The sequence below is a fragment of the Streptosporangium sp. NPDC002721 genome, from assembly GCF_042888905.1.
Classification (GTDB): Bacteria; Actinomycetota; Actinomycetes; order Streptosporangiales; family Streptosporangiaceae; genus Streptosporangium.
The window spans coordinates 57137-114807 of the sequence record NZ_JBIAQI010000012.1; the positions used below are offsets into that span (position 1 = coordinate 57137).

The window sequence follows — 57671 nt, forward strand, 5'->3', positions numbered from 1 at the left end:
ACTGGGCGTTGCGCCGGGTCCGCCGCTGGGCGCTGACGCCCCAGGCCACCAAGGTCAGCGCCAGGCCCACCGCGCTGAGCACGACCATGACCAGTCCCACGGACGGGCCGCCGCTCTCCGCGTCGGACTTCTCACCCGGGGTCTCCCTCTCCTCGGTCTTGAAGATGTCGAGGTCGGGCAGCGAGGTCGGCACCTCGACGGTGATGCCCGTGGGCTTGCCCTTGGAACCGGTGAGGTCGACGTCGTCGGCCTGGACGAAGGACGCGCCCTCGACCAGCGCGCCGGTGAAGTCGGCGCCGTCCAGCTCGGCCTGGGTGAACTCGACCTCGCTCACGTCGGCGTCCTTGAACGTCGCGTTGCGCAGGTTCGCCTGGCTCATCTTCGCCTCGCGGAGCTTGGCCCGGGTGAAGTCGGCCTTGCGCGCCTTGAGCTGGCCGGGGGTGCTCTCCTCCAGGTCGGCGTCGATCAACTTGGCGTTGGTGAAGTCGACCTGGGTCAGCTCGGCCCTGGTCAGGGTCGCCCCGGTCAGGTTCGCGTGCGGGAACTCCGCCTGCCCCGCCTCCGCGTCGATCAGGACCGCGCCCCGCATGTCGGCGTGGTCGGCGTGCATCTGCCCCAGGTCGGCCTCGGTGAGGTCGGCGCTGCGCAGGTCGGCGTACTTCAGCGTGGCCTGGGTGAGGTTGGCCTGCTTGAGCGAGGCGCCGCGCAGGATCGCTCCGGTGAGGTCCTTCTGGAGCAGTTCCACACCGTCCAGCTTGGCCTTGGTCAGGTCGGCGCAGCGCAGGTTGGCCGGGAGCTGGGCACCCCGGGTGAAGTCCTTGCCGCGCAGGTTGACGCCCTGACCGGGCCTGCACGGCCCGCTCTCGGCCTGGGCGGGAGAGATCACTGTCCCCGACAGCGCGAAGATCGCGGCGATGAGAGCCAGGGGGATGGAACGACGCACGGGAGCCTCCTTCAAAGCAGCCCCGATCGTGTCAGCGGCCCATTGCATCACGCTAGATACTCGCTTGCACCTTTTCTGTTAGATGCGCGCGGGCAGACCCAACGGGATCCGCCTTCGTCGCGCGACGGTCGCCGGTCGCGTTCAGGCCGGACCGAGCAGGTCCCATCGGTTGCCGGCGATGTCGAGGAAGACAGCGATTCGTCCGTACGGCTCGGTGCGCGGCGCGGTCACGAACTCGACGCCGGCCGCGGCCATCCGCGCGTACGCGGCGTCGAAGTCGTCCACCCGCAGGAAGAGACCCACCCGCCCGGCGAACTGCTCCCCGACGACGGCGGCCTGGCTCTCGCCGTCCGCACGGGCGAGGAGGACACCGGTCTCACCTCCCGGCGGCCGGACGACGACCCACCGCTTCGGGCGGCCGTCGTTCGTCGACGACGGCGAGTCCTCGACCAACTCGAAGCCCAGGGCCTCGGTGAAGAACTCGATGGCCGGGTCGTAGTCCTCCACGACGACCGCCACCAGCTCGATCCACATCTTCATGATCGCAAGTCTCGCCGATGATCCGTACGGGTGGCCGCTTCTTGAGTCCCTGCCACATCTGGCCAGGCGACGAAGGACGGCAGGTCCTCTCACGGCTGCCGATCCCCAGAACAACGTCACCCCGCCAAGAGTCGATGTAGCCGTAGCGGATCAGAGGTGACCCCCGGTTGCCCGGTGGTAAGCAGAATTAGAGTCGATGAGTGAGCAATCCTGAGCCCGACCATTTCCGCCAGATCTCCCAGGGCGATCTACGCGACCGGTCAACGGAGATCATGGATGGACTGAACGTGGAGAGCGGTACGCCGTCACACGCAACGGTCACCACATCGGCGATCTGGTTCCCGTCCGCCGTCGGCGTCGAGCCGTCTCGCGGGCCGAATTCGCCGCCGCGTCCAGCGGCATGCCGCGCCTGGACGACCGAGAATATCGCGAGGACACGAACCAGCACGTCAACGACGACCTCCGCAACCCGTACGACCACGCTTAAGGTAGAGGCGAGTTCGCGGAGGACGAGGAATGAACCTCACTCGTCGCTCGACACCAACACCCGCAGTGGCAGAGGTTCTGGGTTCGGTCGTGGTGGATCTGCCGCTAGGAGTGTGGTGGATCTGCCGATCTCTGCTCATCTTTCTCAGGTGATCTGAGATTGGTGGCCGGCTGAGGCGGGCGTGGTTACCGCCGCTCACCGGTCCGCACCGTGTCGCCGGGTATGCGCTTCAGGCTGTCGCGGTTCCATGCTTTTCGACGATCTCGTTGATCCGGGCTACGAGAAGGAAGTCCAGCTCGGTCACGACGTCGCCCGCCGTGTGGGTGGTCATGGTGATCCGTAGGAGATCCCAGCGGATATCGATGTCGGGTCGATGTTCCAACTCGATGGCGGCCTGGGCGATTTCCGCGACAGCCCGCATCGCGCTGTCGTAATCGATCGAGTAGCTCTTGCTGATCTGACGGGTGTCGCCGGACCAGCCACTAGATGCCAAGTGTCGCGCGACCTCCTCGGCGGACAGAGGGTCACGAAGACCCACGCCTACCACCTCCTCATCTCTCAAGCCTCCTACTGTGTGACACTCGCCAGCATCTCAGTCATCTCCTGCCCTATAGCGGTATTCGCCCACGCATTCATTCGGGTCGGCATGGCGACCAGTTCCGCACGCTGGCGCACCGAACCGGTCTGACGCAGGAGCTCGATCGCCTTCCTGGCCACTTCCGTCGCTCGTTCAGGCTCGGGAACCGCGGCGAGGGCCACACCCTGCCGAGCCAGGAACACTCCGATGTCACGGCGGGCCGTGGTCGGTACGGACGGAAGGATCTGATCCCAGAGAGCGACAGCTTCAACGTTGAGTCCAAGTCGCCCGTAGCAGGTGGCCCGTTGGATCTCCACGTAGTTGGGTGTTCGACAGGCGTTTCCCCACATGCGGTCGTCGTCTATGTCATCGATGAGTGCCGCGGCCTCATCCAGCAACGCGTCGCAGCGGGCACGGTCCGATGCCAGCGCATACCCGTGGGCACCCTGCTGCAGAGCGAGCACCTGCGTCTTGGGCATGAGCCTGCTCCGGTTCGACAAGGCGGCAGCGGTAAGGTCGATCACGGTGGAGGCATCACCGAGATCAGCGGCCAGCATCGCCTTGTTCGTAAGGGCATGGCTGATCAGCTGGACGTCCTGAGCGCGATGCGCCATCTCCAGGTTGACGTTGAGCCACAAGGCCGCCTGTTCGGTCACGCCCGCGTCCTGATACAGCCATCCGGCGAAGGCGGCGAAGCCCGCCCCGAGGCGGAGCAACTCGCGCCGTACCTCGCCCTCTGCCTGTCCCGCGAGCTCGGCGATGGACTGGCACTGAACCACGACGGTGCCGATCAGATGGCGAGGCCCCAGGAACGCGTCAGCGGCATAGTGACTCAGCAACTGCAGGTGGAAATAGTCCACCAGCTCCGGCGCCACGCAACGGTCCGGGGAGACCGGGAGGCTTGAAACGGTCGTGGGAATGGTGCCCAGGATCGGCTGGTGCTCTTCCTGGAACAGTTCGGCCTCGGTGATGCGGAATGCTCGCGCGTACAGCACGCGGTAAGGGTCACCGGGTTGGTTGTGTCCGGCCTCGTATGCCTTGACTCGGCGAATGATGGTCTCGCGCGCAGGTAGCCGGCCGCGCGTTTCCTCGTCGGCGGCCTCGACGAGTCGACGGGCCATTTCACGCTGGGGCCACAGCCGGTTGCGTCGCTCATCGCGGAGCCGTACAGCCCACGCAGGAAGATCGGCGGTCATCGCGCACCTCTTCACCGGAGTCGAGGAGGTCTTGTCGCCCTCAGTGTCCTCCAAACGCACCTGTACCGAAGGGATTACGCAGCGTTCTGATGGGAGGTGACGCGACAGAAACGGGACCCGCAGGCGCTGACACGCCGTACGGGTCCCTTGATCAGGAAGTGAGTCCTGACCCATGGCCAACATTAGAGCTATCCGGATCCGCTGGAGAGCGGACAACCCACCGCTGCCGCTCGGCTGCCGCTGGTGCGGACACGCCCCCTATGCCCACGAGGCGCGTAGCCTTCCGCGTCGCCGTGACCATCTGTGGGAGCAGCCCACGCCTCGGCAGGTGTGCGCCCGGATGGCTGCGCGGCGGCGTCTGGACCTGGGCAGTCGGCTACCGGCGGCGGTGCCGTCGCGCCCGCCGAAGGCGCACCCGCCCATGGCTCCGTCCCAAGTTCGGCCCGGGCGTCACGCGCGGTCGGCGACGGTCGCCGACGCTTCCAGCTGGGGCCGATCGCCGGACCCCGCTTCTCCGTCCCGGCGAGGGGGGCGGTATGAACGCGGTCCCGAAGCGTAGTAACGCTCCCGTGAGCAGGCGCGGCGGTCTCCCATCCTCGGCGCGTGCTGCCGTACCTCCTGCCGACGCCTGGCTCCGCGCTGAGGAACTGGTCATCGAACTGGACCGCGCCCACGGCATCTCGGCTGACATCCACGAACTTCGTTCCGGCAACGCCATCGTGTCCGTCTATCGCGGACTCCTGGCCTACAGCGACGGTGAGAACTTCTGGTGGACCAGCCCTGAACTCGACGGATCCGGCGACCATCTGCTCAGCGCTGCCTCGGACGAGGTCACGGCCGCCGCGCGGCTCGCTGAGCACTACGAGATTCTGCGCCTTCGCCCTCTCATTACGCTGCTGGGTTGCGAGTTGCCGCTGCTGGCCGACGTGATCCTGGCAGAGCATGTCGACCCGTGCTGACGCGGACGCGATGCGGGCCGCCAAGCAGGTCCAGGTGTACGCGTACGGGTGGCTGGTGTGGTGGAGCCTGAGATACCGGCGCTTCGAAGCCTGGGATTGCCGGGACGCGGCGTGTTTCCGCACCGTCTACGCGAACAGCGCCGCCGAGCTGTGGGACCGCATGCAACAGGTGGAACTCGACCTTTGGCGAAACTCGTCCCCAGGTGTCACGCCGCTCGTGGTCATCGCGGCGGATCATCTGACGCATGCCGGACGGCGAGGTATTCCTCGTCCGCCTCTCCGGTGAGACCGGAAGGCGAAATCAGCATGACCCCGCGTCGCGGGGGGACGGCTCTCGGGGAAGGTTCCGTAGGAGTCGCACATGCGGCTCAGGCTTTCCCGGCGGTGCCGGTCCCTCCACCGGAGATGGCCATCACCAGTTCCATGGCCTGCGGCCGGTACGCGGGGTTTCGACTGAAGCAGCGTGCCAGATGCGGGCGCAGCGCGGGCGGAAGCACGGACAGGTCTGGCTGATGGTGCATCACCTTGTAGAAGACTGCGGGGGCCGTGGAGGCGTCGAAGGGGGAACGGCCTGTGGCGGCGAAGTACATTGTCGCCGCCCAGCTGAAGACATCCGACGCCGGGCCCACGGCTTGCCCGGAGACCTGTTCGGGAGACATGTAAATCGGGGTGCCCTGGATCCCCTGCGTGGTGGTCCGTAAATGATCCAGGGCTTTGGAGATCCCGAAGTCGATGACGCGCGGCCCGTCGGTGGCCAGCAGGACGTTGGCCGGCTTGAAATCGCGGTGAACGACACCCGCGCTGTGGATTCCCCGCAGAGCCGTAGCCGTCCAGAGCGCCAGCCGGGTCAGGCTGTCCGGACCCATCGGGTCTCCGCCTCGGACGAGTGTCTCCAACGACGGTCCGTCCACGTATTCACTGACGATGTAGGCGACATCGCCTTCCGTTCCCACGTCCAGGACCGGAGCGGTCGCGAAGGAAGGCACGCGCTTGGCGACCTCGACCTCACGGAGGAATTTCGTGTGTTCCCCGCTCCAAACGTCCGGGGAGGCATGGAGCACCTTGACCGCTACTCGCGCGCCGTTCGGGGCGAGTCGAGATACACGGTGCCCTGTCCGCCCTGCCCCAGTTGGGACAGTAATTGATAAGGGCCGATCACGCCTATACGTGAGTCGACTGAGATGGGGCGCGCGATTCGACGTCGTGTGAAGACGGCCTGCCTCAGGTAGAAGGCATGGAAAGTGCCTCCCCACCAGGACGTCAGCGACCACCCCCAGAAGACGGCCTGCGCTCTCCAGTCAGTGATGGTCAAGGCGCGGATCGGCTCGTTGCTCACGACGAAGACCGCCAGCAGCAGCACATAACCGGCCGCGGCCATGCCCTGCGTCCGACTGCGGAGCCGTACCGCTGCGGACCCGATGGTCAAGCAGGTGGCGAAACCCAGCGTCAGCAGGGGCACGAGTGCCCACACGTAGCTCAGGGGAACCGCGATTCCCGCCGGGCCGGCGAGCGGGCGAGTAGGCGTATTCCTCAGCGGGGGCACGGAGTCCCGCCAAGGGTTCCACGAACTCGACCTCATGGTCTGAGGACCGGTGGGCCCGAGCGGGAACACGCGCCTGCGGATGATGAGCGCGTACACGGTACCGCCGAACCATGGGCCGGCCACCCAGGTCCACAACGCCACCTGGTTCTGCCAGTCGTCGGTGGCGAAGTCCCGGATCGGAGCCGTGACGATCAGCGTGACCGGGACGGCGAGATAGCAGGCAGCCGCGATGGCCACGGCGCGGCTTCGCATCCGGTACGCGGCGAACGCGAAGACGAGCGAGGTGGCGAAGCCGAAGGAGACGATTGGCACGATCGCCCATACGAAGCTGAGGGCGTCCACCAACGGGCGGCGAACGTGGGCGGGCTCGGGCTGTCCGCTGCTGGGCATGCAGCGAATCGTAGAGACTGCGGAGTGGTCATGATGCCCCAATATCCGGTGAGCTTCAGCAGACTCATGGAAGGTGTCGAATGCGGGAAAAGATCCTCTGTGGCCGTTACCGTCTCGATCCGCTGTCGCGGCGACGTGGAGGCATGGGCGAGGTCTGGTTCGGTCACGACATCGAGCTGCGCCGTCCGGTCGCGGTGAAGTTCGTCAGGACCGACAGGCTTTTCGGCGGCGGCTCGGACAAGGAACTGATGCTCCGATTCGTGCGCGAATGCCGGATCACCGCGTCGCTCGGCCACCCGGGGATACCCGCCGTGTACGACTGTGGAAAGGAGGGAAAGGAGCTTTTCCTGGTCATGCAGCGGGTCGAAGGCTGTCCGGTCGACGCGTTGATCGACGAAACCGAGATCCCCGTCGCCTGGGCCGCCGTCATCGCCGCCGGAGTCTGTTCCGTGCTCGCGGCAGCGCACGAGAAGGGGCTGGTCCATCGGGACCTGAAACCGGGCAACCTGATTCTGGAGCCCGACGGCGGGGTGAAGGTGCTGGACTTCGGGCTTGCCGCCGTGCTGTTGTCGACCACCACGAAGCTCACCCAGACAGGCATGGTCATGGGCACGGCTGCCTACTTCTCCCCCGAGCAGGTGAAGGACGAACCCGTCGACGCGCGTACCGACCTGTACGCCCTGGGGGTGATTCTCGACGAGATGCTCGCGGGTACGAACCAGTTCGCCGGGCGGACTCCACAGGAGTCCGCCTACAACCATGCCCATCGCCCGCCGGCTCCCGTCCGGCTCAGGAGGCCGGGTGTCCCCGCGGAGCTGGAGCGGCTCGTCCTGGCGCTGCTCGCCAAGTCGGCCAGCGCACGGCCATCCACCGCACGAGAGGTCTTCGACCTCCTGATCCCGTTTTGCCGAGACGTGCCGCCACTGCTCGGTTACGTCGACGATCCGGCTCACGGCAGGGCGCCGAGCCCTGCCCGCATGTACGCCCGTGTCCTGTCCCGCGTCACGGCATAGCCGTACACGGTCAGGGGGCGGCGGAGTCTGCCCCCAGTGCGCCGTGGCCCGCGGCCATAGTCAAGGTTCCAGGTTGGAGCGTGTTCGTACGGCGAAGCCGCCGGGAGGTAGGTATAGGCCCTTGACCTGCTGTTCCTCGTCGCCGTGGTTGATGGCGAAGAGCCAGTCGCCGCGTCGTACGAGCTCCACGGGGGCTGGGGAGAGGCCGAGCAGGTGGGCGTAGGCGTCGTCGGTCAGGTGGGTGGAGATGTAGAGGGCCGTTCCTGAGCCGTACGGGTGGCGGGTGATGGCGGGTTGGCCGGAGAGGGGGGTGCCGAGGGTGTGCGGGCCGGTGTAGACGGCCACTGCCTCGGCGCCCTCCAGGTGAACGTGTTCGCTCCAGAAGGTGCCGGTCTCTGGCCGGTCACCGGGGAACGTCGCCTCGCCGGTCGGGGGACGTGCGGGTAGTTCGGCCCGGGGGGAGGTGCTCCGGGAGGCGGAGACGTCGGGAGCGGACAGGGTGAGGGTGATTTCGGGGGGGAGGGGGTGGAACTCCTCGACCCTGATGCCGAGGAGGTCGCGGAGGGCGCCGGGGTGGCCGCCGAGGCGGACGCGGGCGTGTTCGTCGGCGACGCCGCTGAGGTAGGAGACCACGAGGGTGCCGCCGCCGGAGACGTAGTGGCGCAGGTTGTCGGCGTCGGCGTCCGAGATGAGGTACAGGGCGGGGACGAGCACGATCGGGTACGACGACAGGTCGGCCGAGGGGTGGACGAGGTCGGCGGTGACGCCGTGCCGGTAGAGCACCCGGTGGGCCTGGCGTACGGTCTCGGCGTAGTTCAGCTCGGTGGAGGGCAGGCCGGGGGACTGGAGCGCCCAGCCCGCCTCGGCGTCCCAGAGGATCGCGGCCCCGGCCTCGACGGGGGCCGCGCAGGCGTCCGTCAGGGAGGGCAGGAGCGCGCCCAGCTCGCAGATCTCGCGGAAGATCCGCGAGTCGGGTCCGGCGTGGGGGACCATGCCGCCGTGCCAGAGCTCGGCGCCGCCCCGGGAGGCTCGCCACTGGAAGAACATGGCCCCTCGGGAGCCTCGCGCGATGTGCGACAGGCTCAGCCTGGTGATCTCACCGGGACGCTTGGCGAGCATCCGGGGGCCGGTGTAGGTGACCACGGCCTGTTCCATCAGCAGCCAGGGTTTGGAGGCAGGCTCAAGGGCCGGGTCCGCGGTCGGGTTGTGCTCCGGGGCCGGGCCCGGGTCCGCGGTTGGGCTCCGCGCGGGGGACGAGGCCCAGCCTCGGGCGAGGTCGGCGGCGAAGGCGGTCTCGGCGGGCGGGTCGGACGACGGGTAGTGGTCGATCGCGACGAGGTCGACCTCGGCCGCCCAGTGGCGGTGGTTCACCGGCACCCAGTCGCCGAGGACGAAGTTCGTGGTGACCGGGACCTCCGGGGTGAGCTCGCGCAGCACGGCCCTCTGCTCGCGGAAGTGGCCGAGCGTCGCGTCGGAGACGAACCGGCGGAAGTCGAGGACCTGGGAGGGGTTGGGCAGGTACTGGGTGGCGCGCGGCGGGGTGATCTGTTCCCACGCGGAGTAGTGCTGGCTCCAGAACGAGGTGGTCCAGGCGTCGTTCAGCGCGTCCAGGGTGCCGTGCCGCGCGCGCAGCCAGGTCCTGAAGGCCGAGGCGGCGTGCTCGCAGTGGCAGGCGGTGCCGTACTCGTTGTGGACGTGCCACATGGCGAGCGCGGGGTGGTCGCGGTAGCGCTCGGCGAGGGCGCGGGCGATGCGGACGGAGGCGGCGCGGTAGGCGGGGGCGTGCACGCAGTAGGTGTCGCGGCTGCCGTGGGTGAGCCGGGTGCCGTCGGGGGTGACGGTGAGGGCGTCGGGGTGGGCGAGGCCGAACCAGGGGGGCGGGGAGGCGGTCGGGGTGGCGAGGTTGACCCCGATCCCGCCGTCGTGCAGCAGGCCGAGGACGCGGTCGAGCCACCCGAAGTCGTGGACGCCCGGTGACGGCTCCAGCCGGGCCCAGGAGAACACCCCGACGCTGACCAGGTTCACCCCGGCCCGCCGCATCAGCGCGACGTCCTCCTTCCAGACCTCCTCCGGCCACTGCTCGGGGTTGTAGTCCCCGCCGTGGCACAGCCCGCCGAACCGCCCAGGCCAGTCCACGGCCGCCCCCCTTATTTGGATGGAATCCAAACTAATTATCCATCCGGCGTGGGCCGGGCTCAAGGGGGCCTTCCCTGGGCGGGGGAACCCCGTCCGCTCCGGGCCTCCGGCCGCTTGTCAAGGTGCGACTTCCCGGGGGTGGCTCCCGCCAAGGAAGAGCATTGACGTTTGTTGGTTTGAACGTAAAACTAATTCAGCAAACGGAAGCCCGAGCGCTGGAGTTCCCATGCCCTACCGCCCCCCGCTGGTCGCGCACGAGTACTTCGTCGCCGATCCGCCGGAGCTGCCCGTCCGCGCGCACGGCGAGGAGGGGCTGTCGGCGCTGATCTCGGCGGAGCCGGTGGCCTCCGACGGGGCCGGGGTGCTGCTGAAGGCGATGACCTCGGCGGAGGAGACGCTCCTGGTCCAGGTGGGCGTGGCGGGCGAGGGCGTGATCCGGGTCAGGCTCGGGGAGGACGCGGACGCGCGGACCAGGTCGGCCGCCGCGATCTCCATGGTCACGCCGGGCACGTTCGCGGGGGCACGGGTGAAGAGCCGCGACGGGAGGATCCTGCTCGACGCGGGCTCGCTCCGCGCGGAGATCACCCTGGCGCCCTGGCACCTGAGGTTCACCGACGCGGGCGGGGCGCCGCTGCTGGAGCAGGACCGGGGGCACACCGACATCAGCGGCCGGTTGCGCACGCTGCCGTTCGGCCGCTCCAGCGTGGACGGCGCGGTGGCCGGATACCACGAGAGCTTCGCCGCCCCCTCCGACGAGGCGTTCGGCGGGTTCGGCGAGTCGTTCACCCGGCTCGACAAGCGCGGCCAGCGGCCGGTGATGTGGAACTTCGACGCGTTCGGCGCCGAGTCGCAGCGGGCGTACAAGAACATCCCGTTCTACCTGTCCAGCAGGGGTTACGGGGTGCTGGTGGACAGCGGGACGCCGGTGGAGTTCGACGTGTGCCAGTCGACGCACAGCTGCGTGCAGATCGTGGTCCCGGACGACCTGATCGACTACTACGTGATCGCCGGGCCCACCCCGTCGGAGGTGCTGGGCCGCTACGACCTGCTGACCTGCCGCCCGTTGCTCCCGCCGAAGTGGGCGTTCGGCACCTGGATCTCCTCGGGGTTCTTCGTCGACACCCAGGAGCGGGTGATGGCGAGGGCGCGGCGAATCCGCGAGCGGGGGATCCCGTGCGACGTGCTCCACCTGGACACGTACTGGCAGACGGACGGGCACTGGTCGGACATGCGCTGGGACGCGGAGGGCTTCCCCGACCCCGCCGGGATGCTGGCCGAGCTGGACGCGATGGGCTTCAAGGTCTGCCTGTGGATGAACCCGTACATCTCCCATCTTAGCCCGGCCTTCCGCCCCGCCGCCGAAAGCGGATATTTCCTGAAAAAGGCTGATGGTGAGGTCTACGTGGCCGACTGCTGGCACGGCTCCTACCCGGCCTGCGGCATCGTCGACCTCACCAACCCCGCCGCCGTGGAGTGGTTCAAGGGGCTGCTCCGCCCGCTGCTGGAGCAGGGCGTCCAGGTCTTCAAGACCGACTTCGCCGAGGGAGTCCCGCACGACGCGGTCGCGGCCAACGGCATGTCGGGCACCGACCTGCACAACGTCTACACGCTGCTGTTCAACGACGCCGTATCCGAGGTGACCCGGGAGGTCGCCGGGCACGGCATGGTGTGGGCGCGCTCGTCGTTCCTCGGCGGGCAGCGGCACTCGGCGCAGTGGAGCGGCGACACCTACACCAGCTACGCCGCGATGGGCAGCACGCTGCGCGGCGGGCTGGCGCACGGGCTGTCCGGGGTCCCGTTCTGGAGCCACGACGCGGGCGGGTTCACCGGCAGGCCCACCGACGACCTGTACGTCAGGTGGACCCAGTTCGGCGCGCTCTCCCCGCTGCTGCGCCTGCACGGCACCACCAGCCGGGAGCCGTGGGAGTTCCCCGAGGTCGAGGCGGAGGCGGTCGAGGCGCTGCGGCTGCGCTACCGGCTCATGCCGTACATCTACACGGCGGCCGTCGAGGCGGCGAGGACCGGGGCGCCGATGATGCGGGCACTGTGCGTCGACTATCCGGACGACCCGGTGGCCTGGCAGGCCGACCTGCAGTACCTCCTCGGCCGCGACCTGCTGGTGGCGCCGATGACCTCGCCGGAGCAGGTCAGGAGGGTCTACCTGCCGCGAGGGGAGTGGGTGGACCACTGGACGGGCGAGGTCCTGCCCGGCGGCCGGTACGTCACGGTCGCCACGCCGCTGGACCGCGTCCCGCTCTTCGCCCGGCGCGGCGCGATCGTCCCCGTCCTCGCCGACCCGGGCGGGACCGTCGGGGACGGGCCGTTCGGGGAGATCACCCTGGTCGTGTACGGCGCACGCGGGGGACACACGGTCGTCTCCGACCTCGACGGGGACACCACGATCACCGCGACCCCCGACGGGGAGGGGCTGCGGGTGACCGTCTCGGGGAGCGCGCGGATCGCGGGCGTCGAGCAGGTGGGGTCAGACGTCCCGGTCGTCGTCACCACCGTCTAGGAGTCGCCGTCACCACCGTCCGGGAGAAGGACCGTCCAGGAGACGAGCCGTCCAGGAGAAGAACCATCTAGGAGAAGAGCCATGCTCAACCTCAAGGCGGGTGTCGCCCTGGTGGCCGCGCTCGCGGCGCTCGTCGCCTGCGGCGGCACCGAGAAGGTCGCGGAGGCGCCCGCCGCGGGCGCTCCCCGCGTCCTGAAGCTCTGGCACTACGAGGGCGCCGACAGCGCGATGGGCAAGGCCTGGGCCGAGGCCGTCAAGCGGTTCCAGGCCACGCACCCCGGCGTGACGGTGAAGTTCGAGGAGAAGGCGTTCGAGCAGATCCGCCAGTCGGCGGGGATGATCCTCAACTCGGACGAGGCCCCCGACGTGATGGAGTACAACAAGGGCAACGCCTCGGCCGGCCTGCTGTCGAAGCAGGGCCTGCTCACCGACCTCACCCCCGAGGTGACAAAGCGGGGCTGGGACAAGCTGCTCAGCCCCTCGATCCAGACGACCGCGCGGTACGACGAGCGCGGCGTCATGGGCGCGGGCAAGTGGTACGGCGTCCCCAACTACGCCGAGTACGTGATGGTCTACTACAACAAGGACGCGTTCGAGAAGGCGGGAGTGAAGGTGCCCGCCACCTTCGAGGAGTTCACCGCCGCGCTCGACACGTTCGCCAAGGCCGGGACCACCCCCCTCGCCGTCGGCGGCGCCGAGTATCCCGCGCAGCAGATCTTCTACCAGCTCGCGCTGAGCAGGGCGCAGCGGCCGTGGGTGGACGCCTTCCAGCTCTACAAGGGCAAGGTCGACTTCAAGGGCCCCGAGTTCAGGTACGCGGCCGACACCGTCGCCGACTGGGTCAAGAAGGGCTACATCGGCAAGGACTCCGCCGGGATCAAGGCCGAGGACATGGGGGTGTCCTTCATCGGCGGCGAGTATCCGATCCTGGTCTCGGGCAGCTGGTGGTACGGCCGATTCGCGAGCGAGATCAAGGACTTCGAGTGGGGCTCGTTCCTGTGGCCGGGCAACACGATGAGCGCCGGGTCCAGCGGCAACATCTGGGTCGTCCCGGAGAGCGCGAAGAACAAGGACCTCGCCTACGACTTCATCGACATCACGATGAGCAAGGACATCCAGAACCTGCTCGGCAACTCCGGCGGCATCCCGGTGGCCGCCGACACCGCCGCGATCACCGACGGGAAGAGCAAGGAGCTGATCGAGAACTTCAACACGCTCTCGACCTCCGACGGGCTCGCCTTCTACCCCGACTGGCCGGCGCCCGGCTACTACGACGTGCTCGTGTCGGGCGTGCAGAACCTCATCAACGGCACCAAGACCTCCGACCAGGTCCTGGACGAGATCGCCGCGCCGTACGAGGAGAACCTCGCCGACCTCGGCAACTGACCCCCTTCTCGCGACCTGACACGGCACGGGGCGTACGTACGGAGAGACAGAGAGGAGACCTCCGATGCAGAGGTCTCGCGGGTCTCGCGACCGCGGGTACCGGGTGTTCCTGCTGCCGAGCGCCGTGCTGTTCACCGCGGTCGTCGCGGTGCCGTTCCTGATGAACGTCGGGATCGGGTTCACCCGGTGGCAGGGGATCGGCGACCCGCGGTGGATCGGGCTGGACAACTACGTGAGGCTCGCGGCCGACGCGCGGTTCTGGACCTCCTTCCGCAACAACGTCGCGCTGATCGTCGCGATGGCGGTCGTGCCGGCACTCATCGGCCTGGTCCTCGCGGCGACCCTGTTCGACCACGTGGGCAGGAGGTTCGGCCCCCGGGCGGCCGGGGCGCTGCGGGCCGCGTACTACCTGCCGCAGGTGCTTCCGGTCGCGGTCGCCGGGATCGTCTGGGGCTGGATCATGCACCCGCGCTTCGGGGCGCTCAACGAGCTGCTCGGGGTGCTGGGGATGGAGCCGAGGAACTGGCTCGGCGACCCGGACTGGGCGCTGCCGAGCGTGATGGCGATCATGGTGTGGTTCCAGATCGGCTACCCGGTCGTCATCTTCATGGCCGGGCTGCAACGGGTCGATCCCACCCTGTACGAGGCCGCCGAGATGGACGGCGCGTCGTGGTGGCGCAGGTTCCGGCACATCACGATCCCGCAGATCCGGCCGGAGATCTACGTGGTCCTGCTGACCTGCACGATCGCCGCGCTCAAGGTCTTCGGGCCGATCTTCGTGCTCACCAGGGGCGGTCCGGGCGGGGCCACGCTCGTGCCGTCGTACTTCAGCTACCAGAACTTCTTCGAGAAGGCCAACGTCGGGTACGGCGCGGCGATCGCCACCGTGCTCACCCTCGTGATCGTCGCGGTGACGGTGTTCTTCCTGCGGGTCCAGGACCGGGACGGGGAATCGTGATCCGGAAATACTCGGTCCTGGTCTCGCTGGTCGTGCTGGCCGTCGTGATGCTGGTGCCGTTCGCCGTCGTCACGCTCAACGCGCTGAAGTCCCCGGCCGACTACTCCTCGGGCGGGCCGCTCAGCCTGCCCTCGGAGCTCTACCTCGACGGGATCGTCGAGTTCTGGAACAGGGTCGACTTCGGCGGCAAGCTCTGGAACAGCCTGCTGATCAGCGGCTCGGTCGCGGTGCTCGCCACGGTGCTGTCGGTGCTCAACGCCTACGCGCTCGGCATCGGCAGGGTACGCGGCCGGACGTGGATCCTCGTCCTCTTCCTGGTGGCCAACACGCTGCCGCAGGAGGCGCTGGTCTACCCGCTGTACTACCTGGCCAAGCAGGCCGGCCTCTACGACACCCGGCTCGGGGTGATCATCATCTTCACGGTGATCCAGAGCGCCTTCGGGACGTACCTGCTCGCCTCGGTGCTCGGCCGCTTCCCGCGCGAGATCCTGGAGGCCGCGGCCCTCGACGGGGCGGGGAAGTGGCGGGCCCTGTGGCGGGTCGTCGTGCCGATCAGCAGGCCGACGCTGAGCGTGCTGCTCGTCTTCTTCTTCATCTGGACCTGGAACGAGTTCTTCCTGCCGCTGGTCTTCCTCGTCTCCAACGAGAACCAGACCGTCCCGGTCGCGCTGGGGGTGCTGCAGGGGGACAAGATGATGGACGCGACGATGTCCAGCGCCTCGGCGCTGCTCGGCATCCTCCCGGCGGTCGTCTTCTTCCTCATCTTCCAGCGCACGCTGACCCGCGGCGTGACCGTCGGCGCCGTCAAGTGACCTTCCTGACCTTCGACCTTCCTGACCTTCGACTCCCTGACCTTCGACTCCCCCTGACCTGGAGGCGAAATGTCGTTATCCGTCAAGTCCGTCGCGGCGGTCGCCGCGACGGCCCTCACCCTGGGACTGTGCGCGGCCCCCGTGCACGCGGCCCACGATCCCGCCCACACGGTCCACGAACACCCCTTCCGTGACCCCTCGCTCCCACTGGACCGGCGCGTCGACGACCTGCTCGGCCGCCTCACCACGGCGGAGAAGGTCTCCTGGCTCCACCAGTACCAGCCCGCGGTGGAGCGGCTCGGCATCGGGCTGTTCAAGACCGGCACCGAGGCGCTGCACGGCGTCGCCTGGTCCACCGACATCGACAACGGCGGGAACGTCGTGACGGCGGAGGGGACCGTGTTCCCGCAGGCCGTCGGCCTGGCCAGCACCTGGAACCCCGACCTGGTCAAGAAGGTCGGCACGGCCGTCGGGGAGGAGGCCAGGGGCTACCACGCGGAGAACCCCCGCCTTTGGGGCCTGCAGCTGTGGGCGCCGGTGGTCAACCCGCTGCGCGACCCCCGCTGGGGCCGCAACGAGGAGGGCTACTCCGAGGACCCGCTGCTCACCGGCGCGATCTCCACCGCGTACGGCTCGGGCATCCAGGGCGACGACCCGGACCACCTGCGGGCCGCGCCGGTGCTCAAGCACTTCCTGGGCAACAACAACGAGGTCCGCCGCGACACGACCTCCTCCAGTCTGCGCCCGCGCGTGCTGCACGAGTACGAGTACCCGGCGTACCGGACGGCGCTGGAGGCGGGCGCGGCCACCGGTGTGATGACGTCGTACAACCTGGTCAACGGGCGGCCCGCCACGGTCACCGACCTGAACTCCACCGTGAGGGCCTGGTCGGACCGGCCGGTGTTCAACGTCTCCGACGCCGGGGGGCCCAACAACCTGACCGGCTCCCAGGGCTACTTCGCCACCAAGGCGGAAGGCGCCGCCGCCATGCTCAAGGCGGGCGTCGAGAGCTTCACGGTGGACAACACCGACGGCGCCCCGACGGTGGCCGCGGTGAACGAGGCGCTGGCCCGGGGGCTGCTCACCCGGGCCGACCTCGACACCGCCGTCCGCCGCATCCTCGGTCTCCGGTTCCGGCTCGGCGAGTTCGACCCGGACGGCGGCCCGTACGGGAAGATCACCAAGGACGTGGTCGACAGCCCCGCGCACCGGAGGCTCGCCCGGCGGACCGCGGCCGAGGCGGCGGTGCTGCTGAAGAACTCCGGGAACACCCTGCCGCTGCGTCCCTCGCAGAAGGTCGCGGTGGTCGGCCCGCTCGCCGACACCCTCTACACCGACTGGTACTCGGGCAGGCTCCCGTACCGGGTCACCCCGCTCGACGGGATCGGGGAGCGGGCCGCGACGGTCACCTCCGAGGGCGTCGACAGGATCGCGCTCAAGTCCGGCGGCAGGTACCTCACCGCGGGCACCGGGGCGGGCGCGGACCTGAGGCTCTCGGGGACCTCGGCGGGCGCGACCGAGCAGTTCGACGTCTTCGACTGGGGCCAGGGCATCGTCACCCTGCGCAGCGTCGCCAACGGCAGGTACGTCAGCCGCGCCAACTGGTCCACCCTGGTCAACAACCAGGAGCAGCCCACCGGCTGGTTCGTGCAGGAGCAGTTCAAGCTGGAGGCGCAGGCCGACGGCACGACGCTGCTGCGCTACGCGGGCTACGAGACCGCCTACGACTGGTTCGGCCCCGACAGGTACGTCAGGGCGGCCCCCGACGGCACGCTCGGCCTCACCGTCGCCGAGAACGCCACCCGCTTCGAGAAGGAGGTCGTGCGCAGCGGCGTCGCCGAGGCCGCCGCGGCGGCGAGGAGCGCCGACGTGGCGGTGGTCGTGGTCGGCAGCATGCCGTTCATCAACGGCCGCGAGGACCACGACCGGACGGACCTCGGCCTCGCCGAGGGACAGCTGGCGCTCGTGGAGGCGGTGCGCGCGGCCAACCCGAACACGGTCGTGGTGCTGGAGAACAGCTACCCGACCACGATCGACAGCCTCCAGGACAGCGTCCCGGCGATCCTGTGGACCACCCACGCCGGGGCCGAGACCGGCCACGCCCTGGCCGACCTGCTGTACGGCGACGCCAACCCGGCAGGGCGCCTCACCCAGACCTGGCCCAGGGCCGGCACGCCCCTGCCGGACATCCTCGACTACGACATCGTCAAGACCGGCTCGACCTACCTGTACTCCAGGCGGAGCCCGCTCTACGCCTTCGGCCACGGGCTGAGCTACACCACCTTCGGCTACCAGGGTCTCAAGGCCGTGGCGAAGGGGGACGGGCACGAGGTGAGCGTCCGCGTCACCAACACCGGCTCCCGGGCGGGCGACGAGGTCGTCCAGCTCTACACCCGCCAGCACACCTCCCGCGTGGAGCAGCCGCTCAGGCAGCTGCGCGGCTTCCAGCGGGTGAGCCTCGCCCCCGGGGAGTCGAAGGTCGTGAGGTTCACCCTCGAAACCGCCGACCTGGCGCTGTGGGACGTGACCAGGGGCCGCTTCGCGGTGGAGCCGTCCACCCACGACGTGATGGTCGGCTCGTCCTCCGACCGGATCAGGCAGCGGGCGACCGTACGGGTGGACGGTGAGCGCGTCCCGGCCCGCGACCTCACCCGGACCACCCGCGCCGCCGACTTCGACGACTACGCGGGCGTCGAGCTGGTCGACGAGACCAAGGTCCGCGGCGACGCGGTCGGGGCCTCGGCGGGCGAGTGGATCTCCTTCGAGGACGCCGACCTGCGCGCCGGGGTCACCGGCGTGCGGCTCGGGGTGGCGGCCACCGCCGCCTCCTCCGTCGAGATCCGCCTCGGCTCCCCGACCGGCAGGCTCGCCGGGACCGTGCCGGTGGCCGCCACCGGCGGGCCCTACTCGTGGGCCACGGCCACCGCCCCCGTCTCGGGCGTACGTGGCGACCAGGATGTCTACCTGGTCTTCCGGGGCCCCCTGCGGATCAAGGACGTGACCTTCACCCGCTGACGTCTCCTCTCCCGCGGCCCGCCCCCTCTGGGAAGGGGGCGGGCCGCGCGGCGAGGTCACCGGTGGCGCGGGACGGGCGAGATCTCGAAAAAGACGATCGACCCACGGGCCGATCGGCGGTGTCAGGTGATCTCACATAACCCGTCCGACTTCAGGGTGCTTTGCCGGTATGTGCCGGAAGGTTTGCGCGTACGGGCGAATAAGGGGGAATCGGCCTCGTTGTCGTGCTGTTTGAATCATGAACGCCAGACCGAGTTCCAGGAGGCACCATGACGACCACGACTCGTCCCGCCGAGGCTTCGGGACAGTTCTCCATCGGGGGCGACCTCACCGTCAACCGTCTCGGCTACGGGTCGATGCAGCTCACCGGCGAGGGGGTGTGGGGGGACCCGCGCGATCCCGAGGAGGCCGTCCGCGTCCTGCGCAGGGCCGTCGAGCTCGGCGTGAACCTCATCGACACCGCCGACTCATACGGCCCGTTCGTCGCGGAACTGCTCATCAAGAAGGCGCTGCACCCCTACGCCGACGACCTGGTCATCGCGACCAAGGCGGGATTCACCCGGCAGGGACCCGGGATCTGGACGCCGGTCGGCCGTCCCGAATACCTGCGCCAGCAGGTCGAGCTGAGCCTGCGCCACCTCGGCGTCGAGCGGATCGACCTGCTGCAGCTGCACCGCATCGACCCGGCCGTCCCCGTCGCCGACCAGGTCGGGGAGCTCGCGCTGATGCAGCGGGAGGGCAAGATCCGGCACATCGGCCTCAGCGAGGTGAGCGTCGAGGACGTCGAGGAGGCGGGCAAGTCCGCGACGATCGTCTCGGTGCAGAACCTCTACAACCTCGCGCACCGTGACGCCGAGCCGCTGCTGGAGTACTCCGAGGCCAACGGCATCGCCTTCATCCCCTGGTTCCCGCTCGCCACCGGCAAGCTCGCGGCGGAGGGCGGCCCGCTCGCCGCGGCGGCCAAGGAGCACGGTGCCACCCCGTCGCAGCTCGCCCTGGCCTGGCTGCTGCGCCGCTCCCCGGTGATGCTGCCCATCCCCGGCACCTCGACGGTCGCCCACCTGGAGGACAACGTCGCCGCCGCGACCGTGCGGCTGACCGACGACGAGTTCGACGCCCTGAGCAGGGGAGCCTGAGGGGATTCCTCGGATCTCGGGGATCCCCGGGGTCGCGGCCTTAAAGGTCTGACGGGAGCCGGGACCGGGGCCACGCCGGCCGCGACACGGCTCAGCGCGACGTTTCGGGACCGGCGTCCCGGTCGCGAGGATCCGGTCGGCGTGACGTCCGGGGGTCGGTGCTCCGGTCGTGCGGATCCGGGGGGAGGGACGTTCCGGGGTCGAAGTCCCGGTCGCGCGGATCCGGGGGGAGGGACGGTGGGAAGCGCAGCACCCAGCGGCGCTGCCAGGGGGTCTCGACGGCCCGGTGGTGGTGGTTCTCGCGCGTCCAGGTGACCGCGCCGGCGGGGTCGAGGCCGGCCAGGACGGCGAGGCAGGCGATGACCGTGCCGGTGCGCCCGACGCCGCCCCCGCAGGCGACCTCCACCGCGATGCCCGCCCGCGCCCGCTCGTGCAGCGCGCGGATCCGCCGTACGGCCAGGTCGTGGTCGTGGGGCAGCAGGAAGTCGGGCCACCGGATCCATTCGTGAGGCCAACGCAACCCGCTCTCGTGGCGACGGCGGAGCCGGTCGGAGCCGAGGTACAGGCCGAAGCCGGGCACCGGCCCTTCGGGCAGGGGGTGGCGCAGGCCGCGTCCGCGGATCCAGGAGCCGTCCGGCAGCCGGAAGGCGCCCGCGAGCGGTGGCTCGCCCACCGGCCCACCGGCTGTCGCGCCGTCCTCGAAATCTCTCATGGGGTCCTTCCTGTGTCTTGCGCCGGGACTGTCTTGCGCCGGGACTGTCTTTCACCGGGACTCGGGGCCGGCTCCGGGTTCCGTCGTGGACCCGCGCCAGAGCGGCGGCGGTCCCCCTCGCTCCCCGCGATCCTCTCCGGCTCGGGGCGTACTCCGGCTCCCTGGCCGCCTGCCGCGACGGCCATCGCCACCGGCACGTCCGGCGGCGTTCGCGTCATGGGACTCAACACTATGGACGGCTGCCCCGCGGCGAAATGGGGTACTTCGCCTTTCACCCCTGTGGAAAACCCCATGCCTCCGGGCCGAGGGTCGGCATCCGACGGCTTCGGCACCCGTAGGCCGTCCAGGCAGGCCGCCGTACCGGCCGTGTCTCTGCCGGACCGCCTGAACCGGTGGCCTGCCGGAGGGGGGCTGAGAATTTTTCGTGAGACTGCTTGCGAACCGGCGCACCGATAACCTATAACTGAACTAAGAGGTTTTCGAGAAGGCAGGCTTGAGGATACCTGCTAGTTCACACGGAGGTGGTTACCGATGCTGCTGACGTCGATCGACCCGTTCATCCAGGAGTTCGACCGCCAGTTCGACCGGCTCGCGCGCCAGGCCCTTGGATCGAGCGAGAGCGCCGCGCGCGGGGCCATGCCGCTGGACGGTGTCCGGCGCAAGGACGACGTCCTCCTGAGGTTCGATCTCCCGGGCATCGACCCCGACACCATCGAGGTGACCGTCGACCGCGGGGTGCTCTCGGTGAGCGCCGGCCGCGAGGAGGAGTACGGCGAGGACGACCGCCTGTTCGTCCGCGAGCGCCCGATGGGCACCTTCACCCGCCGCGTCTACCTGTCCGAGCACCTCGACAGCGAGAAGATCGACGCCGCCTACTCCAACGGCGTCCTGGCGGTGCGCATCCCGGTCATCGAGCGGGCCAAGCCCCGCAAGGTCGCGATCCAGAAGGCCGAGGACGTGTCCGACCAGAGGTCGATCAAGGCATGAGGTTCGAGGGCGGCTGACCGCAGGACCCTCTCGGGGTGGGTGCCGGGTTCCGGCGCCCACCCCGGGCGTTTCCGGCCCCCGCACCGGCCTCCGGGACTCCAGCTGACCCCCACTGAAGGAAAGGAGCGGTGATGGCCCGGTTGCCCTTCGACGACGAGCACGCCCCGCTGTACTCCGTCGGCCAGGTCGCCGACATGCTCGACGTCGAGCAGGCGTTCCTGCGCCGGCTCGACGAGCACGACGTGGTCAGCCCCGCCCGCTCCACCGGCGGCCAGCGGCGCTACACCCGCCACGAGATCGGCGACCTCCAGGACGCCATCCGGCTCGTGGGCGAGGGCATGAGCCTCGCCGCCGTACGCCGGATCTTCACCCTGCAGCAGCAGGTCCAGGACCTCCAGGAGGAGCTCGCCAGGGAGCGCGCCCTCCGGCGGGAGGACCCGGGATCGGCCGGCCCTTGACGGTCTCCTCGGCCAAGGGCACCCGCCGTCAGCCCTTCACCGCGCCGATGATCACTCCCTTGGTGAAGTGCCGCTGGACGAACGGGTAGAGGAACAGCACCGGGAGCAGCGCGACGACGATGATGGCCATCTGGATGGCCAGGCTCGGCGGCGGCGCCTGACCGGCGACGGTGCCGACGCCGGTCTGCCCGGCGATCAGCGACTGGCCCTGGAGCACGTACTGCCGCAGCACCACCTGCAGCGGCCACTTGGAGGTGTCGTTCAGATAGAGGACGGCGTTGAAGAACGAGTTCCAGTAGCCGACCGCGTAGAACATGCCGATGACGGCCGTGACGCCCTTCGACATGGGCAGCACGATGGTGCGCAGGATGCGGAACTCGCTCGCGCCGTCGATGCGGGCGCTGTCGGTCACCTCCTCGGGGATGTTCATGAAGAACGCCCGCATCACCACGAGGTTGAACGCGGTGACCGCGCCGGGCAGGATCAGCGACCAGTACGTGTCGATCAGTCCCAGCGAGCTGACCAGCAGGTAGTTGGGGATCAACCCCGGGCCGAACAGGAAGGTCAGCAGGATCAGGAACAGCATCGGCCGGTGCAGCAGCGAGCCCGGCCGCGACAGCCCGTAGGCGGCCAGCACGGTGACGGTCAGGCTGATCGCCGTGCCGACGAGCGTCACGCCGAGGCTGACCCCGACCGACCGGGTCACCACCCCGCCGGAGAACAGCTCCTCGTACGCGGCGAAGGACAGCCCGCCCGGCACGGTGACCAGGCCGCCGGCCTCCGTCACCGCCTCCTGGGTGGACAGGCTGGTCAGCACGACCATGTAGATCGGGAAGAGCACGCACGTGACGATGAGCGCGAGGACGAGCCCCTTGAGGAGCGCGCCTGCGCGGCTGGGCCGCTCGGCCCAGGGGGGAAGAGTCGTCATGATCGTTTGTAGATCCCCTGCTCGCCGAATCGGTGGGCGACCTTGTTGGCCACCAGGATCAGCACCAGTCCCACCAGGCCCTTCACCAGGCCGGCCGCCGCGCCGTAGCTCCACTCGCCGGTCAGCAGCGTGCGCCAGTACACGAACGTGTCCAGCACCTCGGCGGCGTCCCTGCCGACCGCGTCGCGCTGCAGGAAGAACTGCTCGAAGCCGACGTTCAGCGCCTCGCCGAGGCGCAGGATCAGCAGCAGCACGATGACCGGGCGCAGGCCGGGCAGGGTGATGTGCCACAGCCGCCGCCAGCGGCTCGCGCCGTCGACGGCGGCGGCCTCGTAGAGGTTCTGGTTGATGGCCGCGAGCGCGGCGAGGAAGATGATCGTTCCCCAGCCGGCGTCCTTCCAGACCGACTCCGCCGTCACCAGCACGATGAACGTATCCGGATTTGTCATGATGTCGATGCCGTCGTACCCGTGGTCCCGCAGCACCTGCGAGAGCAGGCCCGCGCCCCCGAACATCTGCTGGAACAGCGTGACCACCAGCACCCACGAGAAGAAGTGCGGCATGTAGACGATGCCCTGGATGAACAGGCGCAACCGGGGCCGCACCACGCTGTCCAGGAGCACGGCCAGCATGATCGGTACGGGGAAGTAGAAGACCAGCTGGAACGCGGTGATCGTCAGGGTGTTGATCGTCGCGTCCCAGAAGCTCGCGTCGAACACCAGCCAGTGGAAGTTGGCGAACCCCACCCACGGGCTGTCCCCGATGCCCACGTACGGCGAGTAGTCCTGGAACGCGATCACGTTGCCGAGCAGCGGGACGTAGTGGAACAGGACCAGCAGCCCGATCGCCGGAAGGGCCATGAGCAGCAGCTGCCAGTCACGTCTCAGGCGGGCTCCGAAGGGTCGCGGGCGCGTCCGTCTTGTCCTCGGGCCCCTTTTGCGGACATCCTTGGAGGTGCCGGCGCCGGCGGGTGAGGTCAGGTCACCCGCCGGCCCGGTCCCTCCACTCCTGCCCGACGACGTCCTAAGCACGGCCGTTGTCCCGCAGGACCTTCATGTAGAACTCGCGGGCCTCGTCCCCGCCGTCCCGCCGCCACTCCGTGGCGATCTGCTTGGCGTCGCTCACCGGACGCCGGCCGCGCATGATGTCGGTGAACTTGTCCTCGGTGGGGACCTGCAGCCCGGAGAACTTCGACGGCCGCTGGATCCTGATCCCGTCGAACGGGCCCTTCTCCAGGTAGGGGAAGCTCGCGTTCTGCCACTCCATGTTGGCCTTCACCGCGTCGGGCCAGGGCCAGTCCACGTACAGCGGGCGCCCGCCCAGGAAGCCGTAGGTGTAGGCGACCTCCTTGCGGCCGAGGTCGTTCGCCTGCGGGATGTTGTCCTCGCCCCGGGTGAAGTGCTTGCCCTCCACGCCGAAGTTGGCGAGCTCGTACTCCTTGGTCCCGTACGGCGCCGCGCACCAGTTGAGGATGGAGAGGATCTCCTCCACCTTCTCCTTCGGCAGGCCCTTCTTGACGAAGGTGAAGATGCCCGCCGCGTTGTTGTGGTACATCAGCGGGGTGCCGCCGTCGTGGGAGAAGAGCGGGAAGGGGTTCAGGCTGAAGCCGGGGTTCTTGCCGCGGTGCTGCTGCAGGAGTTCCTTCCAGCCGCCCAGCCCGTCGCGGTAGACGACGATCTGCCCGGACCCGATCAGTTCCTTCTCGTTGGCGCCCTTGCTGCCGGCGACGCTCGGGTGGACCAGCCCCTCCTCGAAGACCTTCCGCATGAACTCCAGCATCAGCTCGAACTCGGGGGTCTCGTACTTGTGGACGAGCTTGCCGCCCTCGTACCGCCACTCCTGCGGGATGCGGAAGGTCGGCCACATCATCTCGTGGATGCTGCCGAACGCCCAGCGCTTGGCCTTGGCGTCGGTGATCTCCTTGCCCAGCTCGAACAGCTCGTCGGCCGTCTTGGGCGCGGTGTTCCAGCCGTTCTTGTCGAACAGGTCCTTGCGGTAGAGCAGCGCGAAGGGGTACGGCTCGGTCGGGAAAGGAACCGCCATGAGCTTGTCGTTCCAGACCGACCACTGCCACGCGGCCGTCGGCAGGGCGGCCAGCAGCGGGTAGGGCTTGACCTTGTCGCCCTGCAGGTACGGGGTGAGGTCCTCGAAGGCCTTGTCGACGGCGGTGTTGAAGTCCGCCATCTTCTCGATCTCCCAGCTCGGGATGACCATGATCTCCGGGATGTCCCCGGAGGCGAGGCGGGCGATGGCCTTGTCGACGTAGACGTTGCCGTCGGTGATCTGGAACTCCACGGTGGCGCCGATGTCGGCGTTGACGGCCTGGAAGTAGGAGTTGTCCGCCAGGCCGGGCGGCGGCGGGCCCCACAGCGGGGTCATGGCCTTGTAGGTGCCGCCCTTGCCCGCCTTCTGGGTGAGCGCGGCGGTGGGGGTGGCCGGGTAGGTGGTGAAGCCGCCGCTGACGTCGGGGACCCCCGGAAGGGTGGAGACCGTGCCGGGGATGTCAGGCTTGATGCCGGGGAAGGCGGTGTAGGTGGGGGTGAGGGACGTCAGCTTGTCCGCCGCGGCGGCCGTGGCGCCCCCGGCGCCGGGCCGGGGGCCGCTCGGCGCGGAACAGGCGCCGAGCAGGCCGCCGCCCGCGACCATCGCGGCGCTCAGTCCCACCAGCCCGAGGAATCCACGGCGGCTGGTCATCGCACCCGGGGGAAGATCCTTCACGGGGCGCTCCCTTCGTTGTCTGGAGACGGATCCGGGGTGTCGTGGGGGACGGCTCCGGGGTAGAATTAGTTAGTCTTTCGACCAAACAAATTAGTCGAGGGTGGCCGCCGCCACAAGGGACCGCCGATCGCGGGGAGCCCGGGAGCGGTCACGGATTGGTGAACGATGGGGCATGATGGGGCCAGCCTGGCCGAGCGGGAGCGGGACTCACCTTGATCACATCTACGACTGACCCGCGGCCGGCCGACTTCGCCGACGTGCGGGCCACCAACCTCGCCGTCGTGCTGAGGTTCGTACGCGCGCACGCGCCGTGCTCGCGGGCCGACATCGCGGCGTCGACCGGCCTCAACAAGGCGACCGTGTCGAGCCTGGTCGCCGATCTGATCGACCGCCGCCTGGTCAGGGAGACCGGCCTGACGGAGAACCGTGTCGGCCGCCCCGCCACGATGCTCGTGCTCGACGGCTCGCCGTACGCGGCGATCGGCATCGAGGTCAACGTCGACTACGTCACCGCGGTCGCGGTGGACCTGTCGGGGGAGAAGCTGCTGTCCTGGCGCAGGTCCTTCCCCGGCGCGGCCGGCACGGCGGGCCAGGCCATGGCGACCGTCGCGGGGATCGTCCGCCGGGTGGTGACCCGGATGGCCAAGGAGGAGCGCCAGGTCCTGGGGCTGACCGTGGGCGTGCCGGGGTTGATCGGCACCGACGGCACCGTGCGCATCGCGCCCAACCTCGGCTGGCGCGACGCCGACCTGTGCGGCGACCTCACCAAGGCCCTGCGCGACCCGGGCTTCCCCGTCCAGGTCGACAACGACGCCAACCTGGCGGCCCTCGCCGAGCACCGCTTCGGCCCGCACGCCGGGACGGCGAACCTGGTCTACCTCACCGGCGAGATCGGGGTCGGGGCCGGGGTCATCCTCGACGGACGGCTGCGCCGGGGCGGCCAGGGGTTCGGCGGCGAGATCGGCCACATCCAGCTCGACCCCTTCGGCGCCGAGTGCCGCTGCGGGCGCCTGGGCTGCCTGGAGGCCGTCGCCGGGATCGGCGCCGTGCTGGAACACGCCGCGATCTCGCCCGCCGAGGTGGAGGTCGAGCTCGACGAAGTCGTGCGGCTGGCCCGCGCCGGCGACGCGCGCACGCTCGCGGTCCTCAGCTCGGTGGGCCACAACCTCGGCAAGGGCGTGGCCCTGATGACCAACCTGCTCAACCCCGAGGTGATCATCCTGGGCGGCTACTACGTGCCGCTCGCGCCGTGGCTGCTGCCCTCGGTGGAGGCCGAGACCCGGGGCCGTACGATCGCCCCGGAGGCCGGGGGCTGCGAGATCGTGGCCTCCACGCTCGGGTACGGGGCGGCCGCGCTGGGGGGCGCCGCCCGGGTGCTCGACTCCGTCGACTCCGGGCACCTGCCGCGGGTCTCATGATCCGCTGACTGCTGACTGCTGACTGCTGACTGCTGACTGCTGACTGCTGACCGCTGACCGCTGACCGCTGACCGCCGGCCCCTGACCGCTGATCCGCGTCCGGCGAGGAGGCGAGGGCGGGCGTCGCGCCGGATTCGCGTCCCGCGAGGACGTCGCGCCGGACGTCGCCTCGGATCCGCTTCCGGCGGGAACGCGAAGCCGGGCGTCGCCCCGGATCCGCGCTGTTTTCACTTAGATTCACGATGTTCCCGGCGGATCTCCCGGCCCGGATCCGGAGAGATCCGGGGCGCTCGCAGGGGGTCTTCCGTTCCGGGCCCCGGGGGACCGGGCCGGGAGATCCGCCGCCTCTTGACCTTGTCCGCACAGCGGTGCACCCTCGTGGAAGCTCCGTTCGGGACACGCGCGCAACGATCACCGGGGCGCGCGGGTGACGACGGAGTTTTCCCGGACCGATTGTCGAAGCGCTTCGACCGGGGTGTCCTTCCAGATCGGAACCGGGTCGGAAGCACGCCCGGAATCGAAGCGCTTCGAGGCTCTCAAAGGGATGGTCCCCGATGAACGAACCGTTCCGTGACCCCGAACTCCCCCTCGCGCAGCGGATCGCGGACCTGCGGGACCGGCTGACCCTGGAAGAGAAGATCGGGCTCCTGCACCAGTACCAGCGGCCGGTGGAGCGCCTCGGGCTCGGCCCGTTCCGTACCGGCACCGAGGCGCTGCACGGCCTCGCCTGGCTCGGCCCGGCGACGGTGTTCCCGCAGGCGGTCGGGCTGGCCAGCACCTGGGACCCCGACCTCGTCCGGCGGGTCGGCGAGGCCACCGGCGAGGAGGTCGTGGCCTTCCACCACAAGGACCCCGCGGGGGCGGGTCTCAACGTCTGGGCGCCGGTCGTCAACCCGCTGCGCGACCCCCGCTGGGGCCGCAACGAGGAGGGCTACTCCGAGGACCCGTGGCTGACCGGCGTGATGGCGACGGCGTACGCCTCCGGCCTTCGTGGGAGCGATCCCACGGTACTGAGGACCGCGCCCACCCTCAAGCACTTCCTCGGCTACAACAACGAGACCGACCGCTGCGTCACCTCCAGCGACCTGCCGCCCCGGGTGCTGCGCGAGTACGAGCTCCCGGCCTACCGGCCCGCCCTGGAGAGCGGTGCCGCGGTCGCCGTGATGCCCTCCTACAACCTGGTCAACGGCCGCCCGGCCCACCTCAGCCCGCTCATCGGCGAGGTGCTGCGGGCCTGGGCTCCCGACCTCCTCGTGGTCAGCGACGCGTACGCCCCCGCCAACCTCACCGGTCTGCAGGGCTACCACGACGACCTCCCCGAGGCGTACGCCCACGCGGTCAGGGCGGGGCTCGACAGCTTCACCCAGGACGACGACCGTCCCGAGGCAACCCTCGGGCACCTCCGCGCCGCGCTGGAGCGCGGCCTGCTCACCGAGGCGGACGTCGACGCCGCCGTACGGCACACGCTGTCCGTCCGCTTCCGGCTGGGCGAGTTCGACCCCGCCACCCCCTACGACGACATCACCGAGGCGGTCGTCAACTGCCCCGAGCACCAGAGCCTGGCCCGCGAGGCCGCCCGGCGCTCGATCGTGCTGCTGCGCAACGACGGCGTCCTGCCGCTGGACGCCTCGGTGCGCAGGATCGCGGTCATCGGCCAGCTCGGCGACACGCTCATGGAGGACTGGTACTCCGGGACCCTCCCGTACGCCGTCACCGCCCGCGCCGGGCTCGCCGAGCGGTGCGAGACCGTCTTCTGCGAGGCCGTGGACCGGATCACCCTCACGGTCGAAGGACTCCCGGCCGAGGGGACGGACGGCCGCCACGTCGTCGCCGACCCCGACGGCGGCCCGCTCGGGATCGGCGACGAGCCCGGCCGGTCCGGCCTGTTCGACCTGTTCGACTGGGGTGGCGGCTGCTACGCCCTGCGGGCCGTGGCGACCGGGCGCCACCTGTCCGTCGACGACGACGGGGTCCTGGTCAACGACCAGCCCGGTCCCAACGGCTGGGAGGTGCGCCAGACCTTCCGTACCGAGGACCGCCCCCGAGGCACGCTCGCGCTCCGGCACATCTCCACCGGCCGCTACCTCGCCCTGGACGGCGAGGTCTTCCGCCTGGCTGACGACGCCGACGCGGCCGCCTGGCTCACCGTGGAGCGGGTCGTGAGCGGCGCCGAGGCCGCCGCCACGCTCGCCGCGACCGCGGACGTGGCCGTGGTGGTGGTCGGCGACCACCCGCTGGTCAACGGCAGGGAGACCGAGGACCGCCTCGACCTCGCGCTGCCCGCCGCGCAGCAGGCCGTGGTCCGCGCGGTACGCGAGGCCAACCCGAGAACCGTGATGGTGATCAGCAGCGGCTACCCGGTGACCTGGGACGGCGACGACCCTCCCGCGGTGCTGTGGTCCTCGCACGGGGGCCAGGAGTACGGCCACGCGCTGGCCGAGGTACTGTTCGGCGACGCCGACCCCGAGGGGAGGCTCACCCAGACCTGGTACCGCTCGGCGTGCGAGCTGCCCGACCTGTTCGACTACGACATCATCGCCTCGGACGCGACCTACCAGTACTTCAGGGGGACCCCGCTCTACCCCTTCGGCCACGGCCTCGGCTACACCACCTTCGACTACGCCGACCTGGCCGTCTCGGTCACGGGCGGCGAGGACGGCAGGGTCACCGCCTCGGTCACCGTCACCAACACCGGCTCCCGCGAGGGGGTGGAGGTCGTCCAGATCTACACCCGCCAGCGGCGCTCCCGGGTCAAGCAGGCGCTGCGCCGCCTGCGCGGCTTCGTCAAGATCCGTCTCGCCCCCGGCGAGAGCACCCGCGTCGACTGGGGCCTCGACGTCGCGGAACTGGCCTTCTGGGACGTCACCAGGAACCGGTTCGTCGTCGAGGACGCCCCCCACAAGATCATGGTCGGCGGTTCCTCGCGGGACATCCGGCTGTGCGCCTCCTTCCACGTCGACGGCGAGCGGATCCCGCCGCGCGACGCCCTCGCGGGCCCGATCGCCGCCGTGGACCACGACGAGTACGACTCGGTGACGTTCGTGGACGCGGACAGGGTCTCCGGCGACGCCGTGCGGTCCACCGCCGAGGGGGCCTGGATCGTGTTCCGCTCGGTCGACCTGGGCGAGGGGGCCGCCTCCTGCGCCGTCGTCGCCGCCGGGGAGGAGGGCGGGGTGATCACCCTGCGCCTGGACGACCCCCTCTACGGGCCCGTCGTCGGCGACCTCCCCGTACCCCGCGCGGGCCGTCACGACCTCACCGAGGTGCGCACCGGGCTTGCGGAGGCGCGGGGAGTCCACGATCTTTATGTGGTGTTCGAGAATGCGGGGATCACCGTGGCCTCCCTGAGCCTCGGCGAGGCCGGGTGAGCGGGCGGGCGGTGACCATCAGCGAGGTCGCCAGGCACGCGGGGGTCGCGGTGAGCACGGTGTCGTACGTGCTCAGCGGGAAGCGCGCGATCTCGGCCGACACCCGGCGCCGGGTGCTCGACAGCGTGCGGGTGCTGGGGTATCACCCCAACGCCGGGGCGAGGGCCCTGGCCAGCAAGCGCGCCAACGTGATCGCGCTGGTGCTGCCCCTGCGGGCGGGGGTGCACGTCCCGGTGCTGATGCAGTTCGCCACCTCGGTGGTCACCGCCGCGCGGCGCTACGACCACGACGTGCTGCTGCTCACCGCCGACGAGGGCTCCGACGGGCTCCGCAGGGCGGCGGCGAGTGCGCTGGTCGACGGGCTGGTGCTGATGGACGTGGAGCTCCACGACAGCCGGGTACCGCTGCTGCGGGAGCTCGCCGAGCCCAGCGTGCTGATCGGGTTCCCCGCCGAATCGGCCGGTCTGACCTGCGTCGACCTCGACTTCGCGCGGGCGGGCGCGCTGTGCGTGGAGCACCTGGCCGAGCGCGGGCACCGGGAGGTCGCGCTGCTCGGCGCCCCCTCGGTCGTCTACGACCGGGGCACCGGCTTCGCCCGCCGCACCCGGGAGGGCTTCGCCGCGGCCGTGGTCGAGACCGGCCTGACCGGGGTGGCCCTGCCGTGCGAGGAGAGCTTCGACCAGGTCTCCGCCACGATCGCCGGGCTCCTCGACGCCAGGCCGGGCCTGTCCGGGCTGGTCGTGCACAACGAGGCCGCGGTCGGCCACGTGCTGGGGGCGCTGCGCCAGCACGGCAGGCGGGTGCCGGGCGACATCGCCGTGGTCGCGATCTGCCCCGACGACATCGCGGAACGCGCCAGCCCGCCGCTCACCTCGGTGCTGATCCCGGCCGAGGAGGTGGGCCGCCAGGCGGTCCGGCTGCTCATGGAGAAACTCGAAGGCCGCGCCGTCCCCGACGGCACCTTGCTCCAGCCGAGGCTCACCATCCGCGACAGCACCTGACGAGGAGCCACCCGCGGGCCTCGCGCGGTGGGCTTCGGAAGGCTTCGGCGGGCTTCCGAGGGCTTTCGTGACGCCGATGGGCGCGGGCCCGGTGGGAGGTGCGCGGCGGGCTTCCGAGGGCTTCCGTAGCGCCGACGGGCGCGCCCCCCGGTGGGAAGGCTTTCGAGGGCTTCCGTAGCGCCGACGGGCGCGCCCCCCGGTGGGAAGGCTTTCGAAGGCTTCCATGACGCCGACGGGCGCGCCCCCCGGTGGAAGACGCGCCCGTCGGCGTCACGCTCGTACTGTGTTACCTGTGTTACCTGTGTTACCTGTCCTGCCGGTCGTTCCGTCGTCGTGGACGGTTACCAGTCGCCGCCGCCGAAGTCACCGCCGCCGAAGTCGCCTCCGCCGCTGAAGTCACCCCAGCCTCCGCCGCCGAAGTCGCCCCCGCCGCCGAAGTCGCCGGAGCTCTCGGCGCCGCCGCCGTAGCCGCCGTAACCGAAGCCGCCGCTCAGCATGCTGCCCATCATCGTGCCGACGAGCATGCCGGTCATGACGTCGCCGAAGCCGCCGTAGTAGCCGTAGGCGTAGGGCTGGTAGGCCGGTCCCGCGTCGTAGTACGGGCGGCGCTGGCCGTTGACCATGACCTCGCGCGTCTGCGGCTCGAAGCCGCGCTCGACGGCCTCGGCGTCGGCCGCGCAGGCGGGCACGTCGCGCAGCGCGCCACCGGGCGGGGCCCAGCGCACGTCGCGGACGGAGGGGCCGTGCTGCGGGTTGAAGAAGCACGGGGAGCGCCGCTCGGGCAGCGGCTGGTGGTTGACGCGCGCCTTCACACAGGCGAGGGCGTAGCGGCCCTCCTCCAGCGCGGTGGTCACGCCGCGGAACTCGTCGGGGCGCTTGACCGCCGCGAGCTCCACCTTGGCCCGCTCGTAGGAGTCGAGGGCACGCTGCCAGTCCTGCTGGTGGTCGGCGCCGTCGTTGAGCAGCTTGACGTCGGTGTCGAGGTCGGTGATCTCCTCACCGAACTTGGTGACGTCCTCGTCCACGGTCTGCTTGACCGCGGCCAGCTCGGCGGCCTCGCGCTCCTCGCGCTGCTTCTTCTTCTTGCGCGAGTAGAGGAAGATGCCCGCGCCACCGGCCAGGGCCAGCACCAGGATGCCGACCAGCACGCCCCCGCTGGAACCGGAGGAGCTGGACGAGCCGGACGGAGCGCCGCCGCTGACGGCTGCCTCGTCGGCCAGCTTGACGAAGTTGATCACGTTGTCGGTCGGGCTGGTGGCGGTCTTGGCCCGCCCGAGCAGCTCGTCGACGTCGACGCCCCTGATGTTGCTGACGCCGAACGGTGTCCTGCCGTTCATCACCAGGACGGTGGACTTGGACCCGACGCCCTTGAGGAGCGAGCTGAGCAGGGTCCTCGCCTGGGACTGGCTGCTGATCGAGCCCTCGGGCAGCATCGCCACGTAGACGGAGGAAGTCTGGTCGGTCGCGCCGCGAATGGCGTCGACGGCGTTGGGGGGCAGCCCCGCCGCGGGATCAACGTAGAAGTTGTCCCCGTCCTTCAGCTCCGAGACGATCGCGCTGGGGTCTGGCGCCGCGGCGTGAGCCGCCGGGGCGATCATGAACACGGCCAGTAGCCCGACGAACAATGCCATGATCGTGGCACCGAAACGACCTGGCGCGGCTTTTGTGATGGTCACGGCAGAAAGCCTCCTTCGTCCTAAAAGACGAATGAGTGGACGGCAGAGTTCCCTACCCCTCGACCGTATCCCCTCACGGCCCACGCCAGGCGTCTCTCCGCCCCCCGGTATCCGATCCTCTCCCCGAGCCGGAGTCACGGGATATCCGATCCTCGTGCCGGCCCCGGCCCGTGGGTGCGCTCAGGTGTCCTTGATCTCGCAGATCGTGGCGCCCGAGGTGATGCTCTGGCCGACCGACGCGGCCAGCCCCGTGACGGTGCCCGCCTTGTGGGCGGCGAGCGGCTGCTCCATCTTCATCGCCTCCAGCACGACGATCGTGTCACCGGCCGCGACGGTGTCGCCGTCGGCGGCGACGACCTTGACGATCGTGCCCTGCATCGGGCTGACCAGCGAGTCACCGCTCGCGGCCTTCCTGGCCACCCCGCCGCCCCGGCGCGGCGCCTTCGAGGCGCGGCCCGCGCCTGCGCTCCCGGCGCTCCCGGCGTGTCCGGCGCCCCCGCCGCCCGCGGCGTTCCCGGCGGCGAACCCCGGGGGAAGCACCACCTCCAGCCGCTTGCCGCCCACCTCGACGGTGATCCGCTCCCGCTCGCCCGGTTCCTCGGCCGTGCCCGGCTCCCCCTCGTACGGCGGGATCGTGTTGTCGAACTCGGTCTCGATCCAGCGGGTGTGCACCGAGAACGGCTCGCCGGTGAACGCGGGATCGGCCACCACGCTCCGGTGGAAGGGCAGCACGGTCGGCATGCCGCCGATCTCGAACTCGGCCAGGGCCCGGCGCGAGCGCTCCAGGGCCTGCGCCCGGGTGGCCCCGGTCACCACCAGCTTGGCGATCAGGGAGTCGAAGGACTGCGGGACGGTCATGCCCGCCTCGTACCCGGCGTCCAGGCGCACCCCGGGCCCCGAGGGGGCGTTCATGCTCGTGATCGTGCCGGGGGCGGGCAGGAAGTTGCGTCCGGCGTCCTCGGCGTTGATCCGGAACTCGATCGAGTGGCCGCGCAGCACGGGGTCGCCGTAGCCGAGCTCCTCGCCGTCGGCGACGCGGAACATCTCCCGTACGAGATCGACGCCCGCGACCTCCTCGGTCACCGGGTGCTCGACCTGAAGGCGGGTGTTGACCTCCAGGAAGGAGATCGTGCCGTCCTGGCCCACCAGGAACTCGCAGGTGCCCGCCCCGACGTAGCCCGCCTCCCTCAGGATCGCCTTGGAGCTGCTGTAGAGCAGGTCGAGCTGCTCGGGCGACAGGAACGGAGCCGGGGCCTCCTCGACCAGCTTCTGGTGGCGGCGCTGCAGCGAGCAGTCGCGGGTGGACACCACGACCACGGTGCCGTGGGCGTCGGCCAGGCACTGGGTCTCCACGTGCCGGGGCCGGTCAAGGTAGCGCTCGACGAAGCACTCGCCCCGCCCGAACGCGGTGACGGCCTCGCGGACCGCGCTGTCGTACAGCTCGGGGATCTCCTCCAGGGTGCGCGCCACCTTCAGCCCGCGCCCGCCGCCGCCGTAGGCGGCCTTGATCGCGATCGGCAGGCCGTGCTCGGCGGCGAAGGCGACGACCTCCTCACTCCCGGAGACCGGATCCCTGGTGCCGGCCACGAGCGGCGCGCCGACCTTCTGGGCGATGTGGCGGGCCTGCACCTTGTCGCCGAGAGCGGTGATCGCGGCCGGTGGCGGGCCGATCCAGGTCAGTCCCGCGTCGATCACGGCCTGGGCGAACCCGGCGTTCTCGGCCAGGAAGCCGTAACCGGGGTGCACGGCGTCGGCCCCGGCCTCCGCGGCCACGGCCAGCAGCTTGTCGATGTCGAGATAGGTCTCCGCGGGGGTCTGGCCGCCGAGCGCGCGGGCCTCGTCGGCGACCCGGACATGGAGCGCGTCCAGGTCCTGGTCGGCGTAGACGGCGACGCTGGCCAGCCCGGCGTCCTTGCAGGCGCGGGCGATCCGCACCGCGATCTCACCACGATTGGCGATCAAGACCTTGTGCACCGACGTCGTTCCCTTCAGTACGGGCCAGCCTTCAGTACGGGGCCAGTGCGTGCGGACGGAGGACTGGCGGGCCTTCAACGGAGTGTAAGCGTCCTCTGATCGTGAAGGGGGTGGTGGGTCCCGTCCGGCTCCGCCGCGACGTCGCCCGCTCGCTTCCAGATCCCCGAATTACTAAAAATCAAGACAATGGAGAACGTTTAGCCTCTTGGCGACCGAGGGAACGTCCATAGCCGCTCGGCATAACCCGGATACCTCCGTGATCCTTACGCCTATCGTGATTTCGTTTGGCGACTCCCCCCGACACCGATCCAAAGGAGACTGGCATGAGCCAGAACTTGCTCGGCGGCAATCCCGCGGAAATGCAGCAGATGGCCACCCAGTTCACCCAGCAGGCCGACCAGGTCAGGGCCACCGTGGCCGCTCTCGACCGGGAGGCCGCGAAAGTCGGCACCGCCTGGACGGGCCCCGGCGCCCAGCGTTTCAGCGAGGCCTGGCAGAACTACCGGGCCGCTTTCCAGCGCATGTCCGAGGAGCTCGCCGAGGCCTCCCGGGTCATCAACACCTACCGCGGCAATATCGAGTCCGCCACGCGATAGGAAACGGTCCGCCGAAACGCCCCGACCCTTAAAGGGCCGGGGCGTTTTCTCATTGGCGGTACGGCGCGGACGGCATGGACAACATGGACAACATGGACGGCACGGGGCGTGCGGGACGGCCTGTGGACGACCGAACGGCGGCCCCCAGGTGACGCGGCCTCAGGTAACGGCGGCCCTCAGGACGACGGCCCTCAGGACGACGGCCCTCAGGTGACGGCGGCCTGGACGGGGACCACCGAGCCCAGTGTCACCAGCAGCCCACGCCCGGGCGGCCCGCCGACCGCGCCGCGCGGCAGGCGGACGGTGAACAGGTCGCCGTCGGCGGGGCTCTGGACCGACAGCAGCAGGCCCGTACGGCCCTTGCGGGCCTCGGCCGCGAAGCCCCGGTAGGCGGTGGTCAGGTCCCCGGTGGTGCCACCGATGATCATCCCGTGCTCGCCGTCCCTGCCGCTCCGCAGCACCTGCTCCAGCGCGGCGCCCAGGGGGGAGTCGGCGGAGATCAGCTCCGCGTCGTCGACGATCACGACGTAGCGGTCCTGCCCCGCGACGGCCTCGTGCAGGTCGCCGCCCGCGTCCAGCACGGCCAGCACGCCCGGGGTGTCCACCAGCGTGCACAGCGGGCTGCGCCGGGGGGTCACCAGGACCGTGGGGGTGCCGTGGGAGAGCAGCGAGTGGGTGGCGGTGAGCAGCGCCGTGGACCTGCCCGACCTGGGCGGGCCCGCGACGACCGCGGCGGGGCCGTGCGCGAGCAGGTCGACGCCGAGCGGCGCCAGCGAGTCGCCCCCGGCTCCGAGCAGCGCCCACAGCGGCGACGGGGGCCGGAAGGAGGGCACCAGGTCCAGGACCTGCGCCGCGGTGACGCGCATCGGCAGCGCGTCCACCCGCAGCGGCGGGCCGGCGGCGATCTCCGGCGCCGAGCGGGCCAGCGCCTGGAGCGCGGCGACCTGCGCCGGGCCCGAGGGATCGTCGCAGAGCAGCGCGATCTGGCTCTCGGTCGTGCCGTGCTCGCCGGTCGACAGCGCGCGGCCCGGCGCGAGGGTCGCGGGCAGGTCCTTGACGGGCAGCCCGGCCAGGCCGTAGTCGGAGGGGTCGGCCAGCCGCAGGATCAGCCGGTCGTCGAAGACCGTGGAGATCTGCCCGATCAGCGCGGACCTGTCGCCGGTCACCACGGCCCGCAGCCCGACCGCGGGCCCCTCGCGCAGCAGCTGCATCAGCGACTCGATCAGCCGCCCGTAGTCGTAGGCCTCGAACGCGGCGACGAACCCCTCCCACCGGTCGAGCATCAGGACCAGCCACGGCAGCCTCGGCCCGTCCGCGGCGGCGCGCAGCTCGGCCAGCGAGGCGTACCCGGCCTCGGCGAGGAGCTGCTGGCGCCGTCCCACCTCCTCGCGCAGCCGGGTCAGCAGCCGCTCCACCCGGTCGAGCTGGTCGCGGGTCACCACCGCCCCGCAGTGCGGCATCGCCATCAGCGGCAGCAGCGAGCCCGAGCCGCAGTCGATCGCGTGCACGTGGACGTCGTCGGGGGAGGCCCCGGCGGCGATCGCCCCCGCCAGCGTGCGCAGCGCCGTGGAGCGCCCGCTGCGGGCGGCGCCCGCGACGAGCAGGTGCCCCCCGTGGGCGAGGTCGAGCGCGAGCGCCCGCCGGTCCTGCGCCCAGGGCAGGTCGGTGATCCCGAAGGCCAGCGGCGGCACCTCCTCGGCCCCCGCCCGGTACGGCAGCCCGCCGGGCGCGTCACCGGGCAGCACGGGCGTCGCCGGGACGACGGGGACGGTCACGAGGTCGGGGAGCGGGTCGAGCCAGGGACTCGGCTGCTCCGCGACCCCGGCGAGGCGGGCCGCCTCGACCATGGCGTCGGCGAGCAGGGACAGGTCGGTGACGTGGCCGCTCTCGGCCCCGGCGTGGACCGGCCTGGGGTGCCCCAGGGCCTGCCAGCCGACCTCCGTCACCCGTACCCTCACCTCGCCGCCCGAGGCGCCGGGGCTGCGGCCGCCGATCCGCGCGGTCTGCACGGACGTCGCCGCCCCCGCGCCCGACTTCACGTAGCAGCGGCCGGGAGCGGACTTGGGGATGTACGAGGCGTCGGGGCGGCCGATGACGTCGGCCGACTCCGACGCCTCGGTGACCCGCAGGGCGATCCGCAGGGAGGTGTTGGCCTGGATGTCGGCGGTCACCACGCCGCCGGGCCGCTGGGTGGCGAGGATGAGGTGGATGCCGAGCGAGCGTCCCCGCCTGGCGATGTCGACCAGCCCGGTCATGAAGTCGGGCAGCTCGCTGACCATGGCCGCGAACTCGTCGATGACCAGCACCAGCCGGGGAAGCGGGGGCGGGGGTTCCAGCGAGGAAGGCGCCGCGCGCCCGCGCGGCGGCCTGACCTGCGGGCCGCTCCCGGCGACGAGCAGGTCGCGGGAGGCGCGGGCCGTGCGGGCGTCGCGCAGCTCGTGGTAGTCCTCGATGTCCTTGGCACCCGCGGACAGCAGCAGGCGCTCGCGGCGGCGGATCTCCGCGGCCAGCGAGGCCAGCGCCCGCTGGGTCAGGTGGCCGTCGAGGTCGCTGACCATGCCCACCGTGTGCGGCAGCCGCACGCACTCCTTGAACGCGGCGCCGCCCTTGTAGTCGATCAGCACGAACGTCATCTCGTCCGGCCGGTTGGCCACCGCCAGCGAGCAGATCAGGGTCTGCAGCAGCTCCGACTTGCCCGCGCCCGTGGTGCCCGCGATGAGCGCGTGCGGCCCGTCCCTGCGCAGGTCGACGGAGAACGGCCCCTCGGGCCCCACCCCCACCACGGCCTCGGTGGCCCGGCCCCAGCGCCTGGCCAGGGCCGCCCCGGAGACCGAGGGCAGCTCCAGCAGGTCCAGCAGCCGCGCGGAGTCGGGCAGGGCGAGCCCGGCGTCGTCGCGGCTGACGTCGCGGATCGGTGCCAGCGAGCGGGCCAGCCTGTCGCACCAGGCGGCCGTCACCTGGTCGGCCAGGATCTCCCCGAGGTCGTCCAGGCCGCCGCCGCGCAGCCGCACCGTGCCGTCGGCCTCCACGGCGGCGACGGTGGCGCACTCCTCGGGCAGCAGCCGCTGGTCGCCGTCGATCGCCAGGGTGTAGACGCCCGCCCTGGGGCCCTGGCGCAGCACCTGGGGCATGCCCGGCAGGGCGCGCAGCACCTGCGCGCCGTCGAGCACGACCAGCACGTCGTAGGGGCGCTCGTCGTAGACGGGGGCGGCGTAGGGCTGCTCGGCGCCCGTACCCGTGGCCCCGCCCAGATCGCCCCAGCCGGACGGGATGCGGCCCAGCTTGGCCGCGGGGCCGGCGGCGCCGTCGTCGCCGAGGCGCTCGTCGATCAGCGCGGCCAGCTCGCTCACCCGGCGGGCCGCGGCCTCCGGGTCGGCGCCGACCAGGGCCACGCAGTCCTCGCCGCCGCGCGGGGCGCAGTGCGGCAGCCAGCGGACCCAGCTCCAGCGCTCCTCGCCGTCGCCATGCGCGGACAGGACGACGATCGCCAGGTCGCGCGGGCTGTGCAGGGCGGCGGCCTGGCCGACCAGCCAGCGCGCCACCCCGGCCGCGGTCCGGCGGGGCCCGGTCAGGCCGGCGACGCCCAGGCGGCGCATGGCCAGCGCCACCGGCACCGCCTGGCAGGTGGGCGGGGCGGGCAGCGGGGCGTCGATCGCCGCGGAGCGCTCGGCGGCGAACTCCAGGTCGGCGGGGAGATCGGCGAGGCCGACCCGCAGCCGCAGCGCGTCGGGGTCGTGGTCGCGCCGCTCCCAGAGCCGCCGCCGGGGGCCGGTCACGGTGAGCAGCACCTCGGCGGGGTCGGGCGCGGCGGCGCGGCGGGCGGTCTCGTCGTCGGCGCGGGCGCGGTCGACGGCCGCCTCGAAGAGCTTCAGCCGCTGTTTGTACTCCTTGACCTGCTGGCGGTACTGCTTGCGGCCGTGCCGCCTGTCGCTCCACCACTGGCCGATCATGATCAACGGTGTCATGAACGCGAACAGCAGGAAGTACCACGACCCGAGGGCGAAGCACATGACCACGCCCAGCGCGGCGGGCAGGAAGGCGGTGAGCAGCTGCAGCCGCATGGTCTCGGCCCGCTTGGGCTCGGCAGGGACCTCGAAGCGCCGCGCGCCGCCCGGCGGCCGGAACCTGGGCGGCCGGTTGTAGGCCAGCCCGCCGTCGGGCTGGGCGTCCAGGTGGGCGTCGGGCGGCTCCACCGCCTTGAGGGTGAGCACGGTCCCGCCGCAGCTCAGCAGGGCGTGCTCGGGCCAGGGCAGCGGCCCCTCCAGGGGGTCGCGGTCCAGGAGGGGGGCCGTGCCCTCCCCGGGTTCGACGGTGATGGCGTCCGGGGTGAGCCGCACCACCGCGGCCCGCGCGGGCAGCCGGGGGTCGGTCACCGCCACCGAGCAGGCGGGGTCGGAACCGATGGTGTGCACGCCCAGGCTGAGGCGGTGCACCGACCCGGCGGCGGGCCCGCCGACCACCCGGACCTCCACGATCCCGCCGGGCTCCTCGGCGAGCGTGGCCATCGCGAGGGAACGGTCGAGGGTGACGAGGTCGCCGTCGCGGAGCAGGCCGAGCGCGGGGGCCTCGGGGTCGAGCGGGCGGCCGTCCCTCCAGAGCGTCGGGGGCTCGGCCCCGGCGGAGTCGCGGTCCAGCCCGTACGGGGCCTTGCTGCGCGTCAGCCGCACCACGTTGCTCGGACGCTCGCCCCCCTGGCCCGCCAGGGACTCCGCGAGCCGTGCCACCGTGGTCGTCTCGTCGCCCTCGACCACGACGTCGCGGTCGGCGTGCTCGTTGAGCACGGTGAGCATGATCCGCATCAACGCTCTCCTCGGGTCAGGCCCCGGATCCACCGTACAGAGTGAAAACCGTCCCGAGAGAGTGTCGGCGGCAATGTCATGACTCGCGACCGGTATGTGGAAAACGACAGGACCTGTGGATAACTATTCGGGGGCGTTGACCGGTTATGCCGTCCCAGGTGGGCATTTGGTGATACGGGGGCCTGTGGGCGACGGCCCGCCCGTAAGGCCGGGCTGTGGAAAACCTGTTCGGAGAACCGGGGGGAACGACGGGTTCCGGCCCGGACCCGGACCTCGTCATCCGCTCCTCCGAGGACGGTCCGGGGTGGCTGGAATCGGGTGCGTGGGTCGAACGCGCGGGCGGGCGGAGGCGGGCATGGGGCGAACGCGGGAGGCGGGTGGGGTAACCGCGGTCGGGTACGGGGGGTGAACGCGGAAGCGGGGCCCGGCGGCCGGAGTCGGGCATGTGAATGCGGCCTGAAAAAGCTGAGGTGATTGGTGCGAGAGTTAATTACCGTCCATATCACCCAGATAAGCCTCCCGTCATCTAGCCAAACAGCCATTTTCTTCTGAAGTGGCGTTGACAGACGTGTTCCTATCAAACGAGCATGGGTCCTGGCTTTTGTCCGACAGCCCGTCGGCATGGTGCGCATAATGGCGTAAATTCGACCAGTAGTTCCCCATATTTATGATCACTCTGGGAGTCCCCCTACCCATGAGGACCAGTGAGAAGCCAACGGGCCGCGTCCCGGTCAACGCCGAGCGTCAGACCTCGGCGGGCACCCTGTCGGGCCCGGCGTCGCGCAAACTTCCCGTGCCCCCACGCGAGCGCAAACCAGCCCTCGCCGCCCTCGCCGTCCTCCTCATCCTGGGCGGCGCCCTGGCCACCACGCTGCTCGTCATGCGCAGCGGCGACCGTGTCTCGGCGATCGCGATCTCCCAGCAGGTCGGCGCCGGGCAGCCCTTCACCGCGGCGATGCTGCAGGAGGTCCAGATCGCCGACACCGGCATCGGCTACGTGGCCTGGTCCCAGCGCGCCCGCGTCACCGAGAACTTCGCCCGCGTCACCCTCATCCCCGGAACGCTCCTCACCCGCGACATGGTGGTCTCCGCCAGCAGGGAGCTCGGCCCCGGCAAGGCGCAGGTCGGCCTCGCGCTCAAACCCGGCCAGACGCCGGGCACCCTGGAGCGCGGAGACCGGGTCCAGGTCGTCCACGTGCCGAGCAGGGGGGCCGGGGGCGACCGGGAGAGCCGGGTGCTGGCGCAGAGCGCGCTGGTCCACCAGATCGGCACCCCGGGCAGGACCGGGGCGAACGGCCTGGTCACCATCATCGTCGACAGCTCCATCTCGCCGGAGATCGTCGCGTACGCCTCCACCGGGGAGATCGCCCTCGCCGAGCTGCCGGGAGCGCGCTGACGTGGCGCTCATCGTGCTCGCCGCCGACAAGGGCGCACCCGGCGTGACCACGGCGGCCACCGCGCTCGGCGCGATCTGGCCGCGCCCGGTGCTGCTCGCCGAGTGCGACCCGGCGGGCGGCGACCTCGCCTACCGCCTGCCCGCCGCCGACGGCGGCGTGCTCAACCCCGCCAGGGGCCTGCTCACCCTGGGGGCGACGGCCCGCCGGGGCCTGCACCCCGACCAGATCCACGAGCACACCCAGAAGATCATCGGCGGCCTGGACGTGCTGGCCGGGCTCACCCACGGCGAGCAGGCGGCCGGACTGACCTGGCTGTGGGGCCCGCTCGGCCGGGCGCTGGCCACGCTGCCCGACGCCGACGTGCTGGCCGACTGCGGGCGCCTGGGCGGGCACCCGCAGCTCGCCGAGCTGACCACCGAGGCCGCGCTGGTGGTGCTGTTCACCAGGGCCAGCCTCGACCACGTCGCCCACCTGCGCGAACGCCTGCAGATCATGCCGCGCGAGCCCCAGGTGGGCGTGGTCGTGATCGCCGACCCCCGCCAGTACCGCACGACCATCGAGGAGGTGCGCCGCATCGTCGCGGGCACCGGCAGGAACGTCGCCTTCGTGAGCGGGCTCGCGCACGACCCCAAGGGCGCCGAGCTGCTGCGGGGCCAGTGGGGCGGGCGCCTGGACCGCTCCCTGCTGATCCGTACCGCAAGGGAGCTGGGCGGCCGCCTCGACGCCCAGGTCCGCGCCCAGGAGTCGGCCGAGTCGGCCTTCCGCGCCCGCGAGCAGGCCGCACGCCGGCCCGCCGAGCCGTCCCGCTCGCCCGTCGAGCCGTCGGGCGGGGCGAGGCCGTGACCATCGACCACACGCTGGTGAAGCGTTTCCGGCAGGACGTCGGCGACCGGCTGGCCCACCAGCGCCGCCTCGATCAGGCCAGCGGCCTGCCGCCGATGACCGGTGAGGACGAGCGCCAGTTCGCCCGCGCCCTGATCGCCCAGATCCTGGAGGAGTTCGCCCGCGGCGAGATCGGCGTCGGCAGGACGCCGCCCACCGCCGAGGAGGAGGAGGCACTGGCCGCGGGCATCCACGCGGCCCTGTTCGGCGTCGGCCGCCTCCAGCCGCTGCTCGACGACCCCGAGGTCGAGAACATCGACATCAACGGCTGCGACCGGGTGTTCGTCGGCTACGCCGACGGCCAGGAGCTCATGCGCGAGCCGGTGGCCGAGTCCGACGAGGAGCTGGTCGAGCTGATCCAGATCCTCGCCGCCTACAGCGGCCTGTCCAGCAGGCCGTTCGACACCGCCAACCCCCAGCTCGATCTGCGCCTTCCCGACGGCTCCCGCCTCTCGGCCGTGATGGACGTGACGGTGCGCCCGTCCATCTCCATCCGCCGTTCCCGGCTGGGCAAGGTCTTTCTCACCGACCTCGTGGGAAACGGCAGCCTCACCCCGGAATTGGGGCGTTTTCTCGCGGCCGCGGTGGCGGCGAGGAAGAACATCATGATTTCCGGTTCGACCAACGCCGGGAAAACGACCCTGTTACGCGCCCTCGCCAATGAGATTCCGCCGTCCGAGCGGCTCATCACCGTCGAGCGCGCCCTGGAACTCGGCCTCGACCAGTTTCCCGAGCTGCATCCCAACGTGGTCGCCTTCGAACAAAGGCTCCCCAACTCCGAGGGCCAGGGCGAGATCACCATGGCGGAACTGGTCCGCCGCTCCCTGCGCATGAACCCGTCCCGGGTGATCGTCGGCGAGGTCCTCGGCGACGAGATCGTCACCATGCTCAACGCGATGACCCAGGGCAACGACGGCTCGCTGTCGACCATCCACGCCAACTCCTCGATGGAGGTCTTCAACCGCATCGCCACCTACGCGCTCCAGGCCACCGAGCGCCTGCCGATCGAGGCCACCCACATGCTCATCGCGGGCGCGATCGACTTCGTGGTGTTCATCGAGAAGCGCAACGACTACGCGGTGGGCGGCAGGTTGCGCCGCTTCGTGTCGAGCGTGCGCGAGGTGGCCGGGGTCGACGGCCGGGTGCTCTCCTCGGAGGTGTTCGCCACCGCGCCCGACGGCAGGGTCCTCCCGCACGCGCCGCTGTCGTGCCGGGAGGAACTGGCCCACTTCGGCTACGACCCGGGAGGCTGGGCATGATCCCCCTCCCGCCGGGCCTGTTCGACCCGCTGGTGCTGCTCTCCGGCCTCGCGGTCGGCGCCGGGCTGTTCCTGCTCTTCCTCTCCCTGTACGGGGTGAGTCCCCGGCCCTCCACCCCCGGCAGGAGCGCGGGCAGGCGCGAGTTCCTGCGCGCCCTGTCCACCCGGACCGCGGTGGGGGCCATCGCCGGGGTGCTCGTCCTCGTGGTGACCGGCTGGCCCGTCATGGCGGTGGGAGCCGTGCTCCTCGCCATGGCCTGGCGGGGCCTGTCCGGCGGCGCCGCGGAGGAACGCACCGCGATGCGGCGGCTGGAGGCCCTCGCCGCCTGGACCGAGTCGCTCCGCGACACCATCGCCGGAGCGGCCGGGCTGGAGCAGGCGATCCCGTCCTCGATCCGGGCGGCCGCCCCCACGCTCCGCCCGCACCTGCGCTCCATGGTCGACCGCCTGCACACCAGGATGGCGCTGCCCGACGCGCTCAGGCTGTTCGCCGACGAGCTCGACGATCCCTCCGCCGACCTGGTGGTGGCCGCCCTCATCCTCAACTCCAAGCTGCGCGGCCCCGGCCTGCGCGACGTCCTCGGCGCGCTGGCGGTGTCGGCCCGCGAGGAGCTCGACATGCGCCGCCGGGTCGAGGCCGAACGCCGCTCCACCCGCCGCAGCGTGCAGATCGTGGTCGGTACCGCCGTCGCCTTCGCCGTCATGCTCGTCGTGTTCAACCCCTCCTACGTCGAGGAGTACGACAACACGCTCGGCCAGGCCGTGCTCGTGGTGGTCGCCGGGCTGTTCGGCGCCGGGTTCGCCTGGATGCGCCGCCTGGCCCGCTTCGACAAGCCCGCCCGCCTGCTCGGCCTGCCCTCCGGAGGTGAGGTACGCGATGACTGAGGCGCTGCCCGGCCCGCCCTCTGCCGGCCCGCCCTCTGGAGGTGTGCGATGACTGAGGCGCTGCTCGCCGGCTCGGTGCTCGGGATAGGCCTGTTCCTGCTGTTCAGGGCGCTGTTCCCGGCCCGCCCCGGGCTGGTGACGCGACTGCTCGCCCTCGACGCCGCCAGGGAGGGCACCGACGCGCCCAGGGCCCGGCTCATCCTGCCCGACGAGGAGGTCAGCGCGTTCCGGCGTGGCCTGGGCGAGCGGATGGCCCGCTTCTACGCCGCCAGGGGCTGGGAGGCTCACTCGGCCAGGGCCGACCTCGCGCTGCTCGGCAGGTCGTTCGAGGGGTTCCTGGCCACCAAGGTGCTGCTGGCGGTCTCCGGGCTGCTGGCGTTCCCGCTGCTGGTCGGCTGGCTGGTGCTGATGGACTGGGGGATCTCCCTCACCGTCCCGCTGTGGGCGGCGCTCGCGGTCGCCGGGGTCTTCTTCGTCCTGCCCGACCTCCAGGTCAAACGGGACGCCGCGCGGATGCGCCGCGACTTCCGGCACGTCGTCGGCTCCTTCCTCGACCTCGTCGCGATGAACCTGGCGGGCGGGCGAGGGGTGCCGGAGGCGCTGATGATGGCCGTCTCCGTGGGCAGTCCCGGTCCCGACGACGAGGGTGCCAACTGGGCGATGTCCCGCATCCGCGAGGCGCTCGGCAACGCCAGGATCGTCGGCATCACCCCCTGGCAGGCCCTGGGCCAGCTCGGCGACGAGATCAACGTCGACGAGCTGCGCGACCTGTCCGCCGCGCTGGGGCTGGTCGCCGACGACGGCGCCAAGGTCCGCTCCTCCCTCACCGCCCGCGCCGCGACCATGCGGCGAAGGGAGCTCGCCGAGATCGAGGGGCAGGCGGGCGAGCGTTCCCAGTCGATGCTCGTCGCCCAGCTCCTGCTCTGCGCGGGCTTCGTGATCTTTCTGAGTTTCCCGGCCGCTATGAAGATGTTGGGGTCCTGACCATGCTGAGCCATCCGTGGATCGTGTACGCGACCGCCGTCCTGAGCGTCCGGATCGAGAAGGCGCGCAGCGCCCCCACCCGGGGAGCCTCCGCCGTCGAATGGGTCATCATCACGGCCATCATCGCCGGGGTGGCGCTCGGACTCGCCACCCTCATCAAGACCCTCGTCGAGGGGAAGCAGGCCGAGATCTCCAACCAGTTCGGCGGAGGCGGGGGCGGCGGGGGCGGGGGCGGCGAACTTGGAGACCCGTGATCGCTCGCGGCACCGCGCCCGGGAGAGCCGGGAGAACCCGGAGAACCGGGGCGACCGCGAGATCCGGGGCACCCGGGAGAACCGGGGCGATCGGGCGAGGGACGGCGAGCGCGACCGGGTGAGGAGGCCTCGGCGTCGTGAGCGCCCGGGTACCGAGGGCCGTGGCGGCGAGCGCGGCGCCACGGTCGTGGAGCTGGCGATCATCATGCCGGTGCTGCTGGTCGTCGTCCTGCTCATCGTGCAGTTCGCCCTCTGGTTCCACGGACGCCAGATCGCCGACGCCGCCGCCAGGGAGGGGGCGCGGCTCGCCCGGGTCGACACCGAGTCCTGGCAGCAGGACGCCGAGTCCCGCGCCCAGGAGCTGATCCGCACCGTCGGCCCGAAACTCCTCGAAGGCGCCACGGTCACCGCCTGGGAGGAGGGCGACCGGCGGGGTGTCGAGGTGACCGCCTCGGCGGTCCAGGTCGTCCCGCTGCTGCCGTCCACCACGTTCACCGTCACCGCGCGCTTCGGCGGTCCCATCGAGTGCTTCCGGCCCGACGACGGGAGCGAAGGGTGCGAGTGATCCCCTTGATCCCCAAGGCCGGCTTGATCCCCAAGACCGGCGGCGACCGCGGGTCCCTCAGCACCGAGACGGTGCTGCTGGCCCCGGTCTTCCTGCTGTTCCTGCTGTTCCTGGTGGGCGCGGGCAGGGTGGTGGAGGCACAGGGCGAGGTCAACGGAGCCGCCAGGGACGCCGCCAGGGCCGCCTCCGTCGAGCGCACCCTGTCCGACGCCGAGGCCGCCGCGGACGAGGCGGCCCGCGGCGCCCTGTCGGGCGAGTGCGAGCCGGAGGTCAGCCTGTCCGGTACGACCTGGAAGGAGGGCGGCCACGTCCACGCCGAGGTGACCTGCTCCCTGAACCTGGACTTCCTGGGCTTCGGCGCGGCCAAGGAGATGAAGGGCGACTCGGTGGTCCCGCTGGAGCAGTTCCGGAGGGTCGAGGAATGAGTCTCACCGGAGCACGTACGGAGGGCCGGGCGGTGAGCCCCGCCGAAGTCGTTCCGGAGGGCCGAGGAGCGAACCCGGTGAATCCCGCGGGCCCTGTGGACCTGATGGGCCCTGAGGGCCCGGCGAGCCCGGTGGATCCCGTGGACTTGGTGGGCCCGGTGGACCCCGTGAGCCCGGCCAACCCCGTGACCCCGTCCCTCTTCAGGAGCCGGGCGCAGCGGGGGTCGATGTCGATATTCACGGTGATCTTCTCCGTGGTGGTGTTCCTGCTGGCCGGGCTGCTCGTCGACGGCGGGGCCGCGATCAACGCCCGGCTGCGCGCGGCCGACGTCGCCGAGCAGGCCGCCAGGGCCGCCGCCGACCGGATCGACGTCGAGCACCTGCGCGCCACCGGCCAGGCCCGGCTGCTGGGGGAGGGGGAGAGCTGCGCGGAGGCCGAGGAGATCGTCTCCGCCCACGGCGGCGGCGACGTACAACTCACGGAGTGCACGCTCGGCGGCGGCCAGGCCGAGGTCAGCGTGGGCGTCTCCGTCACCTGGAAGGCGTTCTTCCTGGCCGCCTTCGGCTTCCCCGGCTCGGACATGGAGGCCCAGGCCACGGCCGGGCCGGACATCGGGGAAGACCAATTGCCGTGAATCGCTGGCCCACCGGTTGACCGAGGACGAATCTGGACGGGGAGGGAGACGAATGCCCACGCGACAGCCCGCGCGCATCAAGGCCAGGCGCACACCGGGGGACCTGCTGGCGGGCCTCGGCGCGCTGGCCGTCCTGGTCGCGCTCATCGCGGGGGTGCCCTACGCCCTGTTCCGGCTGGCCGGGCCGCCGCTCCCGCCCGAGCTGCTCAACCTCGACCTGCTGACCAGCCAGGTCGGTACGAGCACGATCGTCGCGATCCTCGTGCTGCTGGTCTGGCTCGCCTGGCTGCAGCTGGTGATCTGCGTGCTGGTCGAGATCTACGCCGGGCTGCGCCGGGTCGGCATGCCGGCCCGGGTGCCGCTCTCCGGCGGCACCCAGATGTTCGCCAACAAGCTGGTCTCGGCGGCCATGCTGCTGTTCACCGTCTCGGCGGTGGCCCTGCCGATCGCGAAGCTGACCAGCCTGCCGCCCGCGACTCCCGGCGTCGTCTCCACCGGACTCTCCGCGATGTCCGGCCCGGCCGCCGACGAGCGGGCCGAGCTGGAGCCGGTGCGGAAGGCCAAGAAGGTCTACGTGGTGCAGCCGCCGCACGGGCGCCACCACGAGAGCCTGTGGGAGATCGCCGAGAAGTGCCTGGGCGACGGGCGCCGGTATCCGGAGATCTACCGGCTCAACCAGCACAAGGAGCAGCCCGACGGCAGCCGCCTCCACATGGCCGACCTGATCAGGCCCGGCTGGGTCCTGGACATGCCGGACGACGCGCGCAACATCCACCTCGTCCCGGCCTCCCAGCCGCGCGACGACACCCTCAAGGAGCACCGGGACAAGCCGGTGGAGCTGGACGGCCGCACCCAGACCTTCACCCCCGGCCAGGCCGACCTCCCCGCGGAACCCGCACCCGAGGTCTCCGACCCCCGCGACGGCTCCCGCGACGATGCCCGTGACAGGGCCGCAGACAGGACCGGCGACAGGACCGCAGACAGGGCCGGTGAGAAGGCCGGTGCCGACGGGGCGCGGGAGACCGGCCCCGGGCAGGCGCGTCCCGAGGTGACCGAGCGCCCTTCGCACACCGTGCCCGACGGCGGGCGCCAGGACCCCGGCCAGGTGGAGCGGCGCGACCCCGCGGCGGTGACCGAACCCCCGCGGAGCGGGCAGGAGGCCGGGCTGGGGACGCTCGACTACCTGGCCGGGGCCTCGCTCGCGGCGGCCGGACTGCTGGTGGCGCTGGGACGCAGGCGCAGGCAGCAGCTCTGGCACCGGGCGTTCGGGCACCGGATCACCCGGCCCAGGGACGACGCGGCCGAGGCCGAGCTCGCGCTCAGGCTCGGCGCCGACGCCCCCGGCAGCCGGATGCTCGACGTCGGACTCCGGCTCCTCGGCAGGTCCCTCGCCGCCCAGAACCGCGTCCCGCCCACCGTCTACGCCGCCCACCTGTCGCCGCAGACCCTCGACCTGTGGATCCACCCGCCCGACCCCGACGCGCCCGAGCCCTGGACCGCCCACGACGGAGGGCAGGTCTGGCGGCTTCCCGCGCACGAGGGCCGGATGCTCGACGAGCGGTCGCTCGCCGACGCGCCCGCCCCGTACCCCGGGCTGGTCTCGCTCGGTTCCAACGGTGAGGGCCGGGTGCTCGTCGACCTGGAGGCCGCTCACGGGCCGATCAGCATCCGCGGCCCGCAGACCACCGCGGCCCTGGCCGCGCTCGCCGTGGAGCTGGCCACCAACCGCTGGTCGGACCGGATGCGCGTCACCCTGGTCGGCTTCGGCGAGGAGCTGACCGTGATCGCCCCCGACCGGATCAGGTACGTGGGCGGCCTGGCGGAGATCCTGCCCGAGCTGGAGGCCGCGGCCGAGGGGCGCGCCCACGGCGGCGAGGTGCTCACCGGCCGGATCCACGGGCGGGTCGCGGACCCGGTCTGCGCCCCGCACTACCTGCTGTCCGCGATCGCCCCCACCCCCGAGGAGGGCCGCCGCCTGGCGCTGCTCGCCAGGAAGGGCGTCAGGACGGCCGCCGGGTACGTCGTCGCGGGTGACGTACCGCACGCCACCTGGAACTGGACGATCACCGAGGAGGGCCGTGCCGAGGTCGACGCGCTCGGCTTCGACGTGGCCGCGCAGCTGCTGCCCCGCCGCCAGTACCGGGCGCTGGTCGACCTGTTCCTGGCGACCGAACGGCTGGAGGGCGAGGCGCTTCCCGACGAGCCGGAGCCGGTCACGCACACGCCGTCGGTCGAGGTGCGCGTCCTCGGCCCCGCGGAGGTCGTCGGCCCCCCGCCCATGGAGGAGGGCCGGGCCGTGATCGCCGTGGAGATGGCCGTCTACCTGGCGACACACCCCGGCGGCGTCCACCCCGTGGTGCTCGGCGGCATCCTCTGGCCGAGGGGCGTGCAGCCGGTGGTCAGGGACGCCACGATCGCCAGGGTCGTCGCCTGGCTGGGCACCGACAGCCAGGGGCGCCCCAACCTCTACGCCGACGAGTCCGGGCGGCTCCGCTTCGGCCCCGAGGTGCGTACCGACTGGATGCTCTTCCGCGACCTCGTCCGCCGGTCGCACGCCGACCCCGGCGCGCGTCCCGAGCTCCTCGACAGGGCGCTGGGCCTGGTACGGGGCCCGCTGCTGAACGGCCGCCCGCGTGGCCGCTACGCCTGGCTGGCCGCCGACGACCTGGAGTACAACGTGACCGCGAGCGTCGCGGACGCCGCGCACCGGCTCTGCGAGGTGCGGCTGGCGCGCGGCGAGACCGACCAGGCCGTGGCGGCGGTGCGCGCCGGGCTGCTGCTGGCCGCGGACGACGAGGGGCTCTGGCGCGACCTGCTGCGGGCCACCCACCTCACCGCCGACCCCGTCCGCCTGCGCGCCGTGGTCGACGCCCTGCACCGGCGGGCCGCCTCCCACCCCTACGGCGGCGGGATGGCGCCCGAGACCGAGGCCCTCATCGACGAGCTGCTGCCCTCGTGGCGGATGCGCTCGGCCCCGACGGCATGACGGGCCCGGCGGACCGGGCCCACGGGCCGCACGTCACGCGGTGGCGGGCGGGTGCCGTGCCGGACGACCGTCGAGCGAGGGACGCGGGAGACCGTGGTGGGAGCGGTGGCGTGGCGGGACGTCGTACGGAGGCGGGGGAGAGAACCATGCCGAATCGTGCATGTCGGTGGTTTCGGCGGTTGGGCGCTCCTAACGTGATCGGTGTGCGTGTCGCGATCGTGCTGGTCGTGCTCCTGGCGGCGACGGCCTGTACCCCTTCGGAGGCCGAGCGGTTCACCCCCGCCGACCTTCCCGCCGACCTTTCCGCCGAGGGCTCCTCGCCAGGCCCCGCGCGGACGGAGCCGAAGGTGGAGACGGTCGAGGTCTCCCCTGACGTCCAGGTCGTGGTGGAGTGGCCGGCCGCGCCCGACCGGGACACCACCGCGATGATCGACTCTTTCCGCGACTACCGGGCCGGGTCCTTCCGGGCTGTCGTCACCGGGGGCCGGGACACCGCGTACCTCGGCACGGTCCAGGAGGGGGCGAGCACGGACGCGTACACCTGGGTCAAGGCGTTCCTGGACCAGCGCCGCTCGGTGCGGGGGACCTCCAGGCTGTACGCGCTGAACGTCGTCTCGGTCACCGGCCGGGGTGCCGAGTTGAACGCGTGCGTGGACGAGACCGGGATGCGGCTGCTGGACGCCGAGACCGGGAAGGCGGTCCGCAGGCAGCCCGACTGGGCCAGGCGTCCGTTCCTCCAGGTCGCCGGTCTCCGGCGGGGTGACGACGGGATCTGGCGGATCAAGCTGCTCCGGCACGCCAAACCTTTCAGTGAAGCCTCGAAGGGATGTCTTCGATGATCATGAATATGGTGGTCGCGGGGCTGCTCCTGCTCGCCCCGAACCCCGGCGGCGGCGGTGGTGGCCCCGATGTTCAGGTCCGAGGCGGCCAGGACGGGAACACGGCACGGATCAGCCTGAAGAACTCCCAGATCATCATCAGCGGGAACGGCCGCGGGGGAAGAAGCGACGGTTACCGGCTCAAGCGTCCCTGCTGGTACGAACCCGCTCAGAACGCCTCGGACATGCTGGACTTCCAGCAGAAGTCGACCCGGGTGGACCCGGGCGCGCCGCAGACCCGGCACGAGGCCCTGGAGCCGTTCGTGGAGAAGCTCGGCGAGGAGGGGCGCTGGTGGACGGTCGCCCACGACGCGTCCGACCCCAACGGGGTGAGCTGCCAGATGGCGCTGGACACCTACGTGTTCGTGCCGCCCAACACGACCCCGCCCGCCGGGATCACCATGGCCCAGCTGGCCGACATCGCCCGCGCCGCGCTGACCGTGCCCGAGCCGAAGGTCGAGCTCAACCCGGACGCCAAGAGCTACGTCAACCTGCCGACCTGGGTCTGGCTGGGCGACGTCGGCGAGACCACCCGGTCCGTGACCGCGACACTGCCCGGGATCATGAGCGCCACCGTGACCGCCACCCGCGGGAGGATCGAGATCGAGCCGGGCACCACCGATGACCGGGCGAAGGTCGAGGACAGCGGGTGCGAAACGGGCGGCACGCCGTACAAGGAGGGCGCCGGCGAGCCCACCTGCGGGGTGACCTACCTGCGGGCCTCGATCGACCAGCCGCGCGGCGTCTACGTGCTGGAGGTCACCGCGGTCTGGGACATCGAGGCCGCGGGTGTCGGGGGTGAGGTGCCCTTCGCGTACGACCCGGTCGAGGTGGGGGGCACCCGTGACGTCCCGGTGGGCGAGGTGCAGAGCACGGTCAGGAAGACCGGTTAGCGACCCCTCGGGGCCGGTCACGGCCGGGAAGACCGGGTAACGGCCCTCCCGGCGGCCGGTCCGCACCCGCGACCGGGCCGGTCCTCCCGGAGCGGGAGGACCGGCCGGCGGGCCCTCCTCCCGGCCCAGAACCCGTGGCCCAGAACCCTTGGCCCAGAACCTCTGGCCCAGAACTCCCGACCCAGAACCTCTGGCTCTCAGGACTCCCGGATCCTGAGCCGTTCGGCGGCCGGGGCCCCCTCGTGGGTGAGCAGCCACTGCTTGACCGGGGTGCCGTAGTAGTAGCCGCCGAACCCGCCGGTGGACGGCAGGATGCGGTGACAGGGGACGAACGGCGCGATCAGGTTCCGCGCGCACGCCGAACCGGCGGCCCTGGCCGCGGTCCTGGGCAGTCCCGCCCGCTCGGCGAGCTCGGCGTAGCTGATCGTGACGCCCGCGGGCACCTGGCGCAGGGCGGTGAGCAGCCGCTGCCGCGTGGGAGTGCCCGGCTGTTCCACCGGCACCGCGTCGAGGGCGGTCAGGTCGCCGTCCAGGTAGTCGCGTGCCGCCCGCGCCGGCCGGCCCAGGTCGTCGGTGAGGGTCAGCCCCTCGGCGCGCAGCTCCGGGGAGAGCCGGGCGAACATCTCCTCCGGGCCCGTGGTGGTGAAGCCCGCCGCCAGCAGCACGCCTTCGCGGGCGAGCAGGGCCAGCGGGCCGACCGGGGTGTCGAGAACCTGTGCCTCTATCATTCCGAACTCCAAAGGTGCAGCGCGGCGTACGCCCGCCAGGGGCGCCACCGCTCGATGTGGTCTTCGGGGATGCCCAGGCAGGCCATCGCCCGCCGCAGGCCGAGGTCTCCGCCGGGCCAGGCGTCCGGGTCGCGCAGCGCCCGCAGCGCGATGTAGCCGGAGGTCCACGGCCCGATCCCGGGGACCTCCAGCAGCCGGGACACCGCCTCCGCGGGCTCCTGCGCGCCGTCGAGGTCGATCTCGCCGCCCGCCACCCTCGTGGCGAGCGCCCTCAGCGTCGCCACCCGCCGCCCGGTCAGGCCCAGCCCGCCGAGATCGGCCTCGGCGAGCTCCTCCGCGGACGGGAACAGGTGGGTCAGCCCCTGCCCGCCGGTGGGGCGCCCGGCCCCGGCCGTGACGCGGCCGAGGATGGTGCGGGCGCCCGCGACGGAGATCTGCTGGCCGATCACGGCGCGTACGGCCATCTCGAAGCCGTCCCAGGCGCCGGGCACGCGCAGTCCGGGGCGGGCGGAGACGAGCGGTCCCAGCGAGGTCTCGCCGAGGGCCGCGGAGATGGCCTCGGGGTCCGCGTCGAGGTCGAGGAGGCGGCGGCAGCGGGCGACGATCCTGGCCAGGTGGCGGGTGTCGTCGACACTCACCTCCAGCCGCACGTGGTCCGGCCCGGGGGTGAGGGTGATCGTGCCGCCGGGGACGGCCCGGCTGTAGGAGGTGCCGTCGGCGTGCTCCAGCCCGGGGATCGCCCGCGCCGCCAGGAAGCGCATCAGGGTCGCGGCGTCGTACGGCTCCCTGCGGTGCAGTCGCAGGGTCAGGGCGTCGCCGCACATCCCGGGCCTGCCCCCCGTCGTCGCCCGCAGCTCGCCGGGGGTGAAGCCGTAGGTGTCCTTCATGGTCGCGTTGAACTGCCGGACGCTGCCGAAGCCCGACGCGAACGCCACGTCGACGATCGGCAGCCCGGTCTCGGTGAGCAGCTGCTTGGCCAGCAGCAGGCGCTTGGTCCTGGCCACGGCCAGCGGGCCCACGCCGATCTCCGCGGTGAACAGCCGGTGCAGGTGCCGTCCGGTGATGTGCAGCCGCCCGGCCAGCCGGGTCATCCCGCCGTCGTCCGCCACGCCCTCGTCGATCAGCCGGAGCGCCCGGCCGACCAGGTCGCCCCGGTGGTCCCAGCCGGGGTCGCCGGGACTCAGCTCCGGCCGGCAGCGCTTGCACGGCCGGAACCCGGCCGCCTCGGCGGAGGCCGCGTGCCGGTAGAACCGCACGTTGCGGGTGGCGGGGGTGCGTGCCGGGCAGATCGGCCGGCAGTAGATGCGGGTGGAGGTGACCGCCGTGTAGAACCGCCCGTCGAACCGGGCGTCCCTCGCGGCCACCGCGCGGTAGCAGGAGTCGAAGTCGAGCTCTTTGACGGACACATCGACGACGCTACTCGCGGCGCGGGGGGTACGGCTGGCGGGAATCGGACATGGCCGTGGCGGCCCTCACGGGAGGGACGTCGAGCGAGCGTACGTGACCGTGGGGCCGATCCCTCGGGACGCCGGTCCCCCAGGGGCCTCCCTACCGTGGGGCCGATCCCTCGGGACGCCGGTCCCCCAGGGGCCTCCCTCGCGGGGAGACGGCGGCCCTCACTTGGAGGAGACGCCGACCCCGATCTCGAACTCCCGGTAGACGCGGGCCCAGAACCCGTCGCGGAGCCAGACGCGTGCCTCGGGGTAGGGACGCAGGGAGTGGCCCAGCTCCTTCTCCGCCTCGATGAGCAGCTCGGTGTCGATCACCGTGGGCAGGATCGGCCCCGGCAGCAGGTCGCGGATGTTGTCGCGGCCACGGGTGAGGATCCACTTCTGGGCCACGTGCTCGCCGACCTCCTCGACGCGCGGGCGGCTCGGGCCCAGCTTGGTGACCTGGCCCGCCGGGACCTTGGGCTTGGCGGCGGTGCGCCCGGCGAAGACCTGGGCGGGGGAGGGGGCGATCGGCGGGACCGGCACCGGCACCGGCGCGGGGGCGCGGCTGAAGTAGGACCGCAGGAAGTCGGCGCTGATGATCTCGACGGTGTCGGACTCCCAGACCAGGCGCTCGGCCTGGTTGGTGCCGTAGGGGGGCTCCACGCCCCAGAGGTGGATCCGCACCCCGTAGGCCTGGGCGGCCTCCACGGCGGGGACCATGTCCTCGTCCCCGGCCAGCAGTATCGTGTCGCTCACCGCGTGATGCCTGGCCAGCGCCTCCAGGTCACTCCTTATCTGCGCGTCCACGCCCTTCTGCTGGCCCCGCGCGTTCAGGTTGCCCAGGCGCACCTTGACCCAGGGCAGCTGGGCGATGACCCGCTGGTCCACGGTCGGCACCCGGTCGCGGGCGGCGTCGTACCAGTAGATCCGGAGCAGCTCGCCGTGGATGCGCTCCTCCGCGTGCTTCTGCAACGCCTGGATCAGCTCGTCGGCCGCCACCCGATACTCCTTGCGCTCCTTGGCACTGAGGAGCACCTCTCCGGCCGCCGCGTACAGATAGCCGACGTCGACCAGGACGGCGTACTTCGCGGCGAGGGGACGGGACGTGAGGTCCAGGATGGTCATGTCGTCCTCCAGGCCTCGGAACTAGCTGATCGGCTGACTATATGCGCCCATTTCTTAGATGGTCCCAACTCTCGTGCAAGTTGACACCCCGTTCCCGGGATCTATCTCGGCAGTGCGCTGGATCGCCATGCGCCTTGTCCGGTGGGAAGTGCTTTTCGCATGCGATGTGAGTGATTGCTCCAGGATTTCGATGTCTGCGGGGCTTTTGGTGCCGGACTCGCCGGTGCGGCGCGCGTCGAGAGGGCGATCACCACCGCGGCGATCTCCTCGGGTGTCGCGTCCCCTTTAATGATCTTCAAATGTCTCATAGCGGGATGTTCCCGTGCTTCTTCGGGGGCAGGGTCGCGCGCTTGTTGCGCAGGGTCCGCAGCGCCTTGACGACCTGGACCCGGGTGTCGGAGGGGCGGATCACCGCGTCCACGTACCCGCGTTCGGCCGCGAGATACGGGTTGGCGAGAGTGTCCTCGTACTCGGCGACGAACCTGGCCCGCTGGGCGTCCGGATCCTCGGCCGCGGCGAGCTCGCGCCGGTAGAGGATGTTGACCGCGCCCTGCGCGCCCATCACCGCGATCTGCGCGGTCGGCCAGGCCAGGTTGACGTCGGCGCCCAGGTGCTTGGACCCCATGACGTCGTACGCCCCGCCGTAGGCCTTGCGGGTGATGACCGTGACCAGGGGCACGGTCGCCTCCGCGTAGGCGTAGAGCAGTTTGGCGCCGCGCCGGATGATCCCGTTCCATTCCTGGTCGGTGCCCGGCAGGAATCCCGGTACGTCGACGAATGTCAGAACGGGAATGTTGAAGGCGTCGCACGTACGGACGAATCGCGCGGCTTTCTCGGAGGCCGCGATGTCCAGCGTGCCGGCGAAACTCATCGGCTGGTTGGCGACGATCCCCACCGAGCGTCCCTCGACCCGGCCGAAACCCACGAGGATGTTGGGCGCGAATTGCGCGTGCACCTCCAGGAATTCGCCGTCGTCCAGGACGTGTTCGAGGACCGTGTGCATGTCGTAGGGCTGGTTCGCCGAGTCGGGGATCAGCGTGTCGAGTTCGAGGTCCTCGTCGGTGGTCTCCAGCGACGGGTCGGCGTCGAACGCCGGGGCGTCGTCCATGTTGTTGGACGGCAGGTACGACAGCAGCGCCCTGGCGAACTCCAGGCAGTCGGCCTCGTCGGAGGCCTCGTAGTGGGCCACGCCCGAGCGGGAGTTGTGCGTGTGCGCCCCGCCGAGCTCCTCGAACGTCACCTCCTCGCCGGTGACCGTCCTGATCACGTCGGGGCCGGTGATGAACATGTGCGACTTCTCCGACACCATCAGCACGAAGTCGGTGAGCGCGGGCGAGTAGACGGCGCCACCCGCGCAGGGGCCCATGACCAGCGAGATCTGCGGGATCACCCCGGAGGCGTGGACGTTCCGCTTGAAGATCTCCGCGTACAGGCCCAGCGAGACGACGCCCTCCTGGATGCGCGCGCCCCCGGAGTCGTTGATCCCGATCACCGGGCAGCCGGTCTTCAGCGCGTGGTCCATGACCTTGACGATCTTCTCTCCGAAGACCTCGCCCAGGGAGCCGCCGAAGACGGTGAAGTCCTGGGCGAACACCGCGACCGGGCGGCCGTCGACCGTGCCGTGGCCGGTCACGACCCCGTCGCCGTACGGCCGCTCGCGCTCCAGGCCGAAGCTCGTGGACCGGTGCCTGGCGAGCTTGTCGAACTCCACGAAGCTGCCCTCGTCGAGGAGGGCGAGCACCCGCTCCCTGGCGGTCATCTTCCCCGCGGCGTGTTGCCTCTCGACGGCGCGCGCCGAGCCGGCGCGGGCCGCCTCGCCCAGGCGGCGCTCCAGGTCGGCCAGCTTCCCGGCCGTGGTGTGGATGTCGGGTCCGGAATCCAGTGGTTCGGCGCTCAGGGACTCGCTCATCCCAGCAGAGTAACCGTCCCCTGACATCGCGAACTATCGGGGGCGATCGTTCGTTTCCCGTGCGAGGCGGCCGATCGCGCGGGCCGCGGGAGGGGAGGCGCCATGCCGGAGGTCACGGAGGCGGTAAGGACGCGGGGGCTGCTCAAGAGGTTCGGGCAGCAGGTGGCCGTGGGAGGTGTCGACCTGGTGGTGC

General features: G+C 71.3%; 47 protein-coding genes (2 of these 47 running past the window's edge). 28 read left to right on the forward strand and 19 right to left on the reverse strand.

Annotated elements, in window-relative coordinates:
• The 4 genes from ACFYWM_RS18585 to ACFYWM_RS18600 form a co-directional block, all read right to left on the reverse strand.
• A protein-coding gene (locus ACFYWM_RS18585) for a pentapeptide repeat-containing protein (RefSeq protein WP_389916167.1) crosses the window boundary here: on the reverse strand, positions 1–943 show its 5' portion. 257 nt of this gene lie to the left of the window's left edge; the window shows 943 of its 1200 coding nt (coding positions 1–943); the start codon lies at positions 941–943; its stop codon lies beyond the left edge, outside the window.
• Positions 944–1084: 141 nt separating this feature from the next.
• Entirely contained in the window at positions 1085–1483 is a 399-nt protein-coding gene (locus ACFYWM_RS18590) for a VOC family protein (protein WP_389916169.1), read from the reverse strand.
• A 716-nt stretch (positions 1484–2199) separates the two neighbouring features.
• Positions 2200–2508 carry a 4a-hydroxytetrahydrobiopterin dehydratase gene (locus ACFYWM_RS18595; protein WP_389916171.1) on the reverse strand — a complete coding sequence of 103 codons (309 nt, stop codon included), beginning with the start codon at positions 2506–2508 and terminating at the stop codon, positions 2200–2202.
• A 29-nt stretch (positions 2509–2537) separates the two neighbouring features.
• Positions 2538–3743 (reverse strand): hypothetical protein, encoded by a 1206-nt coding sequence (locus ACFYWM_RS18600; RefSeq protein WP_389916173.1) that lies wholly within the window; start codon positions 3741–3743, stop codon positions 2538–2540.
• Between the two features lie 569 nt (positions 3744–4312).
• On the opposite strand from ACFYWM_RS18600, the gene ACFYWM_RS18605 reads away from it, so the two are divergent.
• Together ACFYWM_RS18605 and ACFYWM_RS18610 are read left to right on the forward strand one after the other, a co-directional pair.
• Positions 4313–4702: a hypothetical protein gene (locus ACFYWM_RS18605; RefSeq protein WP_389916175.1), complete on the forward strand. Its 390-nt coding sequence runs from the start codon at positions 4313–4315 to the stop codon at positions 4700–4702.
• A complete protein-coding gene (locus ACFYWM_RS18610; RefSeq protein WP_389916177.1) occupies positions 4686–4988 on the forward strand; it encodes a hypothetical protein in 303 nt (100 codons plus the stop codon). The genes ACFYWM_RS18605 and ACFYWM_RS18610 overlap by 17 nt, the downstream gene beginning before the upstream one ends.
• Before the next feature lie 82 nt (positions 4989–5070).
• Here ACFYWM_RS18610 and ACFYWM_RS18615 read toward each other — a convergent pair whose 3' ends face one another.
• Entirely contained in the window at positions 5071–5844 is a 774-nt protein-coding gene (locus ACFYWM_RS18615; RefSeq protein WP_389916523.1) for a serine/threonine-protein kinase, read from the reverse strand.
• Positions 5772–6635 (reverse strand): hypothetical protein, encoded by an 864-nt coding sequence (locus ACFYWM_RS18620; protein WP_389916179.1) that lies wholly within the window; start codon positions 6633–6635, stop codon positions 5772–5774. The genes ACFYWM_RS18615 and ACFYWM_RS18620 overlap by 73 nt, the downstream gene beginning before the upstream one ends.
• A gap of 80 nt (positions 6636–6715) precedes the next feature.
• Here ACFYWM_RS18620 and ACFYWM_RS18625 point away from each other — a divergent pair, with 80 nt between their 5' ends.
• Complete coding sequence (locus ACFYWM_RS18625) at positions 6716–7648, forward strand: serine/threonine-protein kinase (RefSeq protein WP_389916181.1); 933 nt, start codon at positions 6716–6718, stop codon at positions 7646–7648.
• Between the two features lie 60 nt (positions 7649–7708).
• On the opposite strand, the gene ACFYWM_RS18630 is transcribed toward ACFYWM_RS18625, so the two are convergent.
• A complete protein-coding gene (locus tag ACFYWM_RS18630; protein ID WP_389916183.1) occupies positions 7709–9784 on the reverse strand; it encodes a beta-galactosidase in 2076 nt (691 codons plus the stop codon).
• 226 nt (positions 9785–10010) lie between these two features.
• Here ACFYWM_RS18630 and ACFYWM_RS18635 point away from each other — a divergent pair, with 226 nt between their 5' ends.
• From ACFYWM_RS18635 to ACFYWM_RS18660, 6 genes are all read left to right on the forward strand, one after another.
• Positions 10011–12299, forward strand: coding sequence for a TIM-barrel domain-containing protein (locus tag ACFYWM_RS18635; protein ID WP_389916185.1), 2289 nt, complete (start codon positions 10011–10013; stop codon positions 12297–12299).
• Between the two features lie 81 nt (positions 12300–12380).
• The gene (locus ACFYWM_RS18640) at positions 12381–13685 is read left to right on the forward strand and encodes an ABC transporter substrate-binding protein (protein ID WP_389916187.1); all 1305 of its coding nucleotides are present in this window, start codon (positions 12381–12383) and stop codon (positions 13683–13685) included.
• Positions 13686–13749: 64 nt separating this feature from the next.
• Positions 13750–14643 (forward strand): carbohydrate ABC transporter permease, encoded by an 894-nt coding sequence (locus tag ACFYWM_RS18645; protein WP_389916189.1) that lies wholly within the window; start codon positions 13750–13752, stop codon positions 14641–14643.
• Positions 14640–15455, forward strand: a complete 816-nt coding sequence (locus tag ACFYWM_RS18650; RefSeq protein WP_389916191.1) for a carbohydrate ABC transporter permease — start codon at positions 14640–14642, stop codon at positions 15453–15455. Before ACFYWM_RS18645 ends, ACFYWM_RS18650 begins: the two co-directional genes overlap by 4 nt.
• Before the next feature lie 69 nt (positions 15456–15524).
• Positions 15525–18470 (forward strand): glycoside hydrolase family 3 C-terminal domain-containing protein, encoded by a 2946-nt coding sequence (locus ACFYWM_RS18655; protein ID WP_389916193.1) that lies wholly within the window; start codon positions 15525–15527, stop codon positions 18468–18470.
• A 269-nt stretch (positions 18471–18739) separates the two neighbouring features.
• The gene (locus tag ACFYWM_RS18660) at positions 18740–19606 is read left to right on the forward strand and encodes an aldo/keto reductase (protein WP_389916195.1); all 867 of its coding nucleotides are present in this window, start codon (positions 18740–18742) and stop codon (positions 19604–19606) included.
• Positions 19607–19697: 91 nt separating this feature from the next.
• On the opposite strand, the gene ACFYWM_RS18665 is transcribed toward ACFYWM_RS18660, so the two are convergent.
• On the reverse strand, positions 19698–20318 hold the full coding sequence (locus ACFYWM_RS18665) for a protein-tyrosine phosphatase family protein (RefSeq protein ID WP_389916197.1): 621 nt from the start codon (positions 20316–20318) through the stop codon (positions 19698–19700).
• A 531-nt stretch (positions 20319–20849) separates the two neighbouring features.
• On the opposite strand from ACFYWM_RS18665, the gene ACFYWM_RS18670 reads away from it, so the two are divergent.
• Positions 20850–21305, forward strand: a complete 456-nt coding sequence (locus ACFYWM_RS18670) for an Hsp20/alpha crystallin family protein (RefSeq protein ID WP_389916199.1) — start codon at positions 20850–20852, stop codon at positions 21303–21305.
• Between the two features lie 131 nt (positions 21306–21436).
• The gene (locus ACFYWM_RS18675) at positions 21437–21763 is read left to right on the forward strand and encodes a MerR family transcriptional regulator (RefSeq protein WP_389916201.1); all 327 of its coding nucleotides are present in this window, start codon (positions 21437–21439) and stop codon (positions 21761–21763) included.
• Positions 21764–21791: 28 nt separating this feature from the next.
• Here the strand turns inward: ACFYWM_RS18675 and ACFYWM_RS18680 are convergent, their stop codons facing one another.
• Genes ACFYWM_RS18680 through ACFYWM_RS18690 form a run of 3 tightly spaced genes read right to left on the reverse strand, consistent with a single transcriptional unit; the run spans position 21792 to position 25409 of the window.
• Positions 21792–22691 carry a carbohydrate ABC transporter permease gene (locus ACFYWM_RS18680; RefSeq protein WP_389916203.1) on the reverse strand — a complete coding sequence of 300 codons (900 nt, stop codon included), beginning with the start codon at positions 22689–22691 and terminating at the stop codon, positions 21792–21794.
• Positions 22688–23722 (reverse strand): ABC transporter permease, encoded by a 1035-nt coding sequence (locus tag ACFYWM_RS18685; protein WP_389916205.1) that lies wholly within the window; start codon positions 23720–23722, stop codon positions 22688–22690. The genes ACFYWM_RS18680 and ACFYWM_RS18685 overlap by 4 nt, the downstream gene beginning before the upstream one ends.
• Complete coding sequence (locus tag ACFYWM_RS18690; RefSeq protein WP_389916207.1) at positions 23715–25409, reverse strand: sugar ABC transporter substrate-binding protein; 1695 nt, start codon at positions 25407–25409, stop codon at positions 23715–23717. Before ACFYWM_RS18690 ends, ACFYWM_RS18685 begins: the two co-directional genes overlap by 8 nt.
• Before the next feature lie 212 nt (positions 25410–25621).
• Here ACFYWM_RS18690 and ACFYWM_RS18695 point away from each other — a divergent pair, with 212 nt between their 5' ends.
• The 3 genes from ACFYWM_RS18695 to ACFYWM_RS18705 all read left to right on the forward strand — a co-directional run bounded on the left by ACFYWM_RS18695 (position 25622) and on the right by ACFYWM_RS18705 (position 31196).
• Complete coding sequence (locus tag ACFYWM_RS18695) at positions 25622–26827, forward strand: ROK family protein (RefSeq protein ID WP_389916209.1); 1206 nt, start codon at positions 25622–25624, stop codon at positions 26825–26827.
• Between the two features lie 554 nt (positions 26828–27381).
• Positions 27382–30195 (forward strand): glycoside hydrolase family 3 C-terminal domain-containing protein, encoded by a 2814-nt coding sequence (locus ACFYWM_RS18700; RefSeq protein WP_389916211.1) that lies wholly within the window; start codon positions 27382–27384, stop codon positions 30193–30195.
• Positions 30196–30206: 11 nt separating this feature from the next.
• Complete coding sequence (locus tag ACFYWM_RS18705; protein ID WP_389916213.1) at positions 30207–31196, forward strand: LacI family DNA-binding transcriptional regulator; 990 nt, start codon at positions 30207–30209, stop codon at positions 31194–31196.
• A 341-nt stretch (positions 31197–31537) separates the two neighbouring features.
• Here the strand turns inward: ACFYWM_RS18705 and ACFYWM_RS18710 are convergent, their stop codons facing one another.
• Entirely contained in the window at positions 31538–32872 is a 1335-nt protein-coding gene (locus ACFYWM_RS18710; RefSeq protein ID WP_389916215.1) for a hypothetical protein, read from the reverse strand.
• Positions 32873–33052: 180 nt separating this feature from the next.
• Positions 33053–34846, reverse strand: coding sequence for a biotin carboxylase N-terminal domain-containing protein (locus ACFYWM_RS18715; RefSeq protein WP_389916217.1), 1794 nt, complete (start codon positions 34844–34846; stop codon positions 33053–33055).
• A gap of 323 nt (positions 34847–35169) precedes the next feature.
• On the opposite strand from ACFYWM_RS18715, the gene ACFYWM_RS18720 reads away from it, so the two are divergent.
• Entirely contained in the window at positions 35170–35442 is a 273-nt protein-coding gene (locus ACFYWM_RS18720) for a WXG100 family type VII secretion target (protein ID WP_329090315.1), read from the forward strand.
• Between the two features lie 206 nt (positions 35443–35648).
• Here the strand turns inward: ACFYWM_RS18720 and ACFYWM_RS18725 are convergent, their stop codons facing one another.
• Positions 35649–40241, reverse strand: coding sequence for an FtsK/SpoIIIE domain-containing protein (locus ACFYWM_RS18725; RefSeq protein ID WP_389916220.1), 4593 nt, complete (start codon positions 40239–40241; stop codon positions 35649–35651).
• Between the two features lie 694 nt (positions 40242–40935).
• On the opposite strand from ACFYWM_RS18725, the gene ACFYWM_RS18730 reads away from it, so the two are divergent.
• The 12 genes from ACFYWM_RS18730 to ACFYWM_RS18785 all read left to right on the forward strand — a co-directional run bounded on the left by ACFYWM_RS18730 (position 40936) and on the right by ACFYWM_RS18785 (position 52283).
• Positions 40936–41637: a hypothetical protein gene (locus ACFYWM_RS18730; RefSeq protein ID WP_389916222.1), complete on the forward strand. Its 702-nt coding sequence runs from the start codon at positions 40936–40938 to the stop codon at positions 41635–41637.
• Position 41638: 1 nt separating this feature from the next.
• Positions 41639–42481 carry a hypothetical protein gene (locus ACFYWM_RS18735; RefSeq protein WP_389916224.1) on the forward strand — a complete coding sequence of 281 codons (843 nt, stop codon included), beginning with the start codon at positions 41639–41641 and terminating at the stop codon, positions 42479–42481.
• Complete coding sequence (locus ACFYWM_RS18740) at positions 42478–43779, forward strand: CpaF family protein (protein ID WP_389916226.1); 1302 nt, start codon at positions 42478–42480, stop codon at positions 43777–43779. Before ACFYWM_RS18735 ends, ACFYWM_RS18740 begins: the two co-directional genes overlap by 4 nt.
• Positions 43776–44663, forward strand: a complete 888-nt coding sequence (locus ACFYWM_RS18745) for a type II secretion system F family protein (protein ID WP_389916228.1) — start codon at positions 43776–43778, stop codon at positions 44661–44663. The genes ACFYWM_RS18740 and ACFYWM_RS18745 overlap by 4 nt, the downstream gene beginning before the upstream one ends.
• 48 nt (positions 44664–44711) lie before the next feature.
• Entirely contained in the window at positions 44712–45647 is a 936-nt protein-coding gene (locus ACFYWM_RS18750) for a type II secretion system F family protein (protein WP_389916230.1), read from the forward strand.
• A gap of 2 nt (positions 45648–45649) precedes the next feature.
• On the forward strand, positions 45650–45901 hold the full coding sequence (locus tag ACFYWM_RS18755) for a Flp family type IVb pilin (protein ID WP_389916232.1): 252 nt from the start codon (positions 45650–45652) through the stop codon (positions 45899–45901).
• Positions 45888–46466, forward strand: coding sequence for a TadE/TadG family type IV pilus assembly protein (locus ACFYWM_RS18760; RefSeq protein ID WP_389916234.1), 579 nt, complete (start codon positions 45888–45890; stop codon positions 46464–46466). The genes ACFYWM_RS18755 and ACFYWM_RS18760 overlap by 14 nt, the downstream gene beginning before the upstream one ends.
• Complete coding sequence (locus ACFYWM_RS18765) at positions 46457–46891, forward strand: TadE/TadG family type IV pilus assembly protein (protein ID WP_389916236.1); 435 nt, start codon at positions 46457–46459, stop codon at positions 46889–46891. The genes ACFYWM_RS18760 and ACFYWM_RS18765 overlap by 10 nt, the downstream gene beginning before the upstream one ends.
• Positions 46892–47118: 227 nt before the next feature.
• On the forward strand, positions 47119–47526 hold the full coding sequence (locus ACFYWM_RS18770; RefSeq protein WP_389916238.1) for a pilus assembly protein TadG-related protein: 408 nt from the start codon (positions 47119–47121) through the stop codon (positions 47524–47526).
• Positions 47527–47578: 52 nt separating this feature from the next.
• Positions 47579–50512: a BTAD domain-containing putative transcriptional regulator gene (locus ACFYWM_RS18775; RefSeq protein WP_389916240.1), complete on the forward strand. Its 2934-nt coding sequence runs from the start codon at positions 47579–47581 to the stop codon at positions 50510–50512.
• Between the two features lie 203 nt (positions 50513–50715).
• Positions 50716–51351 (forward strand): hypothetical protein, encoded by a 636-nt coding sequence (locus ACFYWM_RS18780; protein WP_389916242.1) that lies wholly within the window; start codon positions 50716–50718, stop codon positions 51349–51351.
• Positions 51348–52283, forward strand: a complete 936-nt coding sequence (locus tag ACFYWM_RS18785; protein ID WP_389916244.1) for a hypothetical protein — start codon at positions 51348–51350, stop codon at positions 52281–52283. The genes ACFYWM_RS18780 and ACFYWM_RS18785 overlap by 4 nt, the downstream gene beginning before the upstream one ends.
• Before the next feature lie 197 nt (positions 52284–52480).
• On the opposite strand, the gene ACFYWM_RS18790 is transcribed toward ACFYWM_RS18785, so the two are convergent.
• The 5 genes from ACFYWM_RS18790 to ACFYWM_RS18810 form a co-directional block, all read right to left on the reverse strand.
• The gene (locus ACFYWM_RS18790) at positions 52481–53011 is read right to left on the reverse strand and encodes a methylated-DNA--[protein]-cysteine S-methyltransferase (RefSeq protein WP_389916246.1); all 531 of its coding nucleotides are present in this window, start codon (positions 53009–53011) and stop codon (positions 52481–52483) included.
• Positions 53008–54417 (reverse strand): AlkA N-terminal domain-containing protein, encoded by a 1410-nt coding sequence (locus ACFYWM_RS18795; protein ID WP_389916248.1) that lies wholly within the window; start codon positions 54415–54417, stop codon positions 53008–53010. Before ACFYWM_RS18795 ends, ACFYWM_RS18790 begins: the two co-directional genes overlap by 4 nt.
• A gap of 210 nt (positions 54418–54627) precedes the next feature.
• On the reverse strand, positions 54628–55569 hold the full coding sequence (locus ACFYWM_RS18800) for an NYN domain-containing protein (RefSeq protein WP_389916250.1): 942 nt from the start codon (positions 55567–55569) through the stop codon (positions 54628–54630).
• A 101-nt stretch (positions 55570–55670) separates the two neighbouring features.
• Complete coding sequence (locus ACFYWM_RS18805) at positions 55671–55877, reverse strand: acyl-CoA carboxylase subunit epsilon (protein WP_389916252.1); 207 nt, start codon at positions 55875–55877, stop codon at positions 55671–55673.
• Positions 55874–57478: an acyl-CoA carboxylase subunit beta gene (locus tag ACFYWM_RS18810; protein WP_389916254.1), complete on the reverse strand. Its 1605-nt coding sequence runs from the start codon at positions 57476–57478 to the stop codon at positions 55874–55876. Before ACFYWM_RS18810 ends, ACFYWM_RS18805 begins: the two co-directional genes overlap by 4 nt.
• 102 nt (positions 57479–57580) lie before the next feature.
• On the opposite strand from ACFYWM_RS18810, the gene ACFYWM_RS18815 reads away from it, so the two are divergent.
• A protein-coding gene (locus tag ACFYWM_RS18815; protein WP_389916256.1) for an ABC transporter ATP-binding protein crosses the window boundary here: on the forward strand, positions 57581–57671 show its 5' end (the start). The gene runs 695 nt beyond the window's last position; the window shows 91 of its 786 coding nt (coding positions 1–91); the start codon lies at positions 57581–57583; the stop codon falls past the right edge of the window.

Excerpts from the sequence above, each read along its gene's own strand:
- ACFYWM_RS18750 (WP_389916230.1), top strand. The coding sequence starts at position 44,712 with ATGACTGAGGCGCTGCTCGCCGGCTCGGTGCTCGGGATAGGCCTGTTC.
- ACFYWM_RS18785 (WP_389916244.1), top strand. The coding sequence starts at position 51,348 with ATGATCATGAATATGGTGGTCGCGGGGCTGCTCCTGCTCGCCCCGAAC.
- ACFYWM_RS18745 (WP_389916228.1), top strand. The coding sequence starts at position 43,776 with ATGATCCCCCTCCCGCCGGGCCTGTTCGACCCGCTGGTGCTGCTCTCC.
- ACFYWM_RS18645 (WP_389916189.1), top strand. The coding sequence starts at position 13,750 with ATGCAGAGGTCTCGCGGGTCTCGCGACCGCGGGTACCGGGTGTTCCTG.
- ACFYWM_RS18770 (WP_389916238.1), top strand. The coding sequence starts at position 47,119 with ATGTCGATATTCACGGTGATCTTCTCCGTGGTGGTGTTCCTGCTGGCC.
- ACFYWM_RS18640 (WP_389916187.1), top strand. The coding sequence starts at position 12,381 with ATGCTCAACCTCAAGGCGGGTGTCGCCCTGGTGGCCGCGCTCGCGGCG.
- ACFYWM_RS18635 (WP_389916185.1), top strand. The coding sequence starts at position 10,011 with ATGCCCTACCGCCCCCCGCTGGTCGCGCACGAGTACTTCGTCGCCGAT.
- ACFYWM_RS18700 (WP_389916211.1), top strand. The coding sequence starts at position 27,382 with ATGAACGAACCGTTCCGTGACCCCGAACTCCCCCTCGCGCAGCGGATC.
- ACFYWM_RS18620 (WP_389916179.1), bottom strand. The coding sequence starts at position 6,635 with ATGCCCAGCAGCGGACAGCCCGAGCCCGCCCACGTTCGCCGCCCGTTG.
- ACFYWM_RS18625 (WP_389916181.1), top strand. The coding sequence starts at position 6,716 with ATGCGGGAAAAGATCCTCTGTGGCCGTTACCGTCTCGATCCGCTGTCG.
- ACFYWM_RS18660 (WP_389916195.1), top strand. The coding sequence starts at position 18,740 with ATGACGACCACGACTCGTCCCGCCGAGGCTTCGGGACAGTTCTCCATC.
- ACFYWM_RS18775 (WP_389916240.1), top strand. The coding sequence starts at position 47,579 with ATGCCCACGCGACAGCCCGCGCGCATCAAGGCCAGGCGCACACCGGGG.
- ACFYWM_RS18655 (WP_389916193.1), top strand. The coding sequence starts at position 15,525 with ATGTCGTTATCCGTCAAGTCCGTCGCGGCGGTCGCCGCGACGGCCCTC.
- ACFYWM_RS18675 (WP_389916201.1), top strand. The coding sequence starts at position 21,437 with ATGGCCCGGTTGCCCTTCGACGACGAGCACGCCCCGCTGTACTCCGTC.
- ACFYWM_RS18790 (WP_389916246.1), bottom strand. The coding sequence starts at position 53,011 with ATGATAGAGGCACAGGTTCTCGACACCCCGGTCGGCCCGCTGGCCCTG.
- ACFYWM_RS18730 (WP_389916222.1), top strand. The coding sequence starts at position 40,936 with ATGAGGACCAGTGAGAAGCCAACGGGCCGCGTCCCGGTCAACGCCGAG.
- ACFYWM_RS18610 (WP_389916177.1), top strand. The coding sequence starts at position 4,686 with ATGTCGACCCGTGCTGACGCGGACGCGATGCGGGCCGCCAAGCAGGTC.
- ACFYWM_RS18600 (WP_389916173.1), bottom strand. The coding sequence starts at position 3,743 with ATGACCGCCGATCTTCCTGCGTGGGCTGTACGGCTCCGCGATGAGCGA.
- ACFYWM_RS18805 (WP_389916252.1), bottom strand. The coding sequence starts at position 55,877 with ATGAGACATTTGAAGATCATTAAAGGGGACGCGACACCCGAGGAGATC.
- ACFYWM_RS18670 (WP_389916199.1), top strand. The coding sequence starts at position 20,850 with ATGCTGCTGACGTCGATCGACCCGTTCATCCAGGAGTTCGACCGCCAG.
- ACFYWM_RS18720 (WP_329090315.1), top strand. The coding sequence starts at position 35,170 with ATGAGCCAGAACTTGCTCGGCGGCAATCCCGCGGAAATGCAGCAGATG.
- ACFYWM_RS18590 (WP_389916169.1), bottom strand. The coding sequence starts at position 1,483 with ATGAAGATGTGGATCGAGCTGGTGGCGGTCGTCGTGGAGGACTACGAC.
- ACFYWM_RS18810 (WP_389916254.1), bottom strand. The coding sequence starts at position 57,478 with ATGAGCGAGTCCCTGAGCGCCGAACCACTGGATTCCGGACCCGACATC.
- ACFYWM_RS18680 (WP_389916203.1), bottom strand. The coding sequence starts at position 22,691 with ATGACGACTCTTCCCCCCTGGGCCGAGCGGCCCAGCCGCGCAGGCGCG.
- ACFYWM_RS18725 (WP_389916220.1), bottom strand. The coding sequence starts at position 40,241 with ATGCGGATCATGCTCACCGTGCTCAACGAGCACGCCGACCGCGACGTC.
- ACFYWM_RS18665 (WP_389916197.1), bottom strand. The coding sequence starts at position 20,318 with ATGAGAGATTTCGAGGACGGCGCGACAGCCGGTGGGCCGGTGGGCGAG.
- ACFYWM_RS18755 (WP_389916232.1), top strand. The coding sequence starts at position 45,650 with ATGCTGAGCCATCCGTGGATCGTGTACGCGACCGCCGTCCTGAGCGTC.
- ACFYWM_RS18800 (WP_389916250.1), bottom strand. The coding sequence starts at position 55,569 with ATGACCATCCTGGACCTCACGTCCCGTCCCCTCGCCGCGAAGTACGCC.